Genomic DNA, 57671 nt, shown 5'->3' with positions numbered 1-57671 from the left:
AAATGCCATAGGAACCTATAAAAATGTTGAAGCTTTTGCTATGACAATGACGAAAAACTTTTGCCTGGACCGACTAAAATCAAAACAGGCATCAAATTTGAAGTTAGTACATAGTAATTATACGGATGAGAACAGCTCATTACAGAAACAAGTAGAAGCCGCAGATAGTGTAGTATGGGTACAGAAAATCATGGAAGATTTGCCTGAACAACAAAAAATGGTATTACAATTGCGAGATGTAGAACAGTATGATTATGAGGAAATAGCAGAAATGTTAGAAATGAAAAATACAGCGGTTAGAGTAGCGCTTTCAAGAGCACGGAAAATTGTTAGAGAAAAATTATTGGAAAAACACAGTTATGGAATTAGATAACATAGAAAAATTATTAGAAAAGTACTTTGAAGCGACTACTACGGTTGCGGAAGAAGAAACATTAAAAAAATACTTCTCACAAGAAAGTGTAGCACCACATCTTGAACAGTATAAAGAAATGTTTCAGTACTTTAAAAGCGCAAAACAAGAACGTTTTACTAAACAAATTCCAATAACCACAGTAGTTAGTGCGGTTAGAAAAAAACGCTTTGGTTGGTATTCTGCTGCGGCTGCAGTCGCAATTTGTGCAGGGTTGTATTTTAATCAGCCCAAAACCATAGAAGATGAGTATTCACCTGAAGAAATTGCAGCGGCGCAAGAGGCCTTAGCTCTGCTTGGTACGAACTTCAGCAAGGGATCTCATCAGATTACATACTTAGATGAGTTTGAGAAAAACACTACTAGATTTATACACAAACATTAAATAGATTACATCAATTAAAATGCAAACATTAAAAATTAATAAAATGAAAAAGCAAATAGCAATATTTTTACTGGCACTTTTGCCAACCTTCATATACAGTCAAGATATTTTTGAAAAATATGAAGATAATAGTGATGTTACTTTTGTGGCAATGCAACCCAAAATGTTTCAAATGCTAGCAAATATCAGTGTAGATTCTGATGATCCCGAAGCACAAGAATTTTTTAGTCTAGTTAAATCTATTACTAGCTTTAGAGTAATTACTACCGCTAATAATTCTATATCGAAAGATATGAATGGTTGGGTTACTTCTAAACTAAAAGGTTCTACATATGAAGAGTTAATGCGTGTTCGTGATGGTGACTCTAATGTGAAGTTTTATGTTAAGGAAGGAAAAGATGACGACCATGTAAAAGAACTATTAATGTTCGTTACTGGTATGGCAGATAAGAACATTAAAATTGAAGGAAAGAATATGGAAACCGTTTTACTTTCTTTAACTGGCGATATTGATTTGCGTAAAATTGGAAAACTTACCGATAAAATGGACTTGCCAGGCGGCAAACAATTGAGCAAAGCTGCAGAGAAAAAGTAACAGTTAAAAGCTTGTAGTTATAAACAGTGGTCAAAAGAAATTTTGACTGCTGTTAACTTTATAATATCAATCAAAAATAGAACATCATGAAAATAATTTCAAAATTAATCGCTTTGATGAGTGTAGTATTAATTACTGCTTGCTCTTCAACCCAAAGTCTTCAAGAATATTATGTCGACAATTCTGACAATCCAAATTTTTTAAAGTTCGATGTACCCACAAGTGTGCTGAATTTATCTGATGCAGATTTAACAGAAGCACAACGTGAGGCTTTACAGTCATTTAAAAAATTGAATATTTTGGCTTTTAAAAAAACAACAGATAACACACTGGAATATACAGCTGAGAAAAAAGTAGTAAAAAATATATTGAAAAATGACAATTTCAATGAACTAATGAAATTAAATTTTGGAGCAGGTAAAGCAAGTGTACAATATCTTGGAGATGATGATGCTATTGATGAGGTTGTTATCTATGGTAGTAGCGATGAAAAAGGTTTTGCTTTAATACGGATTCTAGGAGATGATATGAATCCTGCTCATTTGGCGCAATTAATTAAGGCAATTCAAAAATCAGATTATAAAGGTGAAGGACTAGATAAAATAGTTGATTTCCTTAAATAAAATAAAATAAAATAAAATAAAATAATAAAGTTTAATTATTAGACCTGTTCAATTCTTACTTGAACAGGTTTTTTTTATGATAGAAAATCTTAAAGCTAAAAAAAGTTTATTCTAATTGTGACTTGTTGCTTATTTTGGTGTCGTATAATTATAACGAAAACTTAAAAAATATTTAGAACATTATGGAAGACACACAAGTATGGATTGATAAAGGCATTGAATTTGCTACAGAATATGGACCAAAGATAATTGGAGCCATTCTCATTTACATTATAGGTTCATGGATAATTGGTAAACTAGTTGGTGTTCTGCGCAAAGGAATGCTTAAAAAAGATTACGATGAATCTTTGCAAAAATTTCTTTTAAACCTTGTTAGTTGGGCTCTTAAAATCTTCTTGATTATAATGGTTATTTCTAAGTTGGGTGTAGAAACAACTAGTTTTGCTGCTATAATTGCTGCTGCCGGTCTTGCTATTGGTTTAGCATTGCAAGGGTCGCTTTCTAATTTTGCTGGTGGCGTACTATTAATAATCTTTAAGCCTTATAAAATTGGTGATTTAATTGAAGCCCAAGGAACTTTGGGTGTGGTTAAAGAAATTGAAATTTTTACAACTAAATTGGTGACACCAGATAATAAATTAGCGATAGTACCAAATGGTGCTATGGCGAACGGAAATATTATCAATTATACTGCGGAAGGTAAAATGAGAGTAGACACTGTTATCGGTGTTGGTTATGATGAGGATATTAAGAAAACAAAAGAAGTATTATTAGAAGTACTTACTTCAAACCCTAAGGTTCTTAAAGATCCTGCACCTTCTGTTAATGTTATGGAACTTGCAGATAGTTCGGTAAATTTTGCTGTGAGACCATATTGTACTCCTGAAGATTATTGGGATGTGTATTTTGCAACTTACGAGAATAGTAAAATTGCATTAGACAAAGCTGGTATCGAAATTCCTTACCCACATGCTGTCGAAATACACAAAGAAGCTAAATAAGTAAAGTAGATTATAAAAAGAAAAAGACCGCTATTGCGGTCTTTTTTTATGCTGTAAAATGGCATTTAAATTCCCGTATAATTACTTGGTGTAATTGCTTTTAGTTCAGTTTTAATAGTATCAGAGACTGCTAATGTATCTATAAAACCTGATATAGATTGTTGGTTTATTTTCTCATTAGTTCTCGTTAAGCCTTTTAATGCTTCATACGGATTAGGATATCCTTCTCTTCGTAAAATAGTTTGAATAGCTTCTGCAACTACAGCCCAATTATTTTCCAAATCTTGCTCAAATTTACTTGCATTTAAAAGCAATTTATTTAAGCCTTTCATTGTCGATTGAAATGCAATCATAGTATGTGCAAAAGGCACACCTATGTTTCTCAAAACGGTGCTGTCTGTTAAATCTCGTTGTAATCTAGATATAGGTAATTTAGCTGAAAGGTGTTCGAAAATCGCATTTGCTATTCCTAGGTTTCCTTCAGAATTTTCAAAATCTATAGGGTTCACTTTATGCGGCATTGCTGAAGATCCTATTTCTCCCTTTTTTATTTTTTGCTTAAAATAATCCATAGAAACGTAGGTCCAGAAATCTCTGTCTAAATCAATTACTATTGTATTAATTCGTTTCATACAATCAAACAAAGCTGCAATATGATCGTAATGTTCAATTTGTGTTGTTGGAAAAGAATGGTATAGCCCTAATTTTTCTTGCACAAATTTTTGCCCAAATGCCTTCCAATCAATATTTGGGTAAGCGACTTTATGCGCATTATAATTTCCAGTAGCACCACCAAATTTAGCAGCACTTGGTATGTCGTTTAATAAATTATATTGTTCTTTTAAACGCACCACATAAACTTCAATTTCTTTTCCTAAGCGAGTAGGGGATGCTGGTTGTCCGTGTGTGCGAGCTAGCATAGAAATGTCTGCCCACTCAATTACTAGTGCTTCTAACTTTTCTAATAACTGAAAATATTGTGGTACGTAAACAGCATTCATCGCTTCTTTCATCGAAAGTGGAATTGCTGTATTATTTATATCCTGAGAAGTTAGTCCGAAATGGATAAACTCTTTAAAAGACTCTAATCCTAAAACATCAAATTTCTTTTTAATAAAGTATTCAACCGCTTTTACATCGTGATTCGTAGTTTTCTCTAAATCTTTTATTTCTTGTGCATCTGCGGTGTCAAAATTCTTATAAATTTCACGAAGTGTATCAAATTTATTATCGTCAAATTCGGATAATTGGGGAAGGGGTATTTCACACAAGGCTATGAAATATTCTATTTCTACTTGTACACGATATTTAATTAAAGCTTCTTCGGAAAAAAAAGGGCCCAAATTATCTACTTTGTTTCTATAACGCCCATCTATAGGCGAAATGGCATTCAATTGATTTAACGACATAGGTGCTTTATTAAAAGCTGCAAAGATACCTAATAGGAATATAGTTTGAAAGTTTGTTCTTTACACTTTTATTTTAGCCAACACTCTTTTTGCTCTAGCTTTATAAGCAGCGCTTCCAGAAGCATAGTTTTGTTCTAATACCAATTTTAATTCGGGGTGAATCCAATCAAAATCTTTGCCAGTCAAAAAGAGACATGTCATCGCATGAGCTTTAGGAGCTACATTATGTGAACCAATTAACCAATCGAAACATGCCGAGGTTAGTTTTTCTAGATGTTCTTTTTTTAAAGCCTCTTTTGACTGTGTTTCTTTTTTAGAATAATAATCAATTAGGAGTAATTCGCACATTTTCGCAATTGGTCTAATCCCTTGTTCTCGATTGATTTTCTGTAAATTATTTGTGAAGTAATCAAGATGAGGAAGTAGTAGTGTTATATTTTGTTTTATGGTGTATTCTGTTACCCAAATGGCTTTGTCTGATAGGTAATTGTTTTTTTCAAAAGCTATTTCTAATAATTGTGGAATTAATTCAGGTGTCTCTAATGCTAATTCAGCCATCTTACTCCTTTTTTCTCGCGTATGATTTACATATTCTAGTCTAGTAATAAGATCCGCTTTAGTCATTATTATCGTACTTTAGTTGTACCTCAATTTATTGAACTTAATATAATGGAATGAAATTACTCAAAAAAATACTTTTGGGACTATTGCTTATACTTGTGATTATGCAATTTTTTAGGCCTGAAAAGAACGCTACACAAGGCGAACACACGAAATTGTTTTTAGCTGAAACCAATCCTCCTGCCGATGTGAAATTAATTCTAGAACAGTCTTGTTATGATTGTCACAGTAACAATACAATCTATCCTTGGTATAATAATGTTGCTCCATTCTCATTTTGGTTATCGGACCATATAAAGGATGGAAAAAAACATCTAAATTTCTCAGATTGGGATTCATATGATGCGAAAAAGAAGGATCATAAATTAGAGGAAGTTGTTGAAACTGTAACAGATGGTGAAATGCCTTTAAAAGAATATACTTGGACTCATGATAATGCTAGACTTACAAATGAGCAACGTAATGATATTGTCATCTGGGCTAAATCGACTAGGCTGTTGTATCAAGCAAAGATGTTACAAGAGTAGGTACTCCGTTAGTAGCTGAATCTGCGATTATTTTAATGTTTCTGAAATCATTTTTAGCAACACTAGGTCTAGGGTCTACAAAATAAATAGGAGTGTTTGAGGCTACTTCATGAATCAAACCAGCGGCTGGGTATACTTGCATTGAAGTGCCTATTATAATTAAAATATCTGCCCTAGAAGTTAGTCTAATTGCCTTGTCTAATAACGGAACTTGTTCTCCAAACCAAACTATATGTGGCCGTAATTGATAACCATTGTCACTTAAATCTCCCAATACTAAATCTTTTTTCCAATCCAGAATTAAGTTTTCGTCTTGTGTACATCTGACTTTAAGAAGTTCGCCGTGTATATGGTGTACCTGTGTACTACCCGCTCGTTCATGTAAATCGTCTACATTTTGTGTTATGATTGATACATCAAAATACTTTTCTAAAGTAACAAGTGATTTATGTGCTTGATTGGGTGAAACTGATAATAGTTGTTTTCTTCTTTGGTTGTAAAAATCTAAAACCAGTTCCGGATTATTTTCAAAACCTTGTGGTGAAGCAACTTCCATTACATCGTGCCCTTCCCATAAACCATCGGCATCTCTAAATGTTTTTATTCCGCTTTCGGCACTTATTCCCGCACCAGTAAGTACAACTATTTTTTTCTTCATGTATCTAAAAATAGTGTTTTTGTATATTCGAATTATGATAGACCATCAACTTTTAGAATATTTGGAAGAAATTATAACCCCTGAACGCAAAGAACGCTTTGGCAACATTCTTTCAAATAGAACAAAGTATATAACTGTTGCCGTTGAAGATGTCTTTCAGATGCATAATGCCAGTGCTGTAATTCGAAGTTGTGAAGTTTTTGGAATTCAAGAGGCGAATATAATAGAAGGGCGAAATGGCCAACGCTTGGATAAAAATATTGCAATGGGAGCAGAGCAATGGGTAGATGTTAAGCGATATTCAAATACTAAAACCTGTATAAATCATCTTAGAGAAAATGGATATCAAATTATTGCTACAACACCGCATAACGACTCTTGCATGCTTCATGATTTTATACTTAATAAAAAAACAGCCCTATTTTTTGGAACTGAAAGAGACGGATTAAGTGAAAAGGTTTTAAAAGAAGCAGATGGATTTTTAAAAATACCTATGTTGGGTTTTACCGAGAGCTTAAATATTTCTGTTTCTGTGGCAATTATTTTACAATATTTGAGAACAAAACTTAATTCATCTGATATTAATTGGGCACTTACCTCAGAAGAAAAACTTGAAAAACATTTAGATTGGACAAAAAAATCTATTAAAAGTATTGATGAAATATTAGAAAGATATTATAAAGAGAATTAACTTTTTATTATATTTAATAGTTAACCAGCTAAAAATCAATATTATGTATATAGCTTTATATGTTGTTATAGCAATTCTATCTCTTGTTTTAATATTAGCTTTAATTGCTCCAAAAAACTACAATGTTTCTCGTTCTATTGAAATTTTAAAACCCAAACAAGAAGTATTTGACTATCTAAAGTCTTTAAAGAAAATGGATGAATGGTCTCCTTGGGCCAAGAAAGATCCAAACATGAAAAAGACTTTTAGAGGTACAGATGGTGAAGTTGGTTGCGTGAGTAGTTGGATTGGCAATAAAGAAGTAGGTGAGGGGGAACAAGAAATTAAAAAGATAATTGATGGTGAACGCATCGATTCTCAATTACGTTTTTTTAAACCTTGGAAATCAACTTCCGATTGTTATTTATCGGTAGATAATTCTACATCAAATGGTACTAAAGTAACTTGGGGATTTTCAGGTAAAAATAAATTTCCTATGAGTATTATGACTTTGTTTATGAGTATGGATAAAATGGTTGGTAAAGATTTTGAAGAAGGTTTAGCTTCAATGAAAGAAAACTTAGAAAATTAAGTCTGCAGATAGTATTAAAAGAAAAAACTACGGTAGCTTAATTTAAAATTTCACATTTACCAAAGAGAATTAAGGAGCCAATTCTAATAGTGCTATCGTATTATTATTGTCTAAAATTACTTTTCCATTCGCCACTAATACTTCTGTATTTGAATACGTGTCGAATAATTTTGTTCCATCGCCAAAGAAGCCTTTTACCCAAAGCGATTTTTTTCCTATCGGTAAATCTAGTCCGACGACAACTTTATCCTTGTAATCCTCATTCACATATGTTCGACTAAAAACGTATGGCTTTTTAGCAAGTCTTTTGTGACGGCCTGCACCAACAGCGGGATGATTGTCTCTAAACTTGCCCAATTTTTGCCAATGCTTAAGTATTTTTTGCGTTTCTTCAGAAGATTTTATATCGTCCCAATTCATAAATGAGCGTAATGTAGCATCACCTATAGCATCATCAATTGTTAGGCTTCTTGAACTTTCATCACCATAATAAACTTGTGAGGCTCCTGGTGTTAGTAATAAATAGTTTGCTGTGACGTACGGTTTTGTTCGTTCTTTGTCATAAGGAGCATTATCATCATGCGAAGTCATATAATTTAAAACAGACTTTCCATTAAGCTCGTTATTTAAAAGGTTACTATACTTCTCAAAAACAACGTCATATGACTTTGTAGCATCTGTTTTTAATTCAAAGTTGATTAAGCTCCTAAAACCATTATCAAAATAATCAACCTTTTTGTCTCCAAAACTATAGTCTCGTCCACTTGAAATATTGTAACCGTAAACTTCACCTGTCATAAAAAACGGATTGTTGTCTAATACTTCTTCGGGATTTCTTTTTTTCCAAGTAGAAAATGAATAGGATGCTTCTTTATATAGTTCTGCCCAGGCTTCTTCATCTACATGTTTTACAGTATCTACGCGATAGCCGTCAATACCATATTCTTTAATGTAATCAGTAAGCCATTTAATAATATAATACCGTGGAGCACGAGGATAGCCAGTACGTTCAAAAAATAATTGTAATTCATCAAGCTCTTGGCTTAGTTTGCCTTCAGTTTTCCATTTTGCTAATAGATGGTCTGGTAGTTTTATAGCTTCTTTAGATTCTGTGTGAATGTCAGGTAAGCCATCTACAAGGGTGCAACTTGTTGTATTTTCATAGTTGGTAAACTCGCATGTGGGTGAAGTTCTTACCCATTCTTTAGGCCATAATGGATCTTGTTCGGTTGCAGGACCAGTATGATTCAAAACTACATCCATGAGTATTCTAATGCCATAATTATGTGCAGTTGCCACGAGGGTTTTAAGTTCATCTCTTGTGCCAAAATTGGCATCTAAATTTGTCCAATCTTTTGCCCAATAGCCGTGATATCCATAAGTGTTACCCGTGCCCTCATCTACAGCGCTATGTATGTTCTCTATTATTGGTGTAAACCAAATTGCATTAATTCCTAAATCTGTAAAGTAACCTTCTTTTATTTTTTGAGTGATTCCAGCAATGTCGCCACCCATAAAACCCCTTAAAACAGCTGTAGAATCGTTACGATTATAACTTATGTCATTGGCAGTGTTGCCATTATTAAAACGATCTGTAAGTAGAAAATATACGTTAGCAGCATCCCAAATAAATGGTGCCTTACGCTCAGGATAAATAACGGAATCTTTAACTACTGCAGTTGCTACTACTGGTTCTTTTTTTTGTTGCTTACAACTAAATAGAAAAGAGAACATTGCAAGGGCAATCAGAAGTTTCTTCATTTATAGCTATTTTTTCTAAAGCTATAAAATGATGCTGGGAAAAGAAAATTTATTTTTTTCGATTCAAAACTTTGAAGTCTTCGTAACAACTACTTATTGCATCTAGTATTTGAAGATCATTGGCCGTACGAATAAAAGATTTTGAATAATTGCAGTTGTTTAAAATATCTTCGATATCCAATTTTTCCATATTTAACAGCTCAGTTAAAGCTTCACGATCAAACTTTGTTGCTAAAAGATCTCTAATATGGTCATCAGCTTTTACCTTTCTTAACTTGCGCATGTTATTCGGTTTTCTACCAAATAAATTTCGAAGTTGATCTGCAGGATTTAAAATTGCACCAAGAACTTTGGTAACTGCACTTGGACTTTTATTACCACCTTCATAGCTTACATTTAAACCAGAGATGCTATATTGGTATGCATTATTGATAGGTATGTTCTTTACATCTATTTCTAGATAACCTGTAAGCTGATAGGGTTTTACTATTACTTCTTCTAAAGCATATGCAAGTTCGGTTAAAGATATTTTTGTGTCCTTAAACTTGAACATATCATTAGTAATCCTAATCTTTTGTGATTTGAAACCTAAATAAGAAAAATATAAAGTGTCATTTACTGCTGCATCGATACTAAACTCACCTTTCTCATTGGTTATCGTACCTATTACTTGATTTAAGTTTATAATGTGCACAGATTCCATAAGAGATTCGTCTTGTGCATTCACTACAATTGCATTGAATTCTCTTAATTGTGGAGCTTCTTCTTCTATATCTTGAGCAATAGAAGTTAATCCGTATAAAAGGCTAAAAAGGAGTATAATTTTACGCATTGACACTAAATCAGTTGTTTCGGAGTGCTAAACAAATGAAAAAAAAGGGTTTGAGCATGTTTTTAATAAACAATTAACTAAGAACTCGTTTAAATATAAAAGTTTAAACGAGTTCTAGATTAATCTAGTAATATCCACTTTTTCTCTTGCTGCTACTGCCGCTGCTTCTTCTTTTTCCAGAATTAGAGGCACTCCCTTTAGAGAAATTTCGATCACTTCTTCTTCCTCCACTTCTGCTAGAATTTCCTCCGCCAGAACCGCCTTTATAACTTCTGCGACCCTTGTTACGGCCTCCTCGACCACCTTCAGGACTCTTAGAAACTTCAACATTGATAAACCTTCCGTCTTCTTTATAATCAGAAAAGAATGCTAAGATTGAATCGGTATGTTCTGCTTCGGTATTAAAAAATGAAAAGGCATCTTTTGTATCAACTTTGAAAACGTCATCACGTCCAAGGCTTAATTTATCCTTTAAGAAATCCTTTAAAGTCATCCAGTCATAACCGTCTTTCTCACCAATATTGATGAAATAACGAACAGAACCATCTGAAGAAGCTCCTCTATCACTTCTTCCTCTATCGCTTCTTTCATTTCTATCGCCACCTCGTTCACGATCAGGACCTGAGCTATTTAAATCTTTCGATTTATTGTAATAGTTTGAGAATCTTGTAAATTCAACAGAAACTATCTTCTTTATTAGTTCATCGCGGTCGATTCCTTCAAGAACTTCGTTAATAGCTGGCAAGTAATTCTCAACGTCAGTATTAATCTCTGTATCTTTTATTTTATTAGCTAAATGATACAATTGAGTTTCACATATTTCGATACCTGTTGGAATCTTTTTACTAAGAAAATCACGCTTTATCTTTCGTTCAATAGCATTTATTTTTCGCATTTCACTGCGAGTTATAATAACCATTGATATACCTGATTTTCCAGCTCTACCAGTACGACCACTTCTATGCGTATAGGTTTCAATCTCATCTGGCAATTGGTAGTTGATAACATGTGTAATATCGTCAACATCAATACCACGGGCTGCCACATCTGTAGCAACTAACATTTGTATTTGTTTTTTTCTAAAAGAACTCATTACCAAATCTCTTTGGTTTTGACTAAGGTCTCCGTGTAACGCGCCAGCGTTATAGCCGTCTTCTATTAGTTTTTCTGCTACACGTTGTGTATCTCTTTTTGTTCTACAGAATACAACTGAAAATATATCAGGATTAGCATCTGCTAATCTTTTTAATGCTGGATAACGGTCGCGACCACTAACAACATAATATTCGTGTTGTACAGTATCCGTTCCAGAATTTTTTGCCCCAACAGTAATTTCTTGTGGGTTGTGCATGAATTTCTTTGCGATTACCGATACCTCTTTTGGCATTGTTGCAGAGAAAAGCCATGTCGACTTTTCATTAGGTGTGTTTGATAGAATATCTTTTATATCCTCAAAAAAGCCCATGTTCAACATCTCATCTGCTTCATCTAGAATGCAATAATCAATTTTTGAGATATCTACTAAGCGGCGGCCAATCATATCTTTCATTCGGCCAGGGGTAGCTACTACAATTTGCGCCCCTCTTTTAATTTGTTTTGCTTGTTCGGTGATACTAGCACCACCATAGATAGCAACGGTATTTAAGCCTTTTTCAAACTTAGAATACGCCTTTATCTCATTGGTAATCTGTAAACAAAGTTCACGGGTAGGAGAGAGGATCAACCCTTGAGTTGTTCTACTGTTCGTATCTAATTTCTGAATTAGCGGAAAACCAAAAGCTGCGGTTTTACCTGTTCCTGTTTGGGCGAGTGCGACTAAGTCGGTTTCACCTTCCAATAAAATTGGGATTGCTTTTTCCTGTACTTCTGACGGGGTTTCAAAACCCATGTCAGCAACTGCGTCTAATAGGGACTGTTTTAGCCCTAGCGCTTCAAATTTGTTCATTTTATGTTATACTAAATCGCAAATATGTGTGTTGCATAGAGCGATTATCGCGTATAACCTACTGAACTCAGCGCAACACCTGCCATACCGGCGGCGGTTAATAAAGGCGCAAAGGTACAGCTAATTATTCAAATAGAATTTAAGGCGCTAATATATAGCCATATGTGGCGATTATTGCACCTATTATCCCGAAAATAATCATTAGAACGATAAATGATTTTTGAAGCCTAGGGCTATCATAAATAATTATGCATACCGCCCCTAGTACTATGCATATTTGAAAAAATAGCATGGCTATGTCAAATTTCTTTGTTGCTTTATCGTATTGGTCGGCTAGTACTTCCCATTCTTTTACGCCTATTATTTTACCCAATTCACCATCAAGGTCTTGTACCCACTTTTCTTTTGGAATATTAGCCGAACCTATTAGTATTTCTTTTTTTTCGGCATCATACTTCTTTATTTTGTTCTTTGAGATTTCTATTGATTCTACAATAATTGATTTTTTATCTTCTGCTATTAAGTCGGTATGTAGTAAGGCTTCTAAATAATCTAACTCACTTTCTTTTAAGCTTTCTTTTATACTTTTTGATTGATACCAGCTGGAGTAATTAACTACTTTGTTATGTGCAATCATCATCTCTTCTTCAAATTCCCCATTTATCATTTGTGATATTGCCATTAATGCGGCGAAAAATGCAATCAAAACACCACCAATGGCTTCTGCTTTTTCAGAAGCAACTGATACTTCAACAGTTTTCACATTTTCATTCTTTTGTGACATTAGGTAAGTGTTTTTAGATATGTTATTAATTCTTGGAGTGCTTTACCGCGGTGACTAATTTTGTTTTTCGTCGTCATCGAAAGTTGAGCAAAGGTCTGATTATAGTTATCGGGCATAAAAATAGGATCATAACCAAAGCCACCAGCTCCCAGCTTTTCTTTAGTTATGTTACCATTTACGATACCTTCGAAAAGTTGCGTATGCCCAAGTAAGTTTAGTGCAATTACAGTTTTAAAATGAGCCACTCTATTAGGTTCATTTAATGCTTCCAATAATTTATTGATGTTGTCTTCATCATTTTTTTGTTCTCCAGCATATCGCGCTGAATATACGCCTGGGGCACCATCTAATGCATCAACCAAAAGTCCGGTATCATCTGCAAAGCATGGTAAGTTGTAATTTTTTGTTACATAATCTGCTTTTATTTTGGCATTGCCTTCTAATGTGTTTGCAGTTTCCGGAATTTCTTCGGTACAATCAATATCGTCTAAGGATAGTAATGTTATGTTTTTAGGCATAAGTAATTGTACTTCTCGCAATTTGTTTTGGTTGTGGGTTGCAAAAACAAGTTTCATAAATTGTTCATATTATATTTTCGAAAATAGTAATTTTATAAGATGGAATTAAAATTACCGCCAATTGTTGTGTTTTTTATCTTTGCAATTCTTATGTATTTATTGGCTTATTTTCTGCCTTTTGGTGAATTTGAGTTTTTTGGACGATATTTTTTAGGGTATGTGTTATTTGGTTTTGCGGTTGTTTTAGGCTTGATTTCTGTTGGTCATTTTTTTAAAAGTAGGACAACTATTGACCCTAGAAAACCGGAAAAAGCATCGAAGCTAGTAACTAATGGAATATTCGCTTTTAGTAGAAACCCAATGTATCTAGCTTTGTTACTTGTTTTAATTGCCTTTGCATTGCGGTTGGGTAATGCTTTTAATATATTACTTGCAGCTTTTTTTGTTTCTTATATGAATCGATTCCAGATTTCACCAGAAGAAAAAGTACTTACCAATATGTTTGGAAAAGAATATCAATTATACTGTAAAAACGTAAGACGTTGGTTTTAATGAATTCGTCTTTTTATAAGTAATAATGCTTATAAATGTAATATATTATCTATTTAGCTTATATTTGTATATATTAGCATTATAACTTATATGTATGTACGCAATAATTACAGGTGATATTATTAATTCTGAAAAGCATCAGACCGCTGAGTGGCTCGGTATCTTGAAGAATTATTTTGGTAAACTTGGAGAGTCACCTCACGATTGGGAAATTTATAGAGGAGATGAGTTTCAGCTAAAAGTATCAATAGCTGATGCTCTTGAAGTAGCCATCCATATAAAGGCACTTATAAAGTCTATTAAAGGGCTCGATGTACGCATGGGTATAGGTGTTGGTGCTATTACGTTCGTAGGAGATGGTGTTAGCGAATCAAATGGCCCAGCTTACCGGCTTTCTGGTAGAAGTTTTGAAACGCTTAAAACTAAGAAACTAAACTTATCTTTTGCTTCAGATAATATATTTGATGATCGTACGCTAAATTTAATATTAAAATTGGCTTTAAATTTTATTGATGACTGGTCTCCAGTCTCTGCAGAAATTGTTGCACTGGCACTCGAAAACCCAGATGCATCACAACAAACTGTAGCAAAAGAATTAAACATTAAACAATCTGCGGTAAGTCAACGCCAAAAAAGAGCAAGATTAGATTTGGTGCAAGAGTTACTAGAATATTACCAAGAAACTATTAAAAAAATCGCCCCATGATTTTATTTATAAAACTATTTTTAGCTCATCTTATAGCAGATTTTCTATTGCAACCTAATAGATGGGTCATTCACAAAGAATCTAATAAAGCAGCTTCTAAGTATTTATATTTTCATGTTTTATTACATTTTGTAATTACCATGTTGTTGTTGTGGGACCCTTCAGCATGGAAAATGGTGCTAATAATTACGATATCACATTATATAATAGATTTGGCAAAATTGTATGCAAATCCACTTTTTAAACTCAAAAGTATTCCATTTTTTATTGATCAATTACTGCATATACTCGTACTATACTGTTGTGCTTTTTATGATAATTTAAAAGAACATACCATTTCTCTTTTTGAGAATATTGACTGGCCCTTTGTAACGGCCATAGTTTTTTTAAGTTTTCCAGCGGCCATAATAATGGGGAAACTGTTGGAAAGTATGTCGAGCCAAATAGCATTTGATCATAAATCGTTACCAAATGCAGGTAAATACATAGGAATTATAGAACGCTTGTTTGTGCTGGTGTTTATTATATCGGGAAGGTGGGAAGTCATAGGTCTGCTAATTACCGCGAAATCGGTTTTTAGATTTAATGATTTAAAAGAAAGTAACAGTAGAAAATTAACAGAGTATATTCTTATAGGTACTTTAATGAGCTTTGGCCTTGCAATTATAACAGGTATTATATACACTAGTATTTAAAGTCTTAAAATTAGACTTATTATTGTTTTAAGGACTCTGTGTGGCTATTGTTGTATTTAAAAAAACGTAAATCATAAATGTGTAATAAAGAATCAATTAGAAATTTCATTATTATTTCTATTCTCACGACTGCATCATTATTTTCTCAAACTAAATTTTTTACATCTTTTGATGATACCAAAATCGCTTATTTAGATGAGGGAAATGGAAAACCTGTACTATTAATTCATGGTTTTATAAATACTAAAAACTCTTGGAAAAATACAGAAATTAAGAAAGATTTGCTTGCTAAAGGATGTCGGGTGATAAGTTTAGACCTTCGTGGTAATGGGGAATCTGATAAGCCCCAGAATGAAAAAGCATATAGTAATAATGCTGAAGTCCGTGATGTAATGGTGCTCATTGATAAACTCAAAATAAAAAGATATAAGGCAATTGGTTATTCGCGTGGAAGTATAGTTCTAGCGGAGCTTTTAACGCAGGATAAGCGAATAAAAAAAAGCGGTTTTAGGTGGGATGGGTATTGATTTTTCGAATCCCGAATGGCCGAGAAGAATTCTTTTTGCCGATGCCTTTAATGGTAAAGTTACAGAAGAAACAAAAGGTGCTGTAGCTTATGCAAAATCAATTAATGCCGATTTAAGAAGCCTTCATTTACAACAAAAATATCAGCCATGTACTTCTAAAATGGATTTAGCTAAAATTAAGAAGAAGATACTCGTTATTGCTGGTGACCAAGATTTAGACAATGGAAACCCTGAAGAACTTCAAAAAGTGCTTCTTAATGGAACATTGCGTATAGTGGAGGGCAACCATAATGGTACTTATAAAACAAAATCTTTTTCAAATGCTGTTCTTACTTTCTTAAAAAAATAGAATATATCAAAATGTAGATGATTGGTTATACCGATAACTTTTGATAACATTTGACTGATACCAAAGGGATTAATCTTTATTTTTACAGCTTATTATTTTCAATAGATACTATTCCCGTGAAAACGGGAATCCAAATTTCATTTAAATAGAATTCCTGGCATATCAGGAAAATAAATTATGGTAGAAGTGGGTAGAAAGTACGTATTCGATTTTGATAGCACATTAACAAGAGTTGAGGCGCTAGATGTTTTAGCAGAAATGACTTTGCAGGGCAATTCAAATAAAGATGAGGTTATTGAAGAGATTCAAAAAATAACCAATCTTGGTATTGATGGTGATATCTCATTTACAGAATCACTTGAACGTAGAATAAAATTGTTAAAAGCTAATAAATCTGATTTAGACGGTTTGGTTTTAGAATTACGTCAGAAAATTTCAAAATCAATAGAATCTAACAAAGAGTTTTTTGAAAAGTTCGCTGATGACATTTATGTTATCTCATGCGGATTTAAAGAATTTATCGACCCTATCGTAAAAGAATATAATATCCCATCTGAAAGAGTATACGCAAATACTTTTAAATTCGACGAAGCAGGAGACATCGTTGGTTTTGATGAAAACAATCCGTTGTCACAGCATAATGGTAAGATTCAATGTCTAAAAGAAATGGACTTAGAAGGTGAAGTTCAAGTTATTGGAGATGGATATAGCGATTACGTAATGCGTGAAGCTGGTATAGCAGATAAGTTTTTTGCATATACCGAGAATGTACATAGAGATAAGGCAGCAAAAAATGCTGACCATGTAACGCCTAATTTAGATGAGTTTCTCTTTGTTAATGATTTACCACGTAATATCTCATATCCTAAGAACAGAATTAAAATTTTGCTCTTAGAAAATGTGCATCCAGCGGCATTCGACAAATTTTCTGGAGATGGTTTTTCTGTAGAATTGGTTGATAAAGCTATTCCTGAAGAAGAATTAATTGAAAAGATAAAAGGAGTACATGTTTTAGGTATTCGTTCTAAAACACAAGTAACTGAAAAGGTTTTAGATGCTGCAGACAAATTGTTAGTTGTTGGTGCTTTTTGTATTGGGACTACTCAAATTGATTTAAAAACTGCTAGAAATAAAGGTATTGTTGTTTTTAATGCCCCATATAGTAATACACGTTCTGTGGTTGAATTGGCTATTGGACAAATAATAATGTTAATGCGTAACGTGTTTCCAAGAAGTACGGAAATTCATAATGGTCAGTGGAATAAAACTGCTGTTAATTCGAGAGAAGTAAGAGGTAAAAATCTTGGAATTGTTGGTTATGGTAATATAGGTAAGCAATTATCGGTATTAGCAGAGGCTCTCGGTATGCGTGTTTATTACTACGATGTAGATGATAAATTGGCTTTAGGGAATGCGGTTAAATGCAACACATTAGAAGATTTATTAAATGTGTCTGACGTGGTTACATTGCATATTGATGATAATAAAGCAAACAAAAACTTTATTGGGGAAAGAGAAATAGGGCAAATGAAAAAAGGCGCTATTTTAATAAATCTTTCAAGAGGTTTTGTGGTAGATATTAAAGCATTGGTGGGCGCATTAAATTCTGGAAAATTAGGAGGCGCTGCAGTTGATGTTTATCCTGAGGAGCCAAGAAGTAATGGTGATTTTATAACAGAGTTACAAGGTTTATCTAATGTTATTCTAACGCCGCATGTTGGTGGGAGTACAGAAGAAGCACAAAGAGATATTGCTGATTTTGTACCAAATAAAATCATGGATTATATAAATTCTGGTAATACAGTTGATGCTGTTAATTTTCCGAATATAAGATTGCCGAAGCAAAACAATGCACACCGTTTCTTACATATTCATAAGAATGTGCCTGGAATAATGGCTAAAATAAATAAGGTTTTGGCTGAATATGAGATGAATATTACCGGACAGTATCTTTCTACAGATAGTGATGTAGGTTATGTAATCTCTGATTTGGACAAAGAATATAATAAGGAAGTAATTAAAGCTTTAAAGAAAGTCGAGAACACAATTAAATTTAGAGTTCTTTATTAGAATTGAAAATAAATTAGATTTAAAAAGTGATGAGCGAGAACGTTTATCACTTTTTTTTATCGATGATGATAAGGTTCATTTTTTAAAATAGTAAAAGCTCTGTATAATTGCTCCACGATAAATAACCGAACCATTTGATGTGAGAAAGTCATTGTCGATAGGCTTATTTTTCCTTGCGCCTTTTTATATACTTCATCACTAAAACCATAAGGGCCACCTATTACAAAAACTAACTGTTTAATTCCCGAATTCATTTTTTTTTGAAGATATTCAGAAAAACGTACAGAAGAGAATTGCTTTCCGTTTTCATCTAATAGAACTAGAATATCAGTATTGTTAAGTTTTCTGAGAATTAATGCCCCTTCTTTTTCTTTTTGCTGATTTTCAGAAAGATTTTTCGAATTCTTTATATCCTGAATTATTTCTAGCTCAAACTTTATATAATGCTGTAAACGACTTTCATAAGTGGAAATCAATGTTTGTAATTCGTTATTATCGGTTTTGCCTACCGCAAGAAGTTTAATTGTCATGTTTCAAAGTTAGTGGAATTTCTTTTTTGGAATATGTTTTTGTTAATTTAGCCTAAAGCAAAATAATTTATGATTACAGAAGCGCAATTTCAAAATGAACTAGATATTATTATTTCAAATGCCATTCGTGAAGATGTAGGTGATGGCGATCATAGTTCGCTATCATGTATTCCTGCTTCCGCAACGGGTAAAGCTAAATTGTTAGTAAAGGAAGATGGGATTTTGGCTGGAATAGATTTTGCAAAACAGGTTTTTGCATACGTTGATGATTCATTGGAAATTGAAGTAATGATTGAAGATGGACAAAAAGTTGCCTACGGCGATATTGCCTTTTATGTTTCAGGAAGCTCGCAGAGTATCCTAAAAGCAGAGCGATTAGTTTTAAATGCTATGCAGCGTATGAGTGCTATTGCAACGAAAACAAAGTTTTTTGTAGACTTATTGAAAGGTACAAACACTAAAATATTAGATACACGTAAGACTACGCCAGGAATTAGAGCTATAGAAAAATGGGCGGTAAAAATAGGAGGGGGTGTTAATCATCGCTTTGCGTTGTATGATATGATTATGCTTAAAGACAATCATATAGATTTTGCAGGTGGAATTACAAATGCCATTAAAAAGACGCAAGATTATCTTAAAGAAACCAATCGCGATTTAAAAATAATAGTAGAAGCAAGAAACCTAAGCGAAATTAAGGAAATCCTACGGTCCGATGGTGTATATCGAATTCTTATTGATAACTTTAATTATGAAGATACGAGAACTGCAGTTAAATTAATTGGAGAAAAATGTCTTACAGAATCTTCTGGTGGTATTAATGAGAAAACCATAAGGGAATATGCTGAGTGTGGCGTTGATTATATTTCTTCAGGTGCTTTAACGCACTCGGTCTATAATTTAGACCTTAGCCTAAAAGCGGTATAAATGTCAAAAGAAATCGAAGAAAAACTAGAGAAGATTCCTATTGTTAATTGGGCGGTAAAAATCATGCAACAAATTAAACTTCCTGGTTTTGAAGGACTTTCGATTTACGACCTTATTGAAATGTATATTGGTGGAATTATAAATGGAGCTTTAGGAACTAGAGCAAGTTCTATTGCCTTTAGTCTTTTTATGGCTTTGTTTCCGTTAATAATATTCTTGGTTACGTTAGTGCCATTTTTAGTATCTTTTTTCAGCTTGGGAGATTCCAGTTTTGAAGCTCAATTTTTACCATTTTTAGAGTCTTTTTTGCCCTCAGGAACGGCAGACTATTTTAGTGATATATACGAGCAAATTAAAAACCAGAAAAGTGGCGGTATTTTATCATCTACTTTTTTACTCTCAATTTTTTTAATGGCGAATGGTGTAAATGCCATCTTTGGTGGGTTCGAAACTTCGTATCATGTGAACTTAACTCGAAATCTCTTTAAACAATATGCATATGCACTAATGGTAGGTTTACTGTTGTCGGTATTGATTATTATAGGCTTTGTTGCTTTTGTTTATATCGAAGTTTATGTGCTTAAATATCTAAGTGAGTTTGTTGCAAGACAAGGTGGTTATGTATTAGGTGAAGATGAAATCTTAGGGGTTCAAATAGCTAAATTTCTTTTCTTTATAATTCTTTCATACTTCACTACGGCTATATTATATTATTTTGGAACTGCTGAGGGTAAACAAGCAAAGTTTTTTTCAGCCGGTGCTTTAATGACTACACTATTGTTTATTTTAACATCGTATCTATTCGGAGTTTATGTTGAAAAGTTCGCTCGTTACAATGAATTGTATGGTGCTTTAGGTGGTTTGTTGATATTGATGGTATTTATTTGGTTAAATTCCAATATCTTGCTGCTCGGCTTTGAATTAAACGCATCGCTAAATTCATTAAGAAACAGATTTAAAAAAGAATGATCCTTCCCACAAAGTTTTCCTTAGTATTAGTATTGCTGTTAACTACAAGCCTAGCAAATTCACAGTCTATTTTTGGTAAATGGAAAACCATTGATGATCGAACAGGCAACCCTAAAGCAATCATTAATATCTTTAATAAAGATGGTTTAATGTACGGTATTGTTGAAAAAATAGTAGAACCTGGGAAAGAGAACGCCAAATGTGTAAAATGTGAAGGTGAATTAAAGGATAAACCTGTATTGGGTATGACCATTATTGATGGCTTAGAAGAACATGATAATGGTAAATGGAAAGGAGATACACTTTTTGATCCCGAACAAGCGATGACTTTTCGTTGTAAAATTTGGTTGAACCCTGAGGATTCCGACGAATTGAAAGTACGAGGTTATTTAGCATTTATTTATCGCACCCAAACATGGGTTCGTGCTGATTGATAGACGATAGTTATAAGGGGGCCTATGCAGTATTTTATCAACGTTATACTACCAATTCCTTTAGAAAAACAATTTACTTATTCCATTTCTGAAGAAGAATCGAAAGTGCTTCTACCTGGAATGCGAGTGGCTGTACCCTTTGGTAAATCTAAAGTGTATACTGGGCTGGTATTTTCAGTACATAACAATCCGCCTGAAATATATGAAGCAAAACAAATTCACCAAATATTAGATGATACAGTTTTAGTAAACGAAGCGCAATTAAAACATTGGCAATGGATTGCAGAGTATTATATGTGCACTTTAGGCGAAGTATTTAGAAGCGCAGTTCCGAGTGCATTTTTATTAGAAAGTGAGACCTTAATTTTGTTGAATAAACAGGTGGAGGTTGATGAAAGCGATTTAAAAGATGATGAATTCCTAGTTTTTGAGGCATTGCAATACCAATCGATGTTACGAGTACATGAGGTTGCTGCTATTATTGAAAAGAAGAATACACTACCAATTTTAAATCGGTTAATCACTAAAGGAGTGATTGTTTTAAAAGAGGAGTTATTCGAACAATACCGTGCTAAATTGGTGCGCTATGTTAAAATTGGCAAGGTATATCAAGCGGAATCTGAATTAGAAAAGTTATTAGATAATTTAAAAAGGGCCCCTAAACAAAGTCAAGTTATTTTATCACTTTTTCAATTAGAGGCCACCTCTAAAAACCCTATTAAAGTTTCAGAATTGGAATCGAGTAGTGGTGCGTCCAGAGCAATTATTAAGACTTTGGTAGATAAAGAGATTTTAGAAGAATATTTTATTCGTACAGACCGAGTTAATTATGATAATGAAAGTGAAGCTAGTAATCTCAAGAAACTTAATGAATATCAGAAAGAAGCGATAACAGCAATACGCAATAGTTTTAATGCTAAAAAAGTTGCCTTGTTGCATGGTGTTACCTCTTCGGGAAAGACGGAGGTTTATGTTGAATTAATAGAACAATGTATAAAAGAAGGCAGGCAGGCATTGTATTTACTACCCGAGATTGCCCTAACTACCCAATTAATAGGTCGATTACAGGATTATTTTGGCGAGAAGGTTTCTGTGTTTCATTCCAAATATAACATCCAAGAAAGGGTAGAAGTATACAATAATGTACTAGCGAATAAGCCAAAAGCTCAAATTGTAATTGGTGCGCGTTCAGCTATGTTTTTGCCTTTTTCAAACTTAGGACTGATTGTGGTAGATGAAGAACATGAAAGTTCTTTCAAGCAATTTGATCCTGCTCCAAGATATCATGCGCGTGATAGTGCCGTTGTTTTAGGTAATCTGCATAAATCAAATATTGTGCTTGGCTCAGCCACGCCAAGTATTGAGAGTTATCAAAATGCGAGGTCTAACAAATATGGCTATGCGCAAATAACAAGGCGCTATGGTAATGTGCTATTGCCGGAAATGGAGTTGGTAGATATTAAAGAACAGCATCGTAAAAAAAGAATGAAATGGCATTTCTCGGAACGTCTAATAGCTGAAATTACTGAAACGCTGGAATTGGGTGAGCAAGTTATTCTATTTCAAAATAGAAGAGGTTTTGCACCAATTTTAGAATGTACTACCTGCGGTCATTCGCCACAATGTCCCAATTGTGATGTTAGTTTAACATATCATCAATATAAAAAGCAATTGCGTTGTCATTATTGTAGTCATAATATTGCTTTGCCCGAAAGTTGTCAAGCATGCGGTAGTTCAACTTTAGATACAAAAGGCTTCGGTACGGAACAAGTGGAGCAAGAGCTTAAAAAGCTTTTTCCGGAGGTAAGAGTAGCGCGAATGGATCTTGATACTACTCGCGGTAAACATGCTTATGAAAAGATTATTACCTCTTTTGAGCAACATGAAGTTGATGTTCTTGTTGGGACGCAAATGGTGACTAAAGGCCTCGATTTTAGAAATGTAAGTTTGGTGGGTATTATGAATGCAGATTCATTACTTAATTTTCCAGATTACAGAGCTCACGAACGTAGTTTTCAGTTGTTAACTCAAGTGGCAGGTAGAGCAGGGCGGACACAAAAAAGAGGTAAGGTAATTATTCAAACATATAATCCGTATCATCAAATATTAAGACAAGTTACTAATGGTGATTTTGAAGGAATGTTTAAAGAGCAGTTATATGAGCGAGAGCAATATAAATACCCGCCTCATAATAAGATTATACAATTAACATTTAAGCATAAAGAATACAATCGTTTAAATGAAGCTGCGGAGTGGTTTGCAAAAGGACTTCGCAACACATTTAAATCTAATGTGCTCGGACCCGAATTCCCACCTGTTTCGCGAATTCGAAATCAATATATAAAGCATGTATTGCTGAAAATTCCCGCTGGGCAATCTCTTGCAAAAACCAAGAGTAGTATTAAAAGAATTGAAAAATCATTTAATGCTATTGCAAGTTTTAGATCGGTGAGAATAATATATAATGTAGATCATATATAAAAAAGAAAATCGCTGATTTTAAAAAAATCAGCGATTTCAAATTGTTAATAAATTTTATCTAGAAACTAGAAGTTGTTCAGTGCGTCTGCAAGTTCAGTCTTCTTGTTTCTACTTAGCGGTATTGATCTGCCGCTTACTTCAACGTTTTTACTGTTGAATTTCTCAATTTTCTCTAAATTGACTATATAAGATTTGTGTATTCTTAAGAACTTGTCTTCTGGTAATTGCTTTTCAAAAGACTTCATGGTAGAAAGAATAACGATATTTGCTTCATCAGTAACTAACTTTATATAGTCACCAAGTGCTTCTATCCACTTAATATCATTAAGAATTACTTTTCTTTTCTTTAGATTACTCTTTACAAAAATATGCTCTTCGTCTTCATTAACTCTGTGCATTTGCTCAAATTTGCCTACGGCTCTTTTTACAGAGGCATCGAAGCGAGCCATGGTAATTGGCTTGTGCAAATAGTCTGTAACGTCGTAATCAAATGCTTTTAGTGCGTAATCTGGTTTTCCGGTAATCAGAATAACTTGAGGTGGATTTTCCAATGATTCGAGTAGGTCGAATCCGTTGATTATGGGCATTTCAACATCTAGGAAGATTACATCAATCTGATTGTTTTTGATTCCATTCTTAGCCTCGATAGCATTACTGTACTCTGCTACCATAGCCAAATTGGGATGATTATTCACCAATTTTGCTACTGCCATTCGCTGCATAGACGAATCGTCAACAATTATACTTCTTAGTTTCATAAAAGGTTTGATTTGTGGGGTTAAATCATTGACAAATTACATAATAAAGACGCTGAGTTGCAACAAAAGTTGTAAACATTGTACGGTTTTCTGTGTAGTTTTCAATGACGATAGGTTAAGATTTAGGTTAAGTTTAATTTTTATGATTCCTGTTTATAACGAAGAAAAAACTGTTTTCGTGTGAATTAGTCTTAAAATATTCATATTTTTGCGCTCCTAAAATTAAATTAATATGAACAATTACGAAACTGTTTTCATTTTGAATCCCGTTCTGTCTGATACTCAGATAGAGGAAACAGTAAAGAAATTTGAAGATTTCATCAAAAAGAACGGAGGCAAGATGGTCTCTAAAGAGAATTGGGGCCTAAAAAAATTGGCCTATGCGATCCAACACAAGAAAAGTGGTTTTTACCATTTGTTCGAGTTTACTGCTCCTGGTGAGGTAATTTTACCTTATGAGCAAGAATTTCGCCGTGATGAGCGTGTTATGCGCTTTTTAACAGTGAAATTAGACAAACATGCAATTGCATGGGCGGAGAAAAGAAGAACAAGGTTAAAAACAGCTAAAGCGTAAGTGATATGGCATCTATAGAACAACAAGCAAAAAGTAAAAAAGATGGAGAAATCAGATATCTGACTCCATTGAACATTGAAACCAATACTAAAAAGAAGTATTGTAGATTTAAGAAGTCTGGTATCAAGTATATCGACTACAAAGACGCTGATTTCTTAATGAAATTAGTAAACGAACAAGGTAAATTACTTCCAAGAAGACTTACCGGAACTTCGTTGAAATATCAAAGAAAAGTGGCTCAAGCTGTAAAACGCGCACGTCACATTGCATTAATGCCTTATGTTGGCGATTTGTTAAAATAAAAGAAACGAACGATGGAACTTATATTAAAACAAGACGTAGAGCATTTAGGCTTTAAAGATGATGTTGTAATCGTTAAGAATGGTTACGGAAGAAATTACCTTATTCCTAGAGGTTTGGCACATTTGGCTACTACTTCTGCTAAAAAGGTTTTGGCTGAGAATTTAAAGCAACGTGCTCATAAAGAGAAAGAAGTTGTAGATGGCGCTAATAAAACCGCTGATGCACTTAAAGGATTAGAATTGAAGATTCCTGCTAAAACAGGGGCTGGCGATAAATTATTTGGTTCTGTAACCAATATCGATTTAGCGACTGCACTTGAAAAACAAGGACACAAAATCGATAAGAAATTTATCAAAATTCAAGGTGGTTCAGTAAAACGTACTGGTACTGCAAATGCACAAATTAGATTGCATAGAGAAGTATTGGTAGAATTCGCATTTGACGTGGTTGCTGACGCTAAGGCTAAGTAAATCTTTCAGATTTCTTTACTAAATATTAAGAGCCGTGTTCGCATGGCTCTTTTTTTGTTTTATATATTAAAAGAATAATAGATTTTGAAATACGCAAGACTTACTAAACAACAATTAGAAGAATTACACCAAGAATTCATAAATTTCCTTGCTACACAGTCGGTTACAGGTGATGAATGGAAACAACTGAAAGAAGAAAAACCAGAAGTTGCTGAAGATGAAATTGATGTTTTTAGTGATTTAATATGGGAAGGCGTACTAAGTAAAGTTGGCTACCTAGAAAATGTTTCAGAAAAGCAAATGCACCTTTTTCATTGTTCTGATAAAGAAATGAAATTAATATCTGTTAAAGTAATGAACCCGGAAATTGATTTAACTACTTCTTTGGGTTTTTCATGGTTTAAGAAGAATTGGCAGTCCGATTTTGTTGAATATTTAACAGCTTCTAAAGCTTACACAGAAGATAAAAACTTAGACAAATTCAATTTAATTAAACAAGGAGCGGTTATTACAAAAGGTGAATTGTATCAATGGTTTGAGAAGGTGATTGTAACTTCTTAATCATTAAAATTGATTTTATAAGTTATTGAAGGTACGTTTAAAACTTACTTCATTTTTGAATCGATTAAGGAGGACTATATTTGTAACTAAAATCCAAATTTAAAATGCCTAAGTTTACCCATAGGCATCGTTTATAAGAATACTATTAAATGGCTCAAAAACCAAGCATACCTAAAGGAACCCGTGATTTTTCTCCTAGTGAAGTTGCAAAACGCAATTATATCTTCGACATCGTAAAAAAACATTTTCAAACCTTCGGCTTTCAACCTATAGAAACACCTTCTTTTGAAAATTCGAGTACTCTATTAGGAAAATATGGTGAAGAAGGTGATCGATTGATTTTTAAAATACTAAATTCTGGTGATTTTATTAGTAAAGTAGATGACGTTACTTACAGTTCTAAAAACTCCAATAGTATTTCGCCTAAGATTAGTGAAAAGGCATTGCGCTACGACTTAACCGTGCCTTTTGCACGATATGTGGTAATGCATCAAAATGAGATAGACTTTCCGTTTAAACGTTATCAAATACAACCCGTTTGGCGTGCGGATCGCCCACAAAAAGGTAGATTTAGAGAGTTTTACCAGTGTGATGCTGATGTTGTTGGTTCCAATTCACTTTTACAAGAAATTGAGTTTATTCAGTTATATGATTCCGTTTTCACTGATTTGAAATTGGATGGAGCTACAATCAAATTAAATAATAGAAAAATTTTATCTGGGATTGCAGAAACAATAGGAGCGAAAAACTTGTTAATCGATTTTACGGTCGCACTAGATAAACTGGATAAAATAGGAGAAGAAGGGGTTGTTAAAGAAATGCTTGGAAAAGGTATTTCTCAAGAATCTATAGAAAAACTTTCGCCTCTTTTTTCATTATCAGGCAGTAATAAAGAACAATTATCAGCTTTAAAACAACTATTGTCAGGTTCAGATGAAGGAAGCGCAGGTGTAGAAGAACTTTCATTCATAATTGAAACGATTGAATCTATTGGACTTAAATCTGCTAATCTTACGATTGACGTAACCCTAGCTCGAGGTCTAAACTATTATACGGGTGCTATTTTTGAAGTAAGTCCACCAGAAGGCGTTAAAATGGGCTCAATAGGCGGTGGAGGTCGATATGATGACCTTACTGGTATCTTCGGAATGAAGGACGTTAGTGGAGTGGGTATTTCATTTGGACTTGATCGTATTTATCTTGTTTTAGAAGAATTGGAATTATTTCCTGAATATGTTGATCAATCACTTCAAGTTCTTTGTTTGAATTTTGGAGATAATGAAGCCTTAAGTGCTTTAAAGTTGGTAAGTAATCTCAGAGAATCTGGTATAAAAGCAGATTTATATCCTTCGAATGTTAAAATTCAGAAGCAAATGAAATATGCAAATAACCGAAATGTACCCTATGTGATTTTAATAGGTGAGCAAGAGTTAGCCAATAATTCGTTTGTAGTTAAAAACATGAAAGAAGGGTCGCAGGAAAAATATAGCTTGAGTAAAGTACAAGATTTTACAAAAAGCTTATCGTAATGTATTAAATTATATTTATAACACTAAAAACACATTAACCATTATGATACGTAGTTAATTAGGAACTAGTATCAATCTAATTTAAATTATCAATACTATGAAAAATACAGATAAACTTTCTGGAAAAAATGTTCTTATTACTGCTGGAGCCCAGGGAATTGGGGAATCAATTACAAGACATTTTATTGATAGTGGAGCTAATGTTTCTATTCATTATTTTTCGAGTTCTGATACAGCGAACGAATTAGTAGATTATGCAAAAAGCAAAGGACAAAAGGCAGTTGCTGTTAGTGGAGATTTAACAAAAGAAGAGGATGCGAATACCCTAGTTGAAAAATCAGTTGCTGCATTTGGCGGTCTAGATATTCTGGTTAACAATGCTGGTTCACTAGTAGCACGTAGATTGTTGAAAGAAATGGAGACTGAATTTTGGCACAAGGTAATGGATATAAACCTTACCTCTATGATGTTTGTAACTCGAGCTGCAGCTCCTTATCTTGGAAAACATGAGAATAGTAGTATTGTAAATTTAGCTTCACTTGCAGGCCGAAAGGGCGGGCACCCAGGTTCACTGGTTTATTCTACAAGTAAAGGTGCAATCTTAACTTTTACACGGGCACTATCAACTGAATTAGGAGCCCAAGGAACTCGAGTAAATGCTATTGCACCAGGACTAATTCTTGGTACTTCATTTCATAATACGCATACTACAAAAGAATCAGCAGATGCAACAACGGCTGGTATTCCAATACAACGTGCAGGAAATGCGGCAGATGTGGCTAGAGCAGTTTTATATTTGGCATCTGAATATGATGGCTTTATTACAGGCGCTACTTTAGATATTAATGGTGGTGTGTACAATATGTAATTTTCGGTTTTTTTGTTTATGTTTTTAGGTTACAGTGACAACAAATAAAATCACTAATAAGAACTAGTTACGGCATAGTTGCTAGGGTCTACTTATTTATAAAAGATATAGTTATGCTAAAAACATCGGTAATACACCCAACGATTATGGAAGTGCTTGCGCGTTCGGGTCATTTTGCACAAGTAGTCATTGCAGACGGTAATTTACCAGTGGGGGCTATGAACGGACCTAATTCTACTACAGTGCATCTCAATTTTCGTCCAGGTTTATTAGATGCGCTTACGGTTCTAGAAGGAATTCTAGAAGTTTGCCCTGTTCAAGGAGCAATTGTTATGGAAAAACCTGCCGAAGCAAATGCAGAAATACACGATGCATATAAAAAGTTACTTGGTAATGTTTCATGGGACGAAATGGAACGTTGGGCGTTCTATGATAAAATAAGAGACCAGAATACCACTTTAATAATTCAGACTGGTGAGCAGCGACGTTTTGCAAATTTGATTTTAACTGTTGGGGTGGTTAAAATGGCGGAAGAAAGTAATTTCTAAATTATTAAAGTAAATCTACTTAAAGTTAATACAAAACATTGATTTTTAGTATTTTGTGTTATTTTTTTAAGTTCTTGTTTATTTTCTTGTAGATATTCTCATAGTATAACTTTCCATGAGGTACATAATTGGATTTTGTTGCATTATTTATTTTATCTTTCAATTCAGTGAGGGGAATTAATTTTAACTGTTCTACTTCACTTTCTTGTTTTATTAAGTTTTCTAGTGTTACATTTAAAGCTGTTATAAAAGTGTGGTGAAACTCACAATCGTTAAGCTCATCATTATGTTTTTGTATGGATTTAAAAACACCAATTTTTTTTAATTGTGATTCTTTAACCTGTATTCCAATTTCTTCTTCAACCTCTCTAATTGCTGATGTTTCTATAGTTTCTCCTGCACCAATATGGCCAGCAACCGATACATCCCATAACAAAGGGAACGTGTCTTTATCTTTTCCACGTTGCTGCATAAGTATTTTGCCATCCGAAGTATAAAACCAAATATGAACCGTTTGGTGAAACCATCCGTTTTTATGCGCTTCAGATTTCATGGCAGTTCGTCCTGTCATGTTTCCATCAGCATCTAAAATATCAATTAACTCATCCATAAATCAAAAAAAAAGCCTCCCGAAATAGGAGGCTAAATATGTTTATTCGAAATAACTAAAAGTTTCACCAGATTCTATAGCTAACAATGTTTCGTAATACAAACGAATTACGTTTTCAACATCATCTTTATGTACAGTTTCAACTGTGGTATGCATATAACGTAACGGCAATGAGATTAAAGCAGAAGCTACACCGCCATTGCTATAAGCAAAAGCATCGGTATCTGTTCCTGTTGATCTTGATGCTGCAAGACGTTGAAAAGGTATCTTGTTTTTCTCAGCAGTTTCAATAAGACGTTCGCGTAATTTATTTTGAACAGCAGGAGCATAAGAAATAACAGGGCCAGATCCCATTTCTATATGACCTTCTTTTTTCTTGTCTATCATCGGAGTTGTAGTATCATGACAAACATCGGTTATTATAGCCACATCAGGATTTAGAGTATGGCTGATCATTTCTGCACCACGCAATCCTATTTCTTCCTGTACAGAGTTTGTAATATATAATCCGAACGGTAATTTCTTCTTGTTTTCATGTAGAAGTCGAGCAACTTCCGCAATCATAAAACCACCAACTCTATTATCCAAAGCACGACAAACAAATTTGTCTTTATTTAGAATTTTAAATTCATCGGGGTAAGTGATGACGCAACCAACATGAACTCCCATCTTTAAGACTTCTTCTTTGTCTTTTGCGCCTATATCAATAAAAATATTATCAGGTTTAGGTGGTTCTTCTTTTACACGACTACGTGTATGAATAGCCGGCCAACCGAAAATACCTTCAACGATACCATTTTTTGTGTGGATATTAACCCATTTAGATGGTGCAATTTGGTGGTCACTACCACCATTTCTTATTACATAAATTAAACCATCATCAGTTATGTAGTTCACATACCAGGCTATTTCATCAGAATGCCCTTCAATAACTACTTTATATTTTGCCTCCGGATTAATAACGCCTACAGCTGATCCGTAAGTATCAGTGATAAAGGTGTCAACATAAGGCTTAAGATATTCCATCCATAGCTTTTGTCCTTCCCATTCGTAACCTGTAGGTGCCGCATTATTTAGATATTTCTCTAAAAATTCTAGCGATTTTTTCGTCAATATTTTCTTCACACTCATTTAATTGAATTTTGAATACAAACTTAATCATATTCACGTTTATTTAATAATAACATGCTTGCATAATAGTTAACTTTGGCAAGTGAATTGCACTAAGTAGTATATGATACGTAGCTTATTTTTCATTTTATTATTAGGAGTAACAACTGTGGGACTTGCCCAGATAGAAGATCAACCCCTTGATTCTGTTGCCGAGAAATTAATAATGATAGAAGGTGATTCTATTTTTAGAAGCTCTGTATCTTTAGATGAAGTATATGTTTTTGGTAGGTTGAAATTTGATAATTACCAAGAAAAATTACATTATTATATTTTGCGTAGAAAGACATTAAAAGTATACCCTTATGCTAAATTGGCCGCAGAAAGATTAGTAGAATTGAATGATAGTTTAACAAAGATTACCAAAACGAGAAAAAAGAAAAAGTATACCAAAAAAATACAGAAGTATATTGAGGGCGAATTTTCGGAAGAATTAAAAAAACTAACGCGTACTGAGGGTCAAATATTAGTTAAATTGGTACATAGACAAACTGGTATGACTGCTTTTGATTTAGTGAAAAAGCTCCGTAACGGCTGGCGTGCGTTTTGGTATCAAACTACCGCTAAGATGTTTAAAATCACCATCAAAGAGGAATTCGATCCTGTTCAAGTTCATGATGATTACTTAATAGAAGATATTCTACAGCGTGCTTTTGCGAAATTTAAATTGGAACGGCAAGAATCTGTATTAGATTTCGATTTTGCCGCTCTAAATGATAAATGGAGTAACCCAATAGATGAAAAATAGTATATCTATTTTTTAAAATAGGGGAGTAAAGCTTTGCGCATTTTTATATATCCCTCTTTGTTAGGATGTAGTCCATCTGAAAAAAGCGATTCGTCTATTTTATCATCTTCTTTAAGAAATATTGACCCAATATCAGCATATTCAATATTGAATTGTTGAGCTAATTCCTCAATTTTTTTATTCAGTGTAACTACACGTTCCTCATTATCTCTTCTTGGTAATATTCCAAACCAAATTATTTCGGATTGCGATTGTCTGTACTGAATTGCTTGTAATACTAGTTTGTGGCCTTCAATGATTTCCTCATCGGTATTAAGATGTAGATTATTGGTACTTACCATTCCAATAATTTGTTCTGCATTAAATCCATCAAGCTCGCCATGGTAAATTCGCCATAATAGATTTTCAAGACGATCCCAGCCGTATGCATAGTTGCCCATACCAAGAGGATTAAAATATTTTGTCCATGTTTTTTCTTCTCTGGCAAGTTTTGCTTTTGGCAATCCACCCCAAAAGTGAATAATCGAATTAGCTAAAAACACCTTTTTTGGAGGATTAGTTTCATTCATTTCTAGAATCTCTTGGTGGCGTCTTTCCCAATCATAATTGTTAGGTTCTCTATACTGTGTAACGGGTAGGGTGGTGGTAGACTTACCAATTGCTTCATGTAAAATGTCACGTAACTTGGTTTCATAGGCTTTGGCATAATGCATCATTCCTAAATCATTAGGGTGCGTGCCATCTACCATATCATCAAGTTGTAGCCCTAATTCCTCATAACTTAAATAGTATAAGTCTTTTATGCCTTCTTTTTGAAGTTTATCAAAAGCGGCCTTTTGTACTTCATTTACCCGGGTGTAAGATTTTAATCTGGCTGGTTGAATAAAGCCATCCGTATACCCCGCATGTTCGGTAAGTAAGATTGGGGTGTTTGGTCTTTTGTCTCGTAATTGACGTACCGAATTAAGTACTCTTTTGTCGATTTCAGCGTTACTATATTCATTTTTACGCACAAGATTTGGTAAACAGTCAAGTACGATAATCTTGGCATCTATTTCTTCTAATAAATCAACTACTTCTTTTTCGAGTCTTCCATTTCCTGAAAAGGCTAAATTTAAAAGAGGTCTATCCATTTTTCTGCTTAAAATGTTAGTCCATGCCATTCCTGGTCGACTTGCACAGGCTCCATGTGCTATAGAAGTGCCATACACTAAAATGGGTTTTTCTTTACGTACCGGTAGCGGTTCGAAATGTGTGCTTTTTGGAACGCCAATTTCCATCCATTCAACACTATTATATAGGGGAAGATTTAGCCTATATTCTCTGCCTAATTTATGATACGAATCATTTGGCTCTAAACCACTATAACGATAGGTAATAGTGTCCGAAAACTCTCTTTTACCGTTCGCCCACAAAGTTGACCCATCGTTAGTAATTGCGTATAAATCGACACCACTTACACCAGTGGCAGGCATGTGATCCATTTCTTTTTTATGTCGAACTTTATAACGGACAACAATCTCTTCAGAATTTGAACGGAATCTAATTTTTAAACCTGCAGCATGTTTAGAGAGATTCCAGACAGCTTTACGCACTGTTTTTTCTGCCCTTGCTGGTAATCTATCGTAAGGAGATTTTACTTCTTTAGGCCAGGCCTGCCCTTCAATAACTGGAAATTCATTAGTTGCCGGATTCCACCATATGATTTCTGAATCTTGAGCAAAACTACTATTTATTTGGAAGCAGAGGATGAAAATTAGGAGTGTTCTCATTAGTGTGGTATTGTGTTTATAGAAAATAAAAAACCCTCTATAATTAGATATTGCGCTAAAAATTGAGGGTATGTATTTTGTGAAATTAAATCATATCTAAAACGGCGCGTACGTAACCTATAGATTCGGCTAGGCCAAATTTAGCATGGTCACCATCTTTTTCATATTCTACGCCAACAATTCCAGTATACTTGATTTCTTTCAAAGCTTTAAGTATATTTGGAATATCCATCTTACCACGACCAATTTCTACTGGTTTACCTTCTGGTATTTGCTCATTAATATCCTTAAGGTGCACATCTAGCAGTCGATCTTGATATTTTTTCACTTCGGCTGCCGGATCAAGATTTAATCTGAAAGTATGACCTAAATCCATGCAAAGTCCAATTCTAGAGTCAAGATTTTTTATCTTATCATAAACACTTTTTGGAGATGGGAAAATTTCATCTTCAGGACCATGGTTATGTATGGCTAGCTTAATATCGGTTTCCTTTACCTTTTTCTCAATTTGCGGTAATAACTCATGTGTTGTAACCCCAATAATCATTTTAAGACCAGCTGCCTTGGCATAATTGAAATGTTTCTCAATATCCTCTGGCGTTTTCATGTAGATAACTCCACCACCATAAAGATTAAGTCCTCGAGCTTTGACCTTATCGGCAATAAATTTTAATTCCACTGGAGTAGATTCATAAGGTAAATGGAAACTTTTAAAAGCTACATCTTTAATATTTAGGCCTTGAGAAATGTCAATTACCTCATCTAAGCTGTATTTACGTAATGTATAGGATGCAAGACCAATGTTTAATTGATGATCTGTTACGTACTTGCTTTTATTTTTAGATAATACAGTAAATGAGGAAGTCCCTGCTGCAACGGTTCCTAGTGCAATACTTCGTATAAAATTCTTTCTAGATACACTCATGATTATTTTTTTACTGTTTTAAATTAAAAGTCTCTGTATTCTCCTTCTAAATACTGATTGGCTTCACTTTCAGAAAATTGAGCTGAAGCACTATCCCAATGCAATGTTTTATTCGGAAAACGACCCGCAATTACACCTAATAATATTGTCTCAGTTAATCTTGATGCGTAAGAAAAAGGAGCGGTAGTTTCGCCGTTTCCTAAACATGCATCAACAAACTGATGGTAGTGTTTTGGTCCCTCAGAATTATAATTACGAACGATTTCACCAATATTATTAGCTTTACTAACAGCTTCTATTTCAGCAGTAATATCAACATATTTTCCATCGACAATTTTAGTAGGTAACTGCATAAAGTGTGGTAACAATAAACGCCCTTTTTCTCCAATAAACATTGCGCCTTGATCCGGAAGTTTACCTGCACCTGCTACTTTAGCGTCAAGTGAGATTTTATCTTTTACAGACTCTTTTTTCTTTTTCTTCGATTTTTTACCCTTTTTCGATGTATCAGTAGCTCCTGGTAATACTAAGTCAGGATGTTCATTCGGTGCACCCGGTCCATCATACCATATCCATTTTAAGGTTTCGGTAGTATATTGTGTAGCTGGAAATTCGTAGGTTACGACATTGTTTTCTGGATATCCGAAACCATTGCTCGCTCTACATTCATTTTTTATGGTTCTCGGAACATCCAATTCAAGTGCGTTGTACGGCGTGTCAAAAATATGAACTCCCATATCACCAAGTGTACCGCAACCATAGTCCATTAATTTTCTCCAATTACCTGGGTGATATACATCTTTTTTGTATGGTCTTTTAGCTGATGTTCCTAACCAAAGATTCCAATCTAAAGTATCTGGAATTGGATCTTGACCTTCAGGCTCTGGTCCATCATAACCCCAACTTTTTGGAGACCATGCATGTACTGTATGGACTTTACCAATAATACCAGATTGTATAAGTAAAGTGGCTAGTTTATAATCATAAAAAGAATGGACTTGAATACCCATTTGAGTTACCAAGTTTTTCTCAGCTGCAAGTTTTTTCATCGCTCGAGCTTCTGAAACATAATGCGTTAAAGGTTTTTGGCAATAAACAGGTTTATTTAAATTCATAGCCATCATCGAAGCCGGTGCATGAGTATGATCCGGAGTGGAAACAATTACAGCATCTATTTCATCTTCCATTTCTTTAAGCATTACTCTATAATCAGCGTAGGTTTTTGCATTTGGATGTAATTTTTTGGCGGCGGCTAGATTATTCGCATCCACATCGCAAAGTACTGTAACATCTACTTTGGCGTGAGAAGAAATAGCTTCTAAATCAGCATTACCCATATTACCAACACCAATATGTGCAGTTCTTAATCGATCATGGGGACCAGCATTTTTCATAATAAACGATGGAGCCAAGGCAATTGCCATACCCGCTAGACCACTTTTCTTTAAAAATTCTCTTCGGTCCTTGTTTTGTATGTTCTTCTTCATATTGTTTGGTAATTTTATTTATTTGAAGTTAATTCTTTAATCTTTATGTTCTTAAATCGTACGACATCACCATGACCTAAAAAACCTATGCGGCCACTTGACTTTTTTAAACCAGGATGCTCTTTATGATCCAGTGTGCCGTTTTTCCCTGCTTCTTTATAATCACCATCAACTATAGTAGTGCCATTTAGAACAATTTTTATTTTTGAGCCATTAACTGTTACTTCTTGATGATTCCATTCACCCACTGGTTTTAAAAAACCTCGTTTTGCAGGAATTACGCCATACACCGATCCGTGGTATTGATATGTTTCAAGTTCCGCATATTTGGCCGCAGTATCGTCAAGAATTTGTAGTTCCATAGCATCATAAGCGGCGTGATCATTTGGTGCCATGTGAATACCTAATCCATTGTTTGCTCCTGGAGTTAGTTGGAATTCGAATTGAAAGATATAATTATCGAATTCTTTTTCAGTATATAAGTTGCCACCACTACTATCACCATTGGGGTCAATAACAATTAGTCCGTTTTCAACTTTATATGATTCTTTATTGCCTTCCCAGCCTTCTAAGTTTTTGCCATTAAATAGGGAAGTGAAATTTGAATCCTGTTTTTGCGCAATACAGGATATAGTCAAAACTAATTGTAGACAGGCTAGAATTAGAAATCTAAAATATTTTATTTTCATGTTGTCCTAACTATAATTTTTTAATCTTAATATTTTTAAACCAAATAGGGCTCGCATGATCTTGTAGACCTATGAATCCAGTTTTATATTTACCATAGTCTGGAGAATTTTTCCATTTATCAGAGTTTTTCTTCTCTGTCCATGCTTCATCCCAAGGAACAAAAGAAAACAACATTTTACCGTTTAACCAATGCTCTACTTTTTCAGGTGTAAATACAATTTTTGAGGAATTCCATTCTCCAACAGGGTGTAATATCTTTTCAGCTGGAGCTGGATGCATAGCATAATCAGCACCTGTAGATTGTAATGGTTTTAATTCTTCTGGTTTATCTGTGTATCCTAAGCTAGTATTGTATTCCGTTAAATCATGAATACGTGCATAGTTTTTATCATCGATTAATTGATATTCCGGTGAAATTTCAGGAGGCCCAGTATGCCCTTCTTTAAGATGATAGAAAATTCCACTGTTACCACCTTCAGGCAATTTCCATTCTAAATAAAGCTCGAAATTTTCAAATTCCTCAGCTGCATAAATAATGTCCTTACCACCTTCATAATCTTGTTCTAAACCTAATTCTGTTTTAAAAGTTAAAGTGCTGTCTTCTATAACCCAACCTGGAGGTAATGTTTTTCCGTTATAACCTCGCCAGCCTTCTGTTGTAGTTCCATCAAAAAGGTAAATCCAATCATCTGATTTTACTTTTGCGTCAACTATTTCTTTTGATTTTTCGGCTTTCTTTTCTTCTTTACAAGCAAACAGTACTAATGCAATTGTAATTATAGCAAGTATTTTTTTCATTCGTTGTTTTTAAATTTAAAGTAATTAGCTAATTATATCTAAAGGATTCGTGCTTTTCCAATTTCCTCTTGTGAAATCTGGAAATTCTTGTGGCATTCCACCATTTTCAACAGAAGCAATACTTAACGGTGTAACTGCACTCCAGAAAGCTCCTTCATAAACATTTTGGTCTAACGGAAGTCCTTTTTGTAAGCACTCTACAATTCGGTACATCATAATACCATCCATACCGCCATGGCCACTACCTTTTGCAGCTTCATTTAGTCTTTTGTAAAGTGGATGGTCATATTTTTCGTAAACTGCTGCTAATTTATCTCCTTCAACCCATTCGTGATGGTCTTTAGTTATGCCTAAAACTCCACCTTCTAATGCAACTCTATTAGGAAAACCAGCAAGTATGCCTTTTGTACCTTGTATTAAATTGTGTCTAGAATATGGTCTAGGACTAGTTTCATCCCATTGAATCATTACAGTTTTACCAAAATGTGTTTTTAAAATTGAAGTATTTAAATCACCTCCTTTAAATTCCATTTTATTCCACTTGTTATCTGGACTCATTTCATTCTGTTCATATAACTTTCTTCCTCGAGAAGGTGAGGAGTAAGAAATAAGACTTTTGAAACTGTCATCTTTACGACCCAGATTCATATATTGTGCTACTGGACCTAAACCGTGAGTTGGATATAAATTACCATTGTTATGTGCAATTTGTGGTGTTCTCCAAGATCCCGTACCACGCTCTTGTTCAGTCATCTGCCAACGTAATTCATGAATATAAGCCGCTTCACCATGCAGTATTTCACCAATAACGCCTTGTCTGCACATATTTAAGTACATCAATTCTTCACGATTGTAGTTTACATTTTCCATCATCATACAATGCTTACCTGTGGCTTCAGATGTATCAACAATGTCCCACATCTCTTTAATAGTTAATGCCATAGGTACTTCTGTAAAAGCATGAGCACCTTTTTTCATAGCCTCTATAACCATTGGTGCATGATTGCCCCAGTTCGTAATTACGAATACTACATCAGGTTTTACCTCATCTAGCATTGTGCGCCATTTATTTTCTTCGCCGTAGTATAGTTGTATATCTTGATGTTGTTTTCCTTTGCCTATTTCCTTGGCTTTGGCACCCCATTTTTTTGCGTTGTCTTCATATAAATCACAAATTGCAACAATTTCTGTTCCTTCAAGTCCTGCGAAAAACTGTAAATGAGCTGGACCTCTACTACCAACACCTATGAAAGCAGCTCTCACTTTTTCTAATTTCGGAGCAGCAAAATCACCCATATACTTATGCATAAAAGGTCGTTCTGTATACGAAATAGCACTAGTACCAATGTTCGGTGCAATTGTTATTGCCGCACCAGCTAGTGATGTTTTTCTAATAAAATTTCTTCTGTCTAATTTGCTCATTGGTGTAATTTTAAATTATTATAATATATAAATTGGCAATAATGATTTGTTTAAATTAAAGGAAAAGAATAATTATATTCTGTTCTTGCAAATGGAATATTTGTTCAGGATTTTCTATTTTAAAGGAAGATGTTTCGATCTTTTATTTAATTAATTTAATCAGGTTTGTATTAATATAAATTTCATTTTAGTACTACGAAAAAACCTAACCAAATAATATATTATAGGTAAAATACTACTAAATTATTTAAGGTCTTTTTCGCATCCCCTAATTTAATAAATAGAAGCGGAAATGGCATTGTATGGGCTGCTAATTTTGTTTTTTTCTACCGAAAAGGGCATCCATCATTATCTTTATACTATAGAAGCCACCAGCGACAGCACCTATGGCCAATAATCCTCCTATTATAAGAACAGGCCAAAAGAAAGAATGATCTTGATTTTTAAATGCAGATGATATAATTACTGGTGCCGTAAACATTAATGCTATGGTTATGCCTGCAATTCTTAAACCTTTAACTAGAAGGGACTTATCGGTTTTCATATCCTAATACTTACAAAGAGTCAAATTTATAATTTTTTTTAAGTTTCTAGTAAGGCTTAAAAGTATTATTCTAGGGTAATTGTTTTTTTATATTCTTGGGAAACTGCGAAATAACCCAAAGCAAAATTTGACTCTTGGTTATCTATCTCGGTATCTATACCATTGGTAATATTTATAATATTACCACGTACAGTTGCGGCAGGCGTTTGAAACGGACCTTGATCTCCGCCAGCTTGCACAATTATTTGGTTCATATAATTATAAAATTGTTCATCTACGCCAAGTATGCTCACCTCTAAATTATATCCCGATTTTAGACCATCTTCATAAAAATAAGAGAACTCAAATTTTTGACCTTTATAAAATGTATCCTCCGAAACTAAATATTCATTAAATGAAAAATCGAAAAGATAAAAATCTGTACGGTTTGGTGCATCTGTAAGACTAAGTACTATTTCTGTTTCTTCTCCTGTAAATAAGGTTTGGTCGCCTTCTCTTAATGTCTCAATCGGTACAGTTGGTACGTAACTTGTTTCTGCATAGTAACTTTCATTATTATACTCAATTAATAGTTCTAGACGACCTGTTGTGAAAAATTCAGTTTCTTTTGAACCTGAATATTCACCGAGGCTAGTTTTATTAAGTATTAATATGTTTTGATTAAGCTCATCTGCTGGAAAGTCTATATTTCGAATGGTAATTAAATCTACATCGGTAGGTTCCGTTTGTTCAAAAAATGAACTGGTTAATGAAACATTTATTACTGCGGTTGTTATCTGGTAAGTCTCATCTATACGTATTAAGGCGTCTACAGATAATCGAGGTGGTTCTGTGGGCGGGTCAATAGTAATTACATCTTGGCAGCTTTCAAAGAATAATGCAAGACATATAAATATAGGTGTCAATTTTTTCATAATCTAGAAATTGAAATTATAGGTTACGGCTGGTACAACGCCAAAAATTGAAGTTCGAACAGCTTCGTTTATGCCTGTATCTTGATTTCTGCTAAAATTTATTGAGGCTGCGTTTCTACGATTGTATACATTATAAATGCTAAAAACCCACTCTGCTTTCCAATTTCTATTTTTATTTTTTCTCGGAGTTAAAGTAGCTGATACATCCATTCGGTTATAATCGGGTAGTCGTTCACTATTACGTAAACCGTAATATGGCACAGCTAAGCCTTGAAAGTTAAATTGACCGATAGGGTAGTTCGTGGGCTGACCAGTTTGGTATACAAAGGTTGAATTAAACGTCCATTTATCGTTAAGTTCATAACTGCCAAAAAGGGAAATATCATGAGTTTTATCAAAAGGGGTGTTATACCAATTTCCATAATTAATACCTGTTTCAAGTTCCGACCTTTGAATAGCTGCAGTTGATGTTCTACCTGGTGTTTGTTGTTCAGATTTTGAAAGTGTATAGGCTAACCATCCTTGAAATTTACCTTCGTTTTTCCGCAGTAATAATTCAAGACCGTAAGCTCTAGCCTTTCCATTTAGAATAACTTGTTCAATAGCATCATTGGCAATTAAGTTTGCTCCGTCTATATAGTCTATTCTATTTTGAATGTCTTTATAAAAAACCTCGGTTTCTATAGAATAATCTCCGTTTTGCAAACTTTGAAAATATCCCAAGGCATATTGGTCAAGTAATTGTGGTTTGGTAAAGGGGCCACTAGGTGTCCAAACATCTAATGGAGTAGGGGAGCTTGTGTTTGAAATTAGGTGAAGGTACTGTGCCAAACGTGTGTAGCTAGCTTTAATTGATGTATTGTCGTTAAGAATATAAGAGGCTGATAAGCGAGGTTCGAAATTATTGAAAGTAGCTAAGCTGCTTTTTCTACCTGGATTATCGGTGGCAATGGGTGTAGCTTCACTATAGACTAAGGTCTGTGGGTCGAAAGTAATAGGATTATTATTCTCGTATATATTTATTTCTTCTTGACCTAGACGTATGAAATTACTGAAACGCAAACCATATTCTAAACTTAAATTTTCAGTGATATCATGCTCTATATCAATGTATGCAGCAAATTCATTCGCATATTTTTGAATGAGCTGTTCCTCAACAATTCCAGAATCAGTATTGCTTGGCTCAATTTTACCTGGATTAAATTGATAATATATATTATTGATGCCATAGTTTATTTGAAGCTTATCACTACTATAATGTTTTAAATCATACTTAATATTGAAGTTTTGAATGCCTGAATTCCAATTAAATCCAACGAAATCTAATTTTAAACCATAATAGTAATCAGAGTAGATTAATGATAAATTTGAAAACAATTTATCAGAAAATAAGTGGTTCCATCTAAAATTACCGACAGCATTTCCGTAAGTGTTTACAAAACTCTCGGAGATACTAAATACATCTCTTCCGAAATAACCAGAAAGGAAAATGCTATTATTCTCATTAATATTATAGCTTAACTTGGTATTTAAATCATAGAAATAAGCAGAGTTATCTACATCAAAGAGTGGTAAAAATAAATGTGCATACGAACCTCTACCGCCTACTAAAAAAGCAGCTTTGTTCTTTTCTATTGGCCCTTCAATTAATAGCCGGCTGGCTACAGCGCCAATTCCGCCATTAACTTTAATCTGTTTGCTATTTCCTTCTTTCTGAAAAATATCTAAAACCGAAGAAACTCTACCGCCATATCTTGCAGGAATGCCACCTTTATATAGTTTAATGTCCTTTATAGCATCAGGATTAAATACCGAAAAGAATCCGAATAAGTGCGAAGAATTAAAAATAGTGGCTTCATCTAAAAGAATTAGATTTTGATCTGCCGAGCCTCCACGTACATTAAAGCCAGAAGAACCTTCACCGGCATTGGTAACACCAGGCAACAATAAAATTGCCTTAATTACATCGGCTTCACCTAAAATAACAGGTATTTTCTTTATGGTTTCAACTTTTAACGAGTTAACACTCATTTGGGGTTTATGAATATCAAGTTTTTCAATATTCTCGGTTACGACAACTTCAGCAAGAGCTTCTGCAGATTCTACCATCTGAAAATTTAATTTTCTATTTTCAGATAAAGTTATTTCTTCTATTATCTCTTGAAAACCTAGATAGCTAACGCTTAACTTGTACGTGCCTTCAGGCAAAGTAATGGAGTAAAAACCATATTCGTTTGTAGTTACCCCTGTAGATAATTCAGGAATAACAATGGTTACACCAATAAGCGTTTCGTTACTTGAAGCCTCTGAAATTGTGCCACTTAAAGTAAATTTCTGCTGACCATAAGTTATTATAGAGAAAAGAAAAATAAAAAAGGAAGCGAACAGGGGCAATCGTTTCATATGGGAAGCAATTTTATATAAAACTAATGATTATATATTCCATGTGGAAAAATGATAATAATTAAAACCAAAAAGACCTTCATCTTAACGATGAAGGTCTTTAGTATAACTTAATAAGATTTAATTATATATTACTTAAAATAGAATTAAATGTAGCACTTGGTCTCATTGCAGATGAGCGCAAGCTATCAGAAGGTTTATAGTACCCATCTATATTTTGCTCTTTACCTTGAGCATCAATTAATTCCGCAACAATTTTATCTTCATTAGCTTTTAATGCTTCGGCTACCTTCGAAAAAGTTTTCTTTAGATCAGCATCCTCATTCTGGCTAGCTATTGCTTCAGCCCAATACATTGCTAAATAAAAATGACTTCCTCTAGTATCTAACTCATTTACCTTTCTTGATGGAGATTTATCATTTAGTAGAAACTTTTCGGTTCCTGCATCTAATGCTTCACCTAAAATGCGTGCCTTTTTATTATCAAATTTCTCACCATAGAAGTCCAAAGCAACACCAAGTGCTAAAAATTCTCCTAGAGAATCCCAACGTAAATGTCCTTCTTCTAAAAATTGCTGAACATGTTTTGGAGCTGAACCACCAGCACCAGTTTCAAAAAGTCCGCCACCATTCATTAAAGGAACAATAGATAACATTTTGGCACTTGTTCCAACTTCAAGAATTGGGAAAAGATCTGTAAGGTAATCTCTTAAAACATTACCAGATACAGATATGGTGTCTTTACCATCTTTAAGTCGGGCTAGTGTGAAATAAGTCGCATCAATAGGTGAAAGAATACGAATATCCAGTCCACTGGTATCATGCTGCGGCAAGTATTTGTTTACTTTTTTAATTAATTCTGCATCGTGAGCACGATTTTCATCCAACCAAAAAACGGCTGGCGTTTCAGATGCCCTAGCTCTTGTGACCGCTAATTTTATCCAATCTTCTATTGGAGCGTCTTTTACTTGACACATTCTCCAGATATCACCTTCTTCAACTTCATGAGAAAGTAATACTTTACCCGAGTTTTTATCAATAACATTTACCGTACCTGCCGTAGAAATTTCAAACGTTTTATCGTGTGAACCATATTCCTCAGCTTTTTGAGCCATTAGCCCAACATTTGGTACAGTACCCATTGTTGTTGGGTCAAAAGCACCATGTTCTTTACAGAATTCTATGGTGGCAATGTAAATGCCAGCATAACTACTATCTGGAATTACTGCTTTAGTGTCTTGTGCTTTTCCGGCAGCATTCCACATTTGACCAGAATTTCTAATCATTGCCGGCATTGATGCGTCAATAATTATATCACTTGGAACATGCAAATTGGTAATACCTTTATCAGAGTTTACCATCGCTAAATCCGGACCATTTTCTATAGCTGCGGCTATATCTGCTTTAATTTCACTCTTTTTATCAGCAGGAAGGCTCTCAAGTTTAGTGAGAAGTGTTTCCAATCCATTATTTGAATTAATGCCTAAAGATTCAAAAGTATCGCTATGTTTTTTAAAGACATCAGCAAAATAAACTTCTACAGCATGACCGAAAATGATAGGGTCTGAAACCTTCATCATGGTTGCTTTCATATGTAATGAGAACAATACGCCTTTTTCTGCAGCGTCTTTAACTTGCTCTTGTAAAAAGGCTATTAAAGCTTTTTTACTCAATACTGTTGCGTCTATTATTTCTCCATCAAGCAATTTAAGGCTGTCTTTCAACACCTGTTTGCTACCATCTTTGGCGTCTAAAATTATTTCAATTTCAGTTGCAGTTGGTATGGTAATAGATTTTTCGTTTGCTTGAAAATCGCCAGCCCCCATTGTTGAAACATGAGTTTTAGAATCTGGACTCCAGGCGCCCATTGAATGTGGATTCTTTTTGGCGTAGTTTTTTACCGCTTTAGGAGCTCGTCGGTCAGAATTACCTTCGCGTAATACTGGATTTACTGCACTTCCTTTTATTTTATCGTACCTAAGTTTGATTTCTTTTTCATCATCATTTTTAGGCTCATCGGGATAATTAGGAACTGCATATCCTTTTTGCTGAAGTTCTTCAATGGCCTCCTTCAATTGTGGTATAGAAGCGCTAATATTAGGAAGTTTAATTATAGTTGCATCTGCTGTTTTGGCAGCGGCACCTAAAACAGCTAAGTCATCCCTTTGTTTTTGGTCTTCTTTTAGAAAATCATTAAAAGTGGCAATAATTCTACCAGCCAAAGAAATATCTTTTGTTTCAACTTCTATTCCAGAAGATTTAGTAAAGGCTTTAACTATTGGTAGAAAAGATTGAGTCGCCAAAGCTGGTGCCTCGTCGGTCTGAGTGTATAAAATTTTTGGCATTCGTAAATGAAGTTTTGTTTTAAGCGGAGCAAATATACGATTTTAAATGTGCAGAAAACACCTATAGATGTCAATATCAAACACTTTTATATTAAAATGTAAGATTGGTAATTCAATACCAGTTTTTGTGTCATTTTAATAACAGTGGCTATCAAATAGAAAACCCAAAACATTGTAATAATACATTGTTTTGGGTTTTTTTGAGATAGTTGGTAAACATTCTTTTCCGTATTCATACGAAAGGCAACCAATGATTGCATTTACCGAACTATGTCAACGTTTAAAATACAAAAGTTCTTAATTATAGAACCAAGCAACTTAAATGCATTTCTTCTTGTAATCTTTATACCTTAATATTTTATATCCAAACAAGTTTGAATGCAAACTATTACTGTATTCATATCAATTGTCAAAAAGCCACAGCTTTCAGAATCAATACTCATTTCATTTTTAATTGATACTAATATCTATTAATTACTGAAATTAGAAAACAATATAAAGAACGTAAACTTTATAGTGATTTTCCAACAAACCATCGACAGGCTTGTTTTTCAATCACATTTAAATGTAGTAAATATCTCTCGTTTCACCAAGATATTTAACAAATTAATAATCAACAGGTTATGAACTATAGTAATTAACAATTGTTGAAAACTGAAAAATCCTGTTACACAATTGCGCAACAGGATTTGTATTATAGTTTCGGTGTAGTTATTAAGACCGTACTTCTTTAATTCTTGCTTTCTTACCAGTAAGACCTCTGAAGTAGAAAATACGAGCTCTACGTACTTTACCTTTCTTATTAATTTCTACTTTTTGTAATGCAGGCATATTTACTGGGAAGATACGTTCAACCCCAACAGTACCAGACATTTTGCGAATAGTGAAAGTTTCAGTAGCTCCTGAGCCACGTCTTTGTATAACAGTACCTTTAAAGAACTGCGTACGTTTTTTATCACCTTCTTTAATTTCGTAATAAACAGTGATAGTATCACCAGCTGAAAACTCTGCAAATTCCTTTTTAGAAACAAACTCGTCTTCTACAAATTTTATTAATGAATCCATTGCTTTAATTTAGGATTATATCTTAGCCAACATACACGTATTTCGTCAGAGGTTGGTTAATGAGGATGCAAAAATAGTTCTAAAATTAGAAACTACAAGAAATAAATGAGGAATTTTCTTTATATCTAATATAGCTAGGCCTAGTTACTTTAATAAATCTGGTCTAATTTCCTCAGTTCGTTTTTGAGCTTGTTCTTCTCGCCAAGCTTCTATTTTTGGAAAATTACCACTTAATAATACATCTGGAACCGCCATTCCCTTGTATTTAGCAGGTCGAGTATATACAGGTGGAGCTAATAAATCATCTTGAAAAGTATCTGTTAATGCAGATGTTTCATTGCTTAAAACTCCTGGTATTAAGCGTATTACAGCATCTGCTAAAATAGCAGCTCCTAATTCACCGCCTGATAAAACATAATCGCCTACTGAAATTTCTTTGGTTATGAAAGCGTCTCGAACACGATGATCAACTCCCTTGTAATGTCCACAGAGAATTATAATATTATCTAATAATGAAATACTATTGGCCATTTTCTGATTTAATGTCTCACCATCTGGGGTCATATAAATTACTTCATCATATGATCGTTCTGACTTTAATTGAGTAATGCATTTATCGATTGGCTCAATCATTAATACCATACCGGCTCCACCACCAAATTGATAGTCGTCAACCTGATTATAGCTTTTGTCGGTATAATCACGCAAATTGTGAAAATGGACTTCCACCAAACCTTTGTCAATCGACCTTTTTAAAATTGAGGCTTCAAACGGACTCTTGAGTAATTCTGGTAGTACTGTTATTATATCGATTCGCATTTGTCTATTTACTTGTATTTGTCGATTTCATATTTCAAAGACTTTTCAATAACTGGCCACTCCATATTAATAATTGAAAACACTACAGTATCTCGCAATATTCCTTTAGCATCAACTCTATGGTTTCTTAGTACACCATCTTGTTTCGCGCCAATTCTTAAAATTGCATTTCTAGATTTATAATTAAACCAGTTTGTTCTGAATTCGACAGCAATACAATTCAAATTTTCAAAAGCATGTTTAAGTAATAGGTATTTACATTCGGTATTTATTCCGGTTCGTTGCGAACTTGCAGCGTACCATGTAGAACCGATTTCTAGCCTTCTATTTTGAGGATCTACATTCATGAAACGAGTGGTGCCGATAACTGTATTCGTTTTTAAATCAACTACCACAAATGGAAGTGCAATATTATTCGCTCTTTGCGAGAGTGCTATATCAATAAAAGAATCGATATCCTTTTCAGAAGGCACCCATGTATACCATAAGTTCCACAATTCGCCGTCACAAGCAGCGGCTAACAACGCTTCTTTGTGTGAGGCCTTTAGTGGTTCAAGTTTAACTAGATCTCCAATTAATTCTACTTCTTTTAGCCAAGCGTTCATTTAGATTACCTTAAAAAGTCTATAATTATTTAGCTGACCAAAAGTAGTGAAAATAGCCGGAGTCTTTTGTCCAACCTAATTTTTCGTAGAGGTGTTGTGCAGGGTTATCAAAAGCTGTTTCTAATGCTAATCCTTTATAATTATTTGCGAGACATATTTTTTTAGCCTCATTCAAAAGTGATTCTCCAATTCCTTTTTTTCGAAATTCTTCATCAACATATAAATCGTTAAGAATGTATGTAGGTTGTAAAGAAACTGAGGAATACGTTGTGTACAATTGCGTAAAGCCCACCGCTTTGTTGTCTATTGTAGCTATTAGTACCACCGACTGATTATTTGATATTCTTTCAAAAAGAAATTGTTTTGCTGCTGCTATATTAGTTTCTTGATTGTAGAACACACGGTAGGCATCAAATAATAATGCCACCTCTTTTAAATTGGTAATATTTGCTTTTGAAACTGTAACCATGTGTTATAAAAAAAGCTCCTAACGGAGCTTTGAATTATTTTGTTTTCTTGTATTTATTTATTTCGTCTTGCAGCTGCCTGCTTATTTTTTGCTCTCGTTCTAATGCACGGCGTCTATGGTCTTCATATTCAGTTTCTAATTCCGATAAATTGGTTTTAGCTTCTTGAGTAAGAATATTGCTATTTCTGAATTTATACATGAAGAATAACATGAAACCTAATAAACCAGCTATAATAGACCACAAAATTGTATTGTAAGTTATTTTGGAAACAAGAATACCTAAGAACGACATTGAATCCTTTTCTTCGGTTACTGCGGAAAGGTTTGTAGTTGTCTCTTCCAATTTCTTGTTTAGCGATTCTATAGTAGATTCATGCCCAGAGATTGTAGCTTGCAACGCTGCTGCATTTGTATACTGTGCTTTTAAAGTGTCATTTACGTTTTTTCGTAATTTGTCCAAATTTAAAGAACGAACAGCCTCGTAACGTGCACCATTTACACCCTTAAAGTTGCCCGACTTTTTAACAATATATTCAAATTGACTATCAACAGTTCCTTTGTCTAAAGATAAATTATCGTCTTCAGAGTCCTGCGCATATTGTAGGTTAAACGCGCATAATACTACTATTAAAGTAAAAATTTTATCACCTTTCATTTCGAAAATAGGTCTTAAATATTAATTATCTTGATTTAGAGAACGACTAAAGTAATTGAATAATATCAATTAAGAAAAAAAATTGATAATTAGCTTAGTTTAAACTCTTTAAACTTTGCGAAGTATACCTTATTAATAATAGGTGTATCTTCTAACTTTGGCAATATATTTGGCCAAACGAATAACCTGATGCGAATATCCATATTCATTATCATACCATATATATAGAATTATGTTTTTTCCGTTTTTTGTAACAATTGTTGCTTTGCTATCATAAATTGATGGTGCCGATGTGCCAACAATATCTGAAGAAACCATTTCTTTGCTTAACGAATATTTAATTTGTTCTACTAAATCTCCTTCTAGCGCATATTTCTTTAAAATAGTATTTATACTTGAAAGTGATGTTTCGTTTTTAATTTCTAGATTCAAAATTGCTAATGAACCATTTGGTACGGGCACGCGAATAGCATTGGATGTTAATTTGCCTTTAAGTGCAGGTAGGGCTTTAGCAACTGCTTCACCGGCTCCCGTTTCCGTAATAACCATATTTAATGCTGCAGCACGTCCTCTTCTGTATTTACCATGCATATTGTCAACAAGGTTTTGGTCATTGGTATAGGCGTGTATAGTTTCGAGATGTCCTTTGATAATACCTAAAGAATCGTCTACAACTTTTAGAATAGGAGTGATGGCATTAGTTGTACAGGAGGCGGCTGAATAGATTAAGGTTTTATCCGGGTCAAATTCCAAATGGTTTACGCCATGTACTATATTCGGTACCTCTTTCCCTGGAGCGGTTAATAATACTTTTTCAGCACCTTTAGATTTTAAATGTCTTTCTAGTTCGGTCTTTGTTCTGAAAGCACCTGTATTGTCTATTACTAATGCCTTTTGGATGCTGTATTTTGTGTAATCAATTTCTTCAGGTTCATTGGCATTTATAATATGTACGGTAGTGCCATTAATAATAAGTGCTTTTGCTTCGATATCAATATCAACCGTACCCAAGAATTGACCATGTACAGAATCTGTTCGTAAAAGGGCAGCTCTTTTTTCCAAAATATCTGCATTTAAAGTACCTCGAAGTACTATTGCTCTTAATCGTAGTTGATTTCCCTTACCAGTTTTGACCATTAATTCACGTGCCAAAAGTCTACCTATTCTGCCAAAACCATATAGAACTACATCTTTTGGTTCAATATTTTTAGTTTTTTTCGAGTCTTCTAACTTGTTTATTACAAAAGAGGTAACATCCTCGTAATTGTTCTCGTCAGAATGATATTCGTACGTGAGTTTACCTATGTCAAGTTTTGACGGCGGTAGTTTTATATCGTTTATAGCTCTTAATAATTCTACAGAATCAAAAATAGAAATTGGTTTTTGTACAAATTCGCCAGCGTATTCATGAAGATTAATGATGTCGCTTACGTTTTTATCTATAACCTGATTTTTAAAAATGACAATTTCAATAGCTTTGTCATACCAAAGATCGTTGGTTATTTTTATAAATTCTGTGGTTGCTTTTCGCCGATCGGCTTGAAATGCTAATTCTTTTTCGTAAGATTTTACAGAAGCCATGTTGTTAAGTTAGAGGTGAAAGTTGAATGCAAAAATATATATTTCAGAGCGCAGGCTAAAACCTTTGGTAATAAAAAAGGCGCTCTATAAAAGAACGCCTAATAATATTTAATATTTAATCTTTTATTGGAATATTAAACGCTCACGTTCTCCATTCTTATTCAATAAAGTAATACTTGTTCTTCCATATTGTGAAATACCGCCAAACAAATCTCTAGCTTCTTGAATATCGTCAATTTCTTCATCGTCTACAGCAATCATTACCTTGCCTTTAAGACCATAACCTCTGTATGTTTCTGGAACGCCAATAATTAGCACTCCTTTTTCCGTATTATATAATTCCTTAGTTTTTTTATTCAAATTTTTAACTTCAATACCCATATTTGGTAGAAAAGTTCTTTCCCGTTTTTTTAACATTATTGGAGTGGTAATCATTTCGCCATCACGCTCATAGGTGACTTCTACTTCGTCACCTGGTCTTTTTGTAGATAGGTATCCTGTTAAATCAGGATATTTTGTTACTTTTAAATGGTCTATTTTCTTAATGATATCACCAGCTAGTAAACCAGCTTCAGCAGCTCCTGTATCCTCTAGAATTCCATCTATATAAACTCCTTCTATATCTTTTATGCCTTTTTTTATGGCATAAGGTGTATTGATAATTACTGGCACAATACCAATAATTCCTTTTTGAACATTGCCATACTCCATAATATCTTCAACTACTTTTTTAGCGATATTACTAGGTACCGCGAAAGAATACCCTACATAAGATCCAGTTTGTGAGCTTATTGCAGTATTAATGCCAATCAAATCTCCATTAGTGTTTACCAAAGCGCCACCACTATTACCTGGGTTTACAGCTGCGTCGGTCTGAATGAATGATTGATTGTTCTTTCTTTGATCTAAATTTCTAGCTTTAGCACTTACTATACCCGCAGTAACTGTAGAGGTTAGGTTAAATGGGTTGCCCACCGCTAGAACCCATTCACCAATTTTAGTGTTATCAGAATCACCAAATGCCAAATATGGTAATTTAGTATCCGAATCAATTTTGATTAAGGCGATATCCGAATTTGGGTCCGCACCAATTAATTCAGCATCATAGGTCTTATTATTATTTAAGGTAACCTGTAGTTTGCTCGCATTTTTGATTACATGGTTATTGGTTACAATGTATCCATCTGGAGTAATAATTACTCCTGATCCAGTACCAACTTGTGCTCTTTGTGACCCTCCTGAACCATAGAAAAATTCCTGAATACTGCTAGAACCTGTACTTACTGATACATTTTTTACGTGAACAACTGCATGTACAGTCGTTTCTGCTGCTGTAGTAAAATCTACTTCATTAATACCAGACCCCTTTGCAGAAGTAGGTATTAAACTTGTATTGAATGCACTAAACCCATCACTTTCGCTTACAACGGAAATGTTGGGTTGTTCAAAAAATATTTTATAAGCTCCTAATGTAATGGCTCCTGCGCATAGCGAAACCAAAAACATACTTCCAATTTTTTTCATAGTATTTGCAATTATTTCATTTGGTACTACAAATTTACCCATTTTAACGATTTGGTAAATTTGCTTTAACTACTTTTTAACTGCCAAAAAAACCTTAATAAAGTTCTATATCTTTGTATTTCAATTTTATTTCATGCAATTTCAGTTTTATAAATATCAAGGTACAGGCAACGATTTTATCATATTGGATAATAGGTCTGGCGAGTTTCCAAAAGATGATACGAGGTTAGTAGAACGTTTCTGTGATAGAAAGTTTGGTGTAGGTGCAGATGGACTTATACTATTGGAGGATGACGAGGCTACAGATTTTAAAATGGTCTATTATAATGCAGATGGAAATGAAAGTAGCATGTGTGGTAATGGAGGACGTTGTATTGTTGCCTTTGCTAATTTTTTAGGAATTATTGCAAATGAAACTTCTTTTATGGCTACTGATGGTTTGCATCGAGCTGAAATTATAGATGGTCAAGTTAGTTTGCAAATGATTGATGTAAATGAAATTCGACAAAAACCGGAGTATTATTTTTTAAATACTGGATCTCCACATCATGTGCAATTAGTTACAGATGTAGCTTCTTATGATGTATTTTCAGAAGGAAAAAAATTACGTTACGGCCTCTATGGACAAAAAGGGAGCAATATAAATTTTGTGGAACAAAAAGCGGATAACCTTTTTGAGGTTCGTACTTATGAAAGAGGTGTTGAAGATGAAACCCTTGCTTGTGGAACTGGAGTTACCGCAGTAGCTTTGGCAATGCATCAATCAAAAAAACTTATATCTAACCAAGCAACAATTAAAGTTCTTGGTGGAGAATTAGAGGTTCGGTTTGAAGAGGATAATGAGGGGTATAAAAATATTTGGTTAATTGGTCCAGCTGTTCAAGTATTTAATGGTTCTATCGAATTATGATTTTAAAAGGCGACCAAATATATTTACGTGCATTAGAACCTTCGGATCTTGAGTTTTTATACCAGCTCGAAAATAATTCTGAAATTTGGGAAGTTAGTGGCACAATAACACCATACTCAAAACAAGTACTTAAACTTTATTTAGAAAATGCTCATCGCGATATTTATGATGTAAAGCAACTTCGTTTGTGCGTTTGTGAAAATTCAGGAAAACTTATAGGTCTAATAGATTTGTTCGATTTTGATCCAAAAAATCGAAGAGCAGGAATGGGTATTGTTATTTTACAAGATGAAGACCGCAATAAAGGTTCCGGTTCAGAAGCTATTGAATTAATGAGTCAGTATGCATTTGAGGTTTTAAATTTACACCAATTGTTCGCAAATGTGTCAAGTGATAATCAGTCAAGCCTTAAACTTTTTAAAAAAATGGGTTTTGTAGAAGTAGGAGTGAAGAAAGATTGGAATTATTCCAATGATGGTTTTAAAAACGAAATATTATTTCAAAAGATTAATAAATAATGTATATCAAGAAAATTCTGTTGTTTATCGTTTTAGCTGGCCTAGTAGGTGGCGGACTCTTCGCTTATAAAGTGTATGGTGCATTTTTTAACCCGAATACTATATTTGAAAATGAAAAGGCATTTATTTTTATTAAATCTGATGATTCATTTAATGATGTAAAAGAAATGCTTTTACCATTATTGGACGATTTAGATTCTTTTGAACAAGCTGCTGATCGAAAAGGCTACGCTACAAATGTAAAAGCCGGAAAGTATGCTATAAAAAAAGGCATGAACAACAATGAGATTATTGGAGCATTACGTAGTGGTAATATACCAGTTAAAGTTGCCTTTAATAATCAAGAAACATTAGAATTATTAGCAGGTCGCATAGCATCTCAAATAGAAGCAGATAGCATGTCTTTGTTAAAAGCTTTCAATGATGATGAGTTTTTACAGGAGAATGGTTTTGATAAGGGAAATGAAATTGTGCCGTATATACCTAATAGTTATGAGTTCTTTTGGAATACATCTGCTGAAAAATTTAGGGATAGAATGGTAACCGAATATAATAGATTTTGGAATGATGACCGAAAGGCCAAAGCTGAAAAATTAGGATTAACTCCTATGGAGGTTATAGCATTGGCTTCTATTGTACATAAAGAAACAGCTAAGGTAGATGAAAGGCCTCGTGTTGCTGGTTTGTACTTAAATCGATTACGAAAAAAAATGTTGTTACAAGCTGACCCAACGGTTATCTATGCTATAAAACAACATGCTGGGGATTTTAGCCTAGTAATTAAAAGGGTGTTGTATAAAGATTTAGAACTTGATTCTCCTTATAATACTTATAAATATGCAGGTCTTCCTCCAGGACCGATTGCTATGCCAGACATATCGGCAATAGATGCTGTTTTATCATCTGAAAATCACGATTATTTATACATGGTGGCTAATGTTGAAGATTTTGGTTATCATAAATTTGCCAAAAGTTTAGGTCAGCATGGCCGAAATAAGGAGCAGTATATCCGTTGGATAAATGCTCAAAAAATCAATAGATAGGTAAATCAGCCGATTTTTAGCACTTATTAACTAAATTTACCGGATTTTAACAAAGCCTTTAAGTGCGCAGATAATTCGAGGCGTATCTTTGTAGGTTCATAGTTAATCAAGATTTTTAATCTGGTTAACAAAAGTAGGGAACTATGAAAAAGTGGATTAATTGGGTTATTCCTCTGGTAGTAGTATTTGTTTTATTGAGTTATGGATTTACGCCAAAGGAAGTAAAAGTCCCAGAAAAACTAAGGGTAACGGAGCCAACGGCTGTTATGTACCCGAAAGAAGAGGTAGCTAAATACGATATGTTGGTTATAATACCACCATTTTTAGGAACTTCATTTATTGGATTTCGTGAAGCTTTAGCATTTAAAGAATCGCAAGGAAATTACTTCACAACCAATACATTGGGTTATTTAGGTAAATACCAATTTGGTATTGGCACATTACAGTTAATGGGAGTTTACAATGCAACTCGATTTTTAAATGATCCTGAATTGCAAGAAGAGGCTTTCCAAACTAATATTGCTCGTAACAAGTGGATTCTTAGAAAGGATATCGCTCGATTTCAAGGAAAACGAATGGGTGGAGTAGAAGTAACTGAGTCTGGTATTCTAGCGGCGGCACATTTAGCTGGACCAGGAAATGTAAAAAAGTATTTACGTTCGTATGGTGCTCTAGATTTTGAAGATAGTTATGGTACAAACATGAAACATTACATGCGTAAGTTTTCTGGGTATGATGTTTCACATGTTTCGCCTGTGAGAAATCCGAAAGTACCGAAAAAATAGTTTAGATTAATATTTAAGTTTATTCAAATTCCCTGATTGTACTGCCATGTAATCAGGGAATTTTTTATGCGTGAATAATAAATATTGCGGGTCTTTTATGAAGTTCCCATTTAGTATGTTTCCAATCTGAGACTGTTTTTGTAGCAATTTGTTCGGTTGGCAAAGTGATGTCGCAGGCTATACATATTTTGGTGCTTGGTGCTAAAGACTTTATTAGCTCTTGTAGTAACTTGTCATTCCGATAGGGTGTTTCTATGAATATTTGTGACTGATGCATTTCTTTAGAATTTCGTTCTAAAGTTTTAATCGCTTTTTTACGATCCGAATTTTCAATGGGTAAATACCCATTGAATGCAAAATTCTGTCCATTAAATCCGCTGGCCATCATTGCTAATAATATAGATGATGGACCAACCATGGGTACGACCTTTATATTTTTTTCATGAGCAATTTTTACAACATCGGCACCTGGATCAGCAATTCCTGGACAGCCTGCATCTGAAATTATGCCTACATCATAACCGTCTAAACAAGGTTTTAAAAAAGTAGGAATGGCTGCTGGCTCTGTAAATTTATTGAGAGTTTCAATATTTAATTTGGCTTGTGATTTTCGGGGACTAATTTTTTTTATAAACCTTCTTGCAGACTTTTCATTCTCAACTATATAATAGTCTATGGCTTCTATCGCTCCTTTTATCGAAATAGGCAGTACTTCTAGGGGTTCGTTATCGCCTAAAACACTAGGTATTAAATATAAACTGCCTGGGTAATCTTTTGGTTTAGCCATGTATTTAATTCAGTTAATTTAAACCACTAGCGATTTTAGTGCATGCTTCATCAATCATATGAAAAACATTTTTAAAACCATCATTTTGGCCGTAATAAGGATCAGGTACTTCTACCGGTCCATAATCTAATACATCTAAAAGTAATTTCACCTTCTGTACATCAGCTTCAGAATTTGCAATGCTTATAATGTTCTGATAGTTACTATTATCCATTACATAAATAACATCAAAATCCTGAAAATCAGTTGGAGAAAATTTACGACAACGTTGGTGGGTAATATCTATCCCATTTTTGTGGGCGATTTCAATAGAACGGCTATCAGGTTTTGAACCTATATGATAGCCGCCAGTTCCTGCAGAATCAACAAATACTTTTTCCGAATTCACCTTATTTTTTAAGATGCCTTCAGCTAAAGGTGACCTGCATATATTTCCTAAACACACCATTAATATGTTAGTGCGAGTCAAAATAATTATGTTAGTTTTTTAGTAAGGTCTTCAATATATTTTCTGAATTGCTTATCAGTTTCAGCAAGGTTGTCTACAGTTTTACATGCATGCAATACCGTTGCGTGATCGCGTTTTCCTATTTGCGAACCGATACTTGCTAAAGATGCCTTAGTATATTTTTTTGCGAAAAACATTGCAAGTTGCCTCGCTTGTACAATATGTCTTTTTCTAGTTTTCGATTGCAAAGTAGCTACATCCATTTCAAAATAATCAGAAACTACTTTCTGTATATAATCTATTGAAACCTCTCGCTTAGTATTTTTAACAAATTTCTCGACCACTTGTTGAGCAAGTTCTATAGTAACTTCTTTTTTGTTAAAAGACGATTGTGCTATTAATGATATAATAGCGCCTTCAAGTTCTCTAATATTAGATTTTATATGTTTCGCTACATATTCAATTATGTCGTCTGGCATTTCAACACCGTCGCGATATAATTTATTCTTAAGAATAGAAATTCTCGTTTCGTAATCGGGCGTTTGCAATTCTGCAGATAAGCCCCATTTAAATCTAGATAATAAACGTTGCTCAATATCTTGCATGTCAACAGGCGCTTTATCAGAAGTTAAAATAACCTGCTTGCCATTTTGGTGCAAATGATTGAAGATATGGAAAAACACATCTTGTGTTCCCGACTTGCCTGATAAAAATTGAACATCATCAATAATTAACACATCAATTAATTGATAAAAATGTATAAAATCATTTCGTGTATTCTTTTTAACAGACTCTATATATTGTTGTGTAAATTTCTCAGCTGAAATATAAAGAACTGTACGTTCAGGATATTTATCTTTTATCTCAACACCAATAGCATGAGCTAAATGTGTTTTGCCTAAACCGACTCCTCCAAAAACTAATAAGGGATTGAAAGACGTTCCTCCAGGTTTATTGGCTACAGCCATACCTGCCGAACGAGCTAATCGGTTTGAATCACCTTCTAAAAAATTATCGAAGTTGTAATTCGGATTTAGCTGTGATTCAATTTTTATATTACGAATTCCTGGAATCACAAATGGATTCTTAAGTTCAGGATTTTTAGATTTTATTGGCACATCCATTTCTTGCGGGCTCATTGTTGCCCTATTTGAACTTGGAATTTTTTCAGTGAATGGTTCTCGATTCCCATAGGTGTTTTCCATCTTTATGATGTAAACTAATTTAGCGGTTTCACCCAACTCTTTAGTTAAGGCTACTTTTAAAAGCTTCACATAATGCTCCTCAAGCCACTCGTAAAAAAATTTACTTGGTACTTGAATACTTAAAGCATTTTCTGAAAGCTTGACCGGCTTAATAGGTTCGAACCATGTCTTGAATGCTTGCGGCTGAATGTTATCTTGGATAAACACCAAACAATTGTTCCATACCGAAATTGCAGTTACACTCAT

At 34.0% G+C, this 57671-nt stretch carries 62 protein-coding genes (1 of these 62 running past the window's edge); 30 read left to right on the top strand and 32 right to left on the bottom strand.

Annotated features, from left to right (window positions below; genetic code table 11):
- From UH7x_RS00310 to UH7x_RS00290, 5 genes are all read left to right on the top strand, one after another.
- A protein-coding gene (locus tag UH7x_RS00310) for an RNA polymerase sigma factor (protein WP_482361727.1) crosses the window boundary here: on the top strand, positions 1-373 show its 3' portion. Its footprint begins 137 nt before the window's first position; only the last 373 of its 510 coding nucleotides appear in the window; its start codon lies beyond the left edge, outside the window; it ends in the stop codon at positions 371-373.
- Positions 360-797, top strand: coding sequence for a hypothetical protein (locus UH7x_RS00305; RefSeq protein ID WP_482361726.1), 438 nt, complete (start codon positions 360-362; stop codon positions 795-797). Before UH7x_RS00310 ends, UH7x_RS00305 begins: the two co-directional genes overlap by 14 nt.
- Before the next feature lie 43 nt (positions 798-840).
- Positions 841-1392, top strand: a complete 552-nt coding sequence (locus UH7x_RS00300; RefSeq protein WP_153755033.1) for a DUF4252 domain-containing protein — start codon at positions 841-843, stop codon at positions 1390-1392.
- 86 nt (positions 1393-1478) lie between these two features.
- Complete coding sequence (locus tag UH7x_RS00295) at positions 1479-2015, top strand: DUF4252 domain-containing protein (protein WP_482361725.1); 537 nt, start codon at positions 1479-1481, stop codon at positions 2013-2015.
- Between the two features lie 182 nt (positions 2016-2197).
- A complete protein-coding gene (locus UH7x_RS00290) occupies positions 2198-3016 on the top strand; it encodes a mechanosensitive ion channel family protein (RefSeq protein ID WP_482361724.1) in 819 nt (272 codons plus the stop codon).
- Between the two features lie 65 nt (positions 3017-3081).
- Here the strand turns inward: UH7x_RS00290 and purB are convergent, their stop codons facing one another.
- Together purB and UH7x_RS00280 are read right to left on the bottom strand one after the other, a co-directional pair.
- The gene (purB, locus tag UH7x_RS00285; RefSeq protein WP_482361723.1) at positions 3082-4425 is read right to left on the bottom strand and encodes an adenylosuccinate lyase; all 1344 of its coding nucleotides are present in this window, start codon (positions 4423-4425) and stop codon (positions 3082-3084) included.
- A 60-nt stretch (positions 4426-4485) separates the two neighbouring features.
- Complete coding sequence (locus tag UH7x_RS00280; protein ID WP_482361722.1) at positions 4486-5049, bottom strand: adenylosuccinate lyase; 564 nt, start codon at positions 5047-5049, stop codon at positions 4486-4488.
- 50 nt (positions 5050-5099) lie between these two features.
- Between UH7x_RS00280 and UH7x_RS00275 the strand changes: the two genes are divergently transcribed.
- The gene (locus UH7x_RS00275) at positions 5100-5573 is read left to right on the top strand and encodes a heme-binding domain-containing protein (protein ID WP_482361721.1); all 474 of its coding nucleotides are present in this window, start codon (positions 5100-5102) and stop codon (positions 5571-5573) included.
- Here the strand turns inward: UH7x_RS00275 and UH7x_RS00270 are convergent.
- Positions 5536-6231: an SIR2 family NAD-dependent protein deacylase gene (locus UH7x_RS00270; protein ID WP_482361720.1), complete on the bottom strand. Its 696-nt coding sequence runs from the start codon at positions 6229-6231 to the stop codon at positions 5536-5538. The two genes, UH7x_RS00275 and UH7x_RS00270, sit on opposite strands and share 38 nt — an antisense overlap.
- A gap of 34 nt (positions 6232-6265) precedes the next feature.
- Between UH7x_RS00270 and UH7x_RS00265 the strand changes: the two genes are divergently transcribed.
- A complete protein-coding gene (locus UH7x_RS00265) occupies positions 6266-6922 on the top strand; it encodes a TrmH family RNA methyltransferase (protein ID WP_482361719.1) in 657 nt (218 codons plus the stop codon).
- A 43-nt stretch (positions 6923-6965) separates the two neighbouring features.
- On the top strand, positions 6966-7493 hold the full coding sequence (locus UH7x_RS00260) for an SRPBCC family protein (protein ID WP_482361718.1): 528 nt from the start codon (positions 6966-6968) through the stop codon (positions 7491-7493).
- Between the two features lie 69 nt (positions 7494-7562).
- Here the strand turns inward: UH7x_RS00260 and UH7x_RS00255 are convergent, their stop codons facing one another.
- From UH7x_RS00255 to UH7x_RS00235, 5 genes are all read right to left on the bottom strand, one after another.
- On the bottom strand, positions 7563-9254 hold the full coding sequence (locus UH7x_RS00255) for an alpha-amylase family glycosyl hydrolase (protein ID WP_482361717.1): 1692 nt from the start codon (positions 9252-9254) through the stop codon (positions 7563-7565).
- 49 nt (positions 9255-9303) lie between these two features.
- Complete coding sequence (locus UH7x_RS00250; protein ID WP_482361716.1) at positions 9304-10086, bottom strand: carboxypeptidase-like regulatory domain-containing protein; 783 nt, start codon at positions 10084-10086, stop codon at positions 9304-9306.
- Positions 10087-10210: 124 nt separating this feature from the next.
- A complete protein-coding gene (locus UH7x_RS00245) occupies positions 10211-12031 on the bottom strand; it encodes a DEAD/DEAH box helicase (protein WP_482361715.1) in 1821 nt (606 codons plus the stop codon).
- A 139-nt stretch (positions 12032-12170) separates the two neighbouring features.
- Positions 12171-12815: a DUF4337 domain-containing protein gene (locus UH7x_RS00240; RefSeq protein ID WP_482361714.1), complete on the bottom strand. Its 645-nt coding sequence runs from the start codon at positions 12813-12815 to the stop codon at positions 12171-12173.
- Positions 12815-13390 (bottom strand): non-canonical purine NTP diphosphatase, encoded by a 576-nt coding sequence (locus UH7x_RS00235; RefSeq protein ID WP_482361713.1) that lies wholly within the window; start codon positions 13388-13390, stop codon positions 12815-12817. Before UH7x_RS00235 ends, UH7x_RS00240 begins: the two co-directional genes overlap by 1 nt.
- Before the next feature lie 42 nt (positions 13391-13432).
- On the opposite strand from UH7x_RS00235, the gene UH7x_RS00230 reads away from it, so the two are divergent.
- The 6 genes from UH7x_RS00230 (at position 13433) to serA (ending at position 18232) form a co-directional block, all read left to right on the top strand.
- The gene (locus UH7x_RS00230) at positions 13433-13885 is read left to right on the top strand and encodes a methyltransferase family protein (RefSeq protein ID WP_482361712.1); all 453 of its coding nucleotides are present in this window, start codon (positions 13433-13435) and stop codon (positions 13883-13885) included.
- A 94-nt stretch (positions 13886-13979) separates the two neighbouring features.
- The gene (locus UH7x_RS00225) at positions 13980-14591 is read left to right on the top strand and encodes a SatD family protein (RefSeq protein ID WP_482361711.1); all 612 of its coding nucleotides are present in this window, start codon (positions 13980-13982) and stop codon (positions 14589-14591) included.
- Positions 14588-15286, top strand: a complete 699-nt coding sequence (locus UH7x_RS00220; protein ID WP_482361710.1) for a DUF3307 domain-containing protein — start codon at positions 14588-14590, stop codon at positions 15284-15286. Before UH7x_RS00225 ends, UH7x_RS00220 begins: the two co-directional genes overlap by 4 nt.
- A 77-nt stretch (positions 15287-15363) precedes the next feature.
- Positions 15364-15813, top strand: a complete 450-nt coding sequence (locus UH7x_RS00215) for an alpha/beta fold hydrolase (RefSeq protein ID WP_482361709.1) — start codon at positions 15364-15366, stop codon at positions 15811-15813.
- On the top strand, positions 15803-16162 hold the full coding sequence (locus UH7x_RS00210; RefSeq protein ID WP_482361708.1) for a hypothetical protein: 360 nt from the start codon (positions 15803-15805) through the stop codon (positions 16160-16162). The genes UH7x_RS00215 and UH7x_RS00210 overlap by 11 nt, the downstream gene beginning before the upstream one ends.
- 177 nt (positions 16163-16339) lie before the next feature.
- Positions 16340-18232 (top strand): phosphoglycerate dehydrogenase, encoded by a 1893-nt coding sequence (gene serA, locus UH7x_RS00205; protein ID WP_482361707.1) that lies wholly within the window; start codon positions 16340-16342, stop codon positions 18230-18232.
- A gap of 56 nt (positions 18233-18288) precedes the next feature.
- On the opposite strand, the gene rlmH is transcribed toward serA, so the two are convergent.
- Positions 18289-18762, bottom strand: a complete 474-nt coding sequence (gene rlmH, locus UH7x_RS00200) for a 23S rRNA (pseudouridine(1915)-N(3))-methyltransferase RlmH (protein ID WP_482361706.1) — start codon at positions 18760-18762, stop codon at positions 18289-18291.
- A gap of 69 nt (positions 18763-18831) precedes the next feature.
- On the opposite strand from rlmH, the gene nadC reads away from it, so the two are divergent.
- The 4 genes from nadC to priA are packed head-to-tail and all read left to right on the top strand — an operon-like array spanning position 18832 to position 23573.
- On the top strand, positions 18832-19689 hold the full coding sequence (gene nadC, locus UH7x_RS00195) for a carboxylating nicotinate-nucleotide diphosphorylase (RefSeq protein WP_482361705.1): 858 nt from the start codon (positions 18832-18834) through the stop codon (positions 19687-19689).
- On the top strand, positions 19690-20658 hold the full coding sequence (locus UH7x_RS00190; protein WP_482361704.1) for a YihY/virulence factor BrkB family protein: 969 nt from the start codon (positions 19690-19692) through the stop codon (positions 20656-20658).
- Positions 20655-21092, top strand: a complete 438-nt coding sequence (locus UH7x_RS00185; RefSeq protein WP_482361703.1) for a DUF2147 domain-containing protein — start codon at positions 20655-20657, stop codon at positions 21090-21092. Before UH7x_RS00190 ends, UH7x_RS00185 begins: the two co-directional genes overlap by 4 nt.
- 24 nt (positions 21093-21116) lie before the next feature.
- Complete coding sequence (priA, locus tag UH7x_RS00180; protein WP_482361702.1) at positions 21117-23573, top strand: replication restart helicase PriA; 2457 nt, start codon at positions 21117-21119, stop codon at positions 23571-23573.
- 65 nt (positions 23574-23638) lie between these two features.
- Here the strand turns inward: priA and UH7x_RS00175 are convergent, their stop codons facing one another.
- Complete coding sequence (locus UH7x_RS00175) at positions 23639-24331, bottom strand: LytR/AlgR family response regulator transcription factor (RefSeq protein WP_348150842.1); 693 nt, start codon at positions 24329-24331, stop codon at positions 23639-23641.
- Between the two features lie 232 nt (positions 24332-24563).
- Here UH7x_RS00175 and rpsF point away from each other — a divergent pair, with 232 nt between their 5' ends.
- The 7 genes from rpsF (at position 24564) to UH7x_RS00140 (ending at position 29184) form a co-directional block, all read left to right on the top strand.
- On the top strand, positions 24564-24905 hold the full coding sequence (gene rpsF / locus UH7x_RS00170) for a 30S ribosomal protein S6 (protein ID WP_482361701.1): 342 nt from the start codon (positions 24564-24566) through the stop codon (positions 24903-24905).
- Positions 24906-24910: 5 nt separating this feature from the next.
- Positions 24911-25207, top strand: a complete 297-nt coding sequence (gene rpsR / locus UH7x_RS00165) for a 30S ribosomal protein S18 (RefSeq protein ID WP_153755009.1) — start codon at positions 24911-24913, stop codon at positions 25205-25207.
- Positions 25208-25219: 12 nt separating this feature from the next.
- Positions 25220-25678, top strand: coding sequence for a 50S ribosomal protein L9 (rplI, locus tag UH7x_RS00160; RefSeq protein ID WP_482361700.1), 459 nt, complete (start codon positions 25220-25222; stop codon positions 25676-25678).
- A gap of 84 nt (positions 25679-25762) precedes the next feature.
- Positions 25763-26239, top strand: a complete 477-nt coding sequence (locus UH7x_RS00155; RefSeq protein ID WP_482361699.1) for a DUF6495 family protein — start codon at positions 25763-25765, stop codon at positions 26237-26239.
- A gap of 149 nt (positions 26240-26388) precedes the next feature.
- Positions 26389-27768, top strand: coding sequence for a histidine--tRNA ligase (hisS, locus tag UH7x_RS00150; RefSeq protein WP_482361698.1), 1380 nt, complete (start codon positions 26389-26391; stop codon positions 27766-27768).
- A gap of 97 nt (positions 27769-27865) precedes the next feature.
- On the top strand, positions 27866-28636 hold the full coding sequence (locus UH7x_RS00145) for an SDR family NAD(P)-dependent oxidoreductase (RefSeq protein ID WP_482361697.1): 771 nt from the start codon (positions 27866-27868) through the stop codon (positions 28634-28636).
- 113 nt (positions 28637-28749) lie between these two features.
- Entirely contained in the window at positions 28750-29184 is a 435-nt protein-coding gene (locus UH7x_RS00140) for an RbsD/FucU domain-containing protein (protein ID WP_482361696.1), read from the top strand.
- Between the two features lie 58 nt (positions 29185-29242).
- Here the strand turns inward: UH7x_RS00140 and UH7x_RS00135 are convergent, their stop codons facing one another.
- Both UH7x_RS00135 and UH7x_RS00130 read right to left on the bottom strand, forming a co-directional pair.
- The gene (locus UH7x_RS00135) at positions 29243-29794 is read right to left on the bottom strand and encodes an NUDIX hydrolase (protein ID WP_482361695.1); all 552 of its coding nucleotides are present in this window, start codon (positions 29792-29794) and stop codon (positions 29243-29245) included.
- 42 nt (positions 29795-29836) lie between these two features.
- On the bottom strand, positions 29837-30925 hold the full coding sequence (locus UH7x_RS00130; RefSeq protein WP_482361694.1) for a M42 family metallopeptidase: 1089 nt from the start codon (positions 30923-30925) through the stop codon (positions 29837-29839).
- Positions 30926-31028: 103 nt separating this feature from the next.
- On the opposite strand from UH7x_RS00130, the gene UH7x_RS00125 reads away from it, so the two are divergent.
- Positions 31029-31712, top strand: a complete 684-nt coding sequence (locus tag UH7x_RS00125; RefSeq protein ID WP_482361693.1) for a DUF4294 domain-containing protein — start codon at positions 31029-31031, stop codon at positions 31710-31712.
- A 5-nt stretch (positions 31713-31717) separates the two neighbouring features.
- Here UH7x_RS00125 and UH7x_RS00120 read toward each other — a convergent pair whose 3' ends face one another.
- The 17 genes from UH7x_RS00120 to UH7x_RS00040 form a co-directional block, all read right to left on the bottom strand.
- Positions 31718-33484: an SGNH/GDSL hydrolase family protein gene (locus UH7x_RS00120; RefSeq protein ID WP_482361692.1), complete on the bottom strand. Its 1767-nt coding sequence runs from the start codon at positions 33482-33484 to the stop codon at positions 31718-31720.
- A gap of 85 nt (positions 33485-33569) precedes the next feature.
- Complete coding sequence (locus UH7x_RS00115) at positions 33570-34409, bottom strand: sugar phosphate isomerase/epimerase family protein (RefSeq protein ID WP_482361691.1); 840 nt, start codon at positions 34407-34409, stop codon at positions 33570-33572.
- Between the two features lie 23 nt (positions 34410-34432).
- The gene (locus UH7x_RS00110) at positions 34433-35896 is read right to left on the bottom strand and encodes a Gfo/Idh/MocA family protein (RefSeq protein WP_482361690.1); all 1464 of its coding nucleotides are present in this window, start codon (positions 35894-35896) and stop codon (positions 34433-34435) included.
- A gap of 14 nt (positions 35897-35910) precedes the next feature.
- Positions 35911-36585 (bottom strand): 3-keto-disaccharide hydrolase, encoded by a 675-nt coding sequence (locus UH7x_RS00105; protein ID WP_482361689.1) that lies wholly within the window; start codon positions 36583-36585, stop codon positions 35911-35913.
- Positions 36586-36595: 10 nt separating this feature from the next.
- Positions 36596-37384: a 3-keto-disaccharide hydrolase gene (locus tag UH7x_RS00100; protein ID WP_482361688.1), complete on the bottom strand. Its 789-nt coding sequence runs from the start codon at positions 37382-37384 to the stop codon at positions 36596-36598.
- A 24-nt stretch (positions 37385-37408) separates the two neighbouring features.
- A complete protein-coding gene (locus UH7x_RS00095) occupies positions 37409-38806 on the bottom strand; it encodes a Gfo/Idh/MocA family protein (protein ID WP_482361687.1) in 1398 nt (465 codons plus the stop codon).
- 310 nt (positions 38807-39116) lie between these two features.
- Complete coding sequence (locus UH7x_RS00090; protein WP_482361686.1) at positions 39117-39350, bottom strand: DUF6095 family protein; 234 nt, start codon at positions 39348-39350, stop codon at positions 39117-39119.
- Positions 39351-39415: 65 nt separating this feature from the next.
- Positions 39416-40264: a DUF4249 domain-containing protein gene (locus UH7x_RS00085; protein ID WP_482361685.1), complete on the bottom strand. Its 849-nt coding sequence runs from the start codon at positions 40262-40264 to the stop codon at positions 39416-39418.
- A gap of 3 nt (positions 40265-40267) precedes the next feature.
- The gene (locus tag UH7x_RS00080) at positions 40268-42667 is read right to left on the bottom strand and encodes a TonB-dependent receptor (protein WP_482361684.1); all 2400 of its coding nucleotides are present in this window, start codon (positions 42665-42667) and stop codon (positions 40268-40270) included.
- 124 nt (positions 42668-42791) lie between these two features.
- Positions 42792-45011 (bottom strand): NADP-dependent isocitrate dehydrogenase, encoded by a 2220-nt coding sequence (locus tag UH7x_RS00075; protein WP_482361683.1) that lies wholly within the window; start codon positions 45009-45011, stop codon positions 42792-42794.
- 714 nt (positions 45012-45725) lie between these two features.
- Positions 45726-46076, bottom strand: coding sequence for a 50S ribosomal protein L19 (rplS, locus tag UH7x_RS00070; protein WP_482361682.1), 351 nt, complete (start codon positions 46074-46076; stop codon positions 45726-45728).
- A 144-nt stretch (positions 46077-46220) separates the two neighbouring features.
- A complete protein-coding gene (gene trmD / locus UH7x_RS00065) occupies positions 46221-46895 on the bottom strand; it encodes a tRNA (guanosine(37)-N1)-methyltransferase TrmD (protein WP_482361681.1) in 675 nt (224 codons plus the stop codon).
- A gap of 8 nt (positions 46896-46903) precedes the next feature.
- The gene (locus UH7x_RS00060; RefSeq protein ID WP_482361680.1) at positions 46904-47500 is read right to left on the bottom strand and encodes a GNAT family N-acetyltransferase; all 597 of its coding nucleotides are present in this window, start codon (positions 47498-47500) and stop codon (positions 46904-46906) included.
- A 25-nt stretch (positions 47501-47525) separates the two neighbouring features.
- Positions 47526-47969 carry a GNAT family N-acetyltransferase gene (locus UH7x_RS00055; RefSeq protein ID WP_482361679.1) on the bottom strand — a complete coding sequence of 148 codons (444 nt, stop codon included), beginning with the start codon at positions 47967-47969 and terminating at the stop codon, positions 47526-47528.
- 34 nt (positions 47970-48003) lie between these two features.
- Complete coding sequence (locus UH7x_RS00050) at positions 48004-48624, bottom strand: tRNA (guanine-N1)-methyltransferase (RefSeq protein ID WP_482361678.1); 621 nt, start codon at positions 48622-48624, stop codon at positions 48004-48006.
- Positions 48625-48756: 132 nt separating this feature from the next.
- Positions 48757-50205, bottom strand: a complete 1449-nt coding sequence (locus UH7x_RS00045) for a glyceraldehyde-3-phosphate dehydrogenase (RefSeq protein ID WP_482361677.1) — start codon at positions 50203-50205, stop codon at positions 48757-48759.
- Between the two features lie 123 nt (positions 50206-50328).
- Entirely contained in the window at positions 50329-51729 is a 1401-nt protein-coding gene (locus UH7x_RS00040) for a S1C family serine protease (RefSeq protein WP_482363635.1), read from the bottom strand.
- A gap of 133 nt (positions 51730-51862) precedes the next feature.
- On the opposite strand from UH7x_RS00040, the gene dapF reads away from it, so the two are divergent.
- The 4 genes from dapF (at position 51863) to UH7x_RS00020 (ending at position 54985) form a co-directional block, all read left to right on the top strand.
- A complete protein-coding gene (gene dapF / locus UH7x_RS00035; protein WP_482361676.1) occupies positions 51863-52639 on the top strand; it encodes a diaminopimelate epimerase in 777 nt (258 codons plus the stop codon).
- Entirely contained in the window at positions 52633-53157 is a 525-nt protein-coding gene (locus tag UH7x_RS00030; protein WP_482363634.1) for a GNAT family N-acetyltransferase, read from the top strand. Before dapF ends, UH7x_RS00030 begins: the two co-directional genes overlap by 7 nt.
- Positions 53157-54200: an endolytic transglycosylase MltG gene (gene mltG / locus UH7x_RS00025; RefSeq protein WP_482361675.1), complete on the top strand. Its 1044-nt coding sequence runs from the start codon at positions 53157-53159 to the stop codon at positions 54198-54200. The genes UH7x_RS00030 and mltG overlap by 1 nt, the downstream gene beginning before the upstream one ends.
- Before the next feature lie 143 nt (positions 54201-54343).
- The gene (locus tag UH7x_RS00020) at positions 54344-54985 is read left to right on the top strand and encodes a hypothetical protein (RefSeq protein WP_482361674.1); all 642 of its coding nucleotides are present in this window, start codon (positions 54344-54346) and stop codon (positions 54983-54985) included.
- 64 nt (positions 54986-55049) lie between these two features.
- Here UH7x_RS00020 and UH7x_RS00015 read toward each other — a convergent pair whose 3' ends face one another.
- The 3 genes from UH7x_RS00015 to dnaA are packed head-to-tail and all read right to left on the bottom strand — an operon-like array spanning position 55050 to position 57671.
- Entirely contained in the window at positions 55050-55772 is a 723-nt protein-coding gene (locus UH7x_RS00015) for an SAM-dependent methyltransferase (protein ID WP_482361673.1), read from the bottom strand.
- A 13-nt stretch (positions 55773-55785) separates the two neighbouring features.
- Complete coding sequence (locus UH7x_RS00010) at positions 55786-56220, bottom strand: low molecular weight protein-tyrosine-phosphatase (protein ID WP_482363633.1); 435 nt, start codon at positions 56218-56220, stop codon at positions 55786-55788.
- 26 nt (positions 56221-56246) lie between these two features.
- Positions 56247-57671, bottom strand: a complete 1425-nt coding sequence (dnaA, locus tag UH7x_RS00005) for a chromosomal replication initiator protein DnaA (protein WP_153754978.1) — start codon at positions 57669-57671, stop codon at positions 56247-56249.

Source organism: Aurantibacter sp. UH7, from assembly GCF_056839165.1.
This window is presented reverse-complemented; position numbering and strand designations above follow the sequence as displayed.

Bases quoted from the DNA above. Each gene is read 5' to 3' on its own strand.
- UH7x_RS00220 (WP_482361710.1), top strand. From the start codon at position 14,588: ATGATTTTATTTATAAAACTATTTTTAGCTCATCTTATAGCAGATTTT.
- UH7x_RS00225 (WP_482361711.1), top strand. From the start codon at position 13,980: ATGTACGCAATAATTACAGGTGATATTATTAATTCTGAAAAGCATCAG.
- rplI (WP_482361700.1), top strand. From the start codon at position 25,220: ATGGAACTTATATTAAAACAAGACGTAGAGCATTTAGGCTTTAAAGAT.
- UH7x_RS00050 (WP_482361678.1), bottom strand. From the start codon at position 48,624: ATGAAAGGTGATAAAATTTTTACTTTAATAGTAGTATTATGCGCGTTT.
- UH7x_RS00300 (WP_153755033.1), top strand. From the start codon at position 841: ATGAAAAAGCAAATAGCAATATTTTTACTGGCACTTTTGCCAACCTTC.
- UH7x_RS00280 (WP_482361722.1), bottom strand. From the start codon at position 5,049: ATGACTAAAGCGGATCTTATTACTAGACTAGAATATGTAAATCATACG.
- hisS (WP_482361698.1), top strand. From the start codon at position 26,389: ATGGCTCAAAAACCAAGCATACCTAAAGGAACCCGTGATTTTTCTCCT.
- UH7x_RS00100 (WP_482361688.1), bottom strand. From the start codon at position 37,384: ATGAAAAAAATACTTGCTATAATTACAATTGCATTAGTACTGTTTGCT.
- UH7x_RS00210 (WP_482361708.1), top strand. From the start codon at position 15,803: ATGGGTATTGATTTTTCGAATCCCGAATGGCCGAGAAGAATTCTTTTT.
- UH7x_RS00215 (WP_482361709.1), top strand. From the start codon at position 15,364: ATGTGTAATAAAGAATCAATTAGAAATTTCATTATTATTTCTATTCTC.
- UH7x_RS00130 (WP_482361694.1), bottom strand. From the start codon at position 30,925: ATGAGTGTGAAGAAAATATTGACGAAAAAATCGCTAGAATTTTTAGAG.
- UH7x_RS00275 (WP_482361721.1), top strand. From the start codon at position 5,100: ATGAAATTACTCAAAAAAATACTTTTGGGACTATTGCTTATACTTGTG.
- UH7x_RS00055 (WP_482361679.1), bottom strand. From the start codon at position 47,969: ATGGTTACAGTTTCAAAAGCAAATATTACCAATTTAAAAGAGGTGGCA.
- rpsF (WP_482361701.1), top strand. From the start codon at position 24,564: ATGAACAATTACGAAACTGTTTTCATTTTGAATCCCGTTCTGTCTGAT.
- UH7x_RS00250 (WP_482361716.1), bottom strand. From the start codon at position 10,086: ATGCGTAAAATTATACTCCTTTTTAGCCTTTTATACGGATTAACTTCT.
- UH7x_RS00305 (WP_482361726.1), top strand. From the start codon at position 360: ATGGAATTAGATAACATAGAAAAATTATTAGAAAAGTACTTTGAAGCG.
- trmD (WP_482361681.1), bottom strand. From the start codon at position 46,895: ATGCGAATCGATATAATAACAGTACTACCAGAATTACTCAAGAGTCCG.
- UH7x_RS00265 (WP_482361719.1), top strand. From the start codon at position 6,266: ATGATAGACCATCAACTTTTAGAATATTTGGAAGAAATTATAACCCCT.
- UH7x_RS00095 (WP_482361687.1), bottom strand. From the start codon at position 38,806: ATGAGCAAATTAGACAGAAGAAATTTTATTAGAAAAACATCACTAGCT.
- UH7x_RS00185 (WP_482361703.1), top strand. From the start codon at position 20,655: ATGATCCTTCCCACAAAGTTTTCCTTAGTATTAGTATTGCTGTTAACT.
- UH7x_RS00110 (WP_482361690.1), bottom strand. From the start codon at position 35,896: ATGAAGAAGAACATACAAAACAAGGACCGAAGAGAATTTTTAAAGAAA.
- UH7x_RS00010 (WP_482363633.1), bottom strand. From the start codon at position 56,220: ATGGTGTGTTTAGGAAATATATGCAGGTCACCTTTAGCTGAAGGCATC.
- UH7x_RS00245 (WP_482361715.1), bottom strand. From the start codon at position 12,031: ATGAACAAATTTGAAGCGCTAGGGCTAAAACAGTCCCTATTAGACGCA.
- priA (WP_482361702.1), top strand. From the start codon at position 21,117: ATGCAGTATTTTATCAACGTTATACTACCAATTCCTTTAGAAAAACAA.
- UH7x_RS00080 (WP_482361684.1), bottom strand. From the start codon at position 42,667: ATGAAACGATTGCCCCTGTTCGCTTCCTTTTTTATTTTTCTTTTCTCT.
- UH7x_RS00145 (WP_482361697.1), top strand. From the start codon at position 27,866: ATGAAAAATACAGATAAACTTTCTGGAAAAAATGTTCTTATTACTGCT.
- UH7x_RS00140 (WP_482361696.1), top strand. From the start codon at position 28,750: ATGCTAAAAACATCGGTAATACACCCAACGATTATGGAAGTGCTTGCG.
- UH7x_RS00135 (WP_482361695.1), bottom strand. From the start codon at position 29,794: ATGGATGAGTTAATTGATATTTTAGATGCTGATGGAAACATGACAGGA.
- UH7x_RS00045 (WP_482361677.1), bottom strand. From the start codon at position 50,205: ATGGCTTCTGTAAAATCTTACGAAAAAGAATTAGCATTTCAAGCCGAT.
- UH7x_RS00060 (WP_482361680.1), bottom strand. From the start codon at position 47,500: ATGAACGCTTGGCTAAAAGAAGTAGAATTAATTGGAGATCTAGTTAAA.
- UH7x_RS00175 (WP_348150842.1), bottom strand. From the start codon at position 24,331: ATGAAACTAAGAAGTATAATTGTTGACGATTCGTCTATGCAGCGAATG.
- UH7x_RS00085 (WP_482361685.1), bottom strand. From the start codon at position 40,264: ATGAAAAAATTGACACCTATATTTATATGTCTTGCATTATTCTTTGAA.
- UH7x_RS00020 (WP_482361674.1), top strand. From the start codon at position 54,344: ATGAAAAAGTGGATTAATTGGGTTATTCCTCTGGTAGTAGTATTTGTT.
- serA (WP_482361707.1), top strand. From the start codon at position 16,340: ATGGTAGAAGTGGGTAGAAAGTACGTATTCGATTTTGATAGCACATTA.
- dapF (WP_482361676.1), top strand. From the start codon at position 51,863: ATGCAATTTCAGTTTTATAAATATCAAGGTACAGGCAACGATTTTATC.
- UH7x_RS00240 (WP_482361714.1), bottom strand. From the start codon at position 12,815: ATGTCACAAAAGAATGAAAATGTGAAAACTGTTGAAGTATCAGTTGCT.
- UH7x_RS00235 (WP_482361713.1), bottom strand. From the start codon at position 13,390: ATGAAACTTGTTTTTGCAACCCACAACCAAAACAAATTGCGAGAAGTA.
- UH7x_RS00120 (WP_482361692.1), bottom strand. From the start codon at position 33,484: ATGAGAACACTCCTAATTTTCATCCTCTGCTTCCAAATAAATAGTAGT.
- UH7x_RS00295 (WP_482361725.1), top strand. From the start codon at position 1,479: ATGAAAATAATTTCAAAATTAATCGCTTTGATGAGTGTAGTATTAATT.
- nadC (WP_482361705.1), top strand. From the start codon at position 18,832: ATGATTACAGAAGCGCAATTTCAAAATGAACTAGATATTATTATTTCA.
- rpsR (WP_153755009.1), top strand. From the start codon at position 24,911: ATGGCATCTATAGAACAACAAGCAAAAAGTAAAAAAGATGGAGAAATC.
- UH7x_RS00105 (WP_482361689.1), bottom strand. From the start codon at position 36,585: ATGAAAATAAAATATTTTAGATTTCTAATTCTAGCCTGTCTACAATTA.
- rlmH (WP_482361706.1), bottom strand. From the start codon at position 18,762: ATGACAATTAAACTTCTTGCGGTAGGCAAAACCGATAATAACGAATTA.
- UH7x_RS00190 (WP_482361704.1), top strand. From the start codon at position 19,690: ATGTCAAAAGAAATCGAAGAAAAACTAGAGAAGATTCCTATTGTTAAT.
- UH7x_RS00125 (WP_482361693.1), top strand. From the start codon at position 31,029: ATGATACGTAGCTTATTTTTCATTTTATTATTAGGAGTAACAACTGTG.
- UH7x_RS00260 (WP_482361718.1), top strand. From the start codon at position 6,966: ATGTATATAGCTTTATATGTTGTTATAGCAATTCTATCTCTTGTTTTA.
- UH7x_RS00270 (WP_482361720.1), bottom strand. From the start codon at position 6,231: ATGAAGAAAAAAATAGTTGTACTTACTGGTGCGGGAATAAGTGCCGAA.
- purB (WP_482361723.1), bottom strand. From the start codon at position 4,425: ATGTCGTTAAATCAATTGAATGCCATTTCGCCTATAGATGGGCGTTAT.
- dnaA (WP_153754978.1), bottom strand. From the start codon at position 57,671: ATGAGTGTAACTGCAATTTCGGTATGGAACAATTGTTTGGTGTTTATC.
- UH7x_RS00090 (WP_482361686.1), bottom strand. From the start codon at position 39,350: ATGAAAACCGATAAGTCCCTTCTAGTTAAAGGTTTAAGAATTGCAGGC.
- UH7x_RS00290 (WP_482361724.1), top strand. From the start codon at position 2,198: ATGGAAGACACACAAGTATGGATTGATAAAGGCATTGAATTTGCTACA.
- UH7x_RS00015 (WP_482361673.1), bottom strand. From the start codon at position 55,772: ATGGCTAAACCAAAAGATTACCCAGGCAGTTTATATTTAATACCTAGT.
- UH7x_RS00040 (WP_482363635.1), bottom strand. From the start codon at position 51,729: ATGAAAAAAATTGGAAGTATGTTTTTGGTTTCGCTATGCGCAGGAGCC.
- UH7x_RS00075 (WP_482361683.1), bottom strand. From the start codon at position 45,011: ATGCCAAAAATTTTATACACTCAGACCGACGAGGCACCAGCTTTGGCG.
- UH7x_RS00255 (WP_482361717.1), bottom strand. From the start codon at position 9,254: ATGAAGAAACTTCTGATTGCCCTTGCAATGTTCTCTTTTCTATTTAGT.
- UH7x_RS00230 (WP_482361712.1), top strand. From the start codon at position 13,433: ATGGAATTAAAATTACCGCCAATTGTTGTGTTTTTTATCTTTGCAATT.
- mltG (WP_482361675.1), top strand. From the start codon at position 53,157: ATGTATATCAAGAAAATTCTGTTGTTTATCGTTTTAGCTGGCCTAGTA.
- rplS (WP_482361682.1), bottom strand. From the start codon at position 46,076: ATGGATTCATTAATAAAATTTGTAGAAGACGAGTTTGTTTCTAAAAAG.
- UH7x_RS00115 (WP_482361691.1), bottom strand. From the start codon at position 34,409: ATGAGTGTATCTAGAAAGAATTTTATACGAAGTATTGCACTAGGAACC.